At 61.4% G+C, this 48,306-nt stretch carries 61 protein-coding genes; 12 read left to right on the top strand and 49 right to left on the bottom strand.

The window, feature by feature from the left end:
- On the bottom strand, positions 1 to 341 hold a 341-nt coding region (locus AB4Z38_RS07270; protein WP_441429099.1), incomplete at its 3' end, for an acetyl-coenzyme A synthetase N-terminal domain-containing protein.
- Between the two features lie 422 nt (positions 342 to 763).
- On the opposite strand from AB4Z38_RS07270, the gene AB4Z38_RS07265 reads away from it, so the two are divergent.
- The 3 genes from AB4Z38_RS07265 to AB4Z38_RS07255 are packed head-to-tail and all read left to right on the top strand — an operon-like array spanning position 764 to position 3,434.
- Positions 764 to 1,954 carry a hypothetical protein gene (locus AB4Z38_RS07265; protein WP_441429098.1) on the top strand — a complete coding sequence of 397 codons (1,191 nt, stop codon included), beginning with the start codon at positions 764 to 766 and terminating at the stop codon, positions 1,952 to 1,954.
- A gap of 11 nt (positions 1,955 to 1,965) precedes the next feature.
- On the top strand, positions 1,966 to 2,757 hold the full coding sequence (nth, locus tag AB4Z38_RS07260; RefSeq protein WP_284983341.1) for an endonuclease III: 792 nt from the start codon (positions 1,966 to 1,968) through the stop codon (positions 2,755 to 2,757).
- Positions 2,754 to 3,434, top strand: a complete 681-nt coding sequence (locus AB4Z38_RS07255; RefSeq protein WP_441429097.1) for an NUDIX hydrolase — start codon at positions 2,754 to 2,756, stop codon at positions 3,432 to 3,434. Before nth ends, AB4Z38_RS07255 begins: the two co-directional genes overlap by 4 nt.
- A gap of 106 nt (positions 3,435 to 3,540) precedes the next feature.
- Here AB4Z38_RS07255 and AB4Z38_RS07250 read toward each other — a convergent pair whose 3' ends face one another.
- From AB4Z38_RS07250 to AB4Z38_RS07240, 3 genes are all read right to left on the bottom strand, one after another.
- Positions 3,541 to 3,741, bottom strand: a complete 201-nt coding sequence (locus AB4Z38_RS07250) for a YegP family protein (RefSeq protein ID WP_441429096.1) — start codon at positions 3,739 to 3,741, stop codon at positions 3,541 to 3,543.
- A 208-nt stretch (positions 3,742 to 3,949) separates the two neighbouring features.
- Positions 3,950 to 4,813: a CHAD domain-containing protein gene (locus tag AB4Z38_RS07245; protein ID WP_441429095.1), complete on the bottom strand. Its 864-nt coding sequence runs from the start codon at positions 4,811 to 4,813 to the stop codon at positions 3,950 to 3,952.
- A 44-nt stretch (positions 4,814 to 4,857) separates the two neighbouring features.
- Positions 4,858 to 6,552 (bottom strand): bifunctional 3'-5' exonuclease/DNA polymerase, encoded by a 1,695-nt coding sequence (locus AB4Z38_RS07240; RefSeq protein ID WP_441429094.1) that lies wholly within the window; start codon positions 6,550 to 6,552, stop codon positions 4,858 to 4,860.
- Positions 6,553 to 6,738: 186 nt separating this feature from the next.
- Between AB4Z38_RS07240 and ssd the strand changes: the two genes are divergently transcribed.
- The 7 genes from ssd to AB4Z38_RS07205 all read left to right on the top strand — a co-directional run bounded on the left by ssd (position 6,739) and on the right by AB4Z38_RS07205 (position 12,232).
- Entirely contained in the window at positions 6,739 to 7,950 is a 1,212-nt protein-coding gene (gene ssd, locus AB4Z38_RS07235; RefSeq protein ID WP_441429093.1) for a septum site-determining protein Ssd, read from the top strand.
- Positions 7,947 to 9,200: a TadA family conjugal transfer-associated ATPase gene (locus AB4Z38_RS07230; RefSeq protein ID WP_441429092.1), complete on the top strand. Its 1,254-nt coding sequence runs from the start codon at positions 7,947 to 7,949 to the stop codon at positions 9,198 to 9,200. Before ssd ends, AB4Z38_RS07230 begins: the two co-directional genes overlap by 4 nt.
- On the top strand, positions 9,197 to 10,000 hold the full coding sequence (locus AB4Z38_RS07225; protein ID WP_441429091.1) for a type II secretion system F family protein: 804 nt from the start codon (positions 9,197 to 9,199) through the stop codon (positions 9,998 to 10,000). Before AB4Z38_RS07230 ends, AB4Z38_RS07225 begins: the two co-directional genes overlap by 4 nt.
- The gene (locus AB4Z38_RS07220) at positions 10,000 to 10,632 is read left to right on the top strand and encodes a type II secretion system F family protein (RefSeq protein WP_441429090.1); all 633 of its coding nucleotides are present in this window, start codon (positions 10,000 to 10,002) and stop codon (positions 10,630 to 10,632) included. The genes AB4Z38_RS07225 and AB4Z38_RS07220 overlap by 1 nt, the downstream gene beginning before the upstream one ends.
- A 180-nt stretch (positions 10,633 to 10,812) precedes the next feature.
- A complete protein-coding gene (locus AB4Z38_RS07215; protein WP_441429089.1) occupies positions 10,813 to 11,178 on the top strand; it encodes a DUF4244 domain-containing protein in 366 nt (121 codons plus the stop codon).
- The gene (locus AB4Z38_RS07210; protein ID WP_441429088.1) at positions 11,175 to 11,750 is read left to right on the top strand and encodes a TadE family type IV pilus minor pilin; all 576 of its coding nucleotides are present in this window, start codon (positions 11,175 to 11,177) and stop codon (positions 11,748 to 11,750) included. The genes AB4Z38_RS07215 and AB4Z38_RS07210 overlap by 4 nt, the downstream gene beginning before the upstream one ends.
- Positions 11,747 to 12,232 (top strand): Rv3654c family TadE-like protein, encoded by a 486-nt coding sequence (locus AB4Z38_RS07205; RefSeq protein ID WP_441429087.1) that lies wholly within the window; start codon positions 11,747 to 11,749, stop codon positions 12,230 to 12,232. The genes AB4Z38_RS07210 and AB4Z38_RS07205 overlap by 4 nt, the downstream gene beginning before the upstream one ends.
- Here AB4Z38_RS07205 and AB4Z38_RS07200 read toward each other — a convergent pair.
- Both AB4Z38_RS07200 and AB4Z38_RS07195 read right to left on the bottom strand, forming a co-directional pair.
- Entirely contained in the window at positions 12,229 to 14,553 is a 2,325-nt protein-coding gene (locus AB4Z38_RS07200; protein ID WP_441429102.1) for a DEAD/DEAH box helicase, read from the bottom strand. The two genes, AB4Z38_RS07205 and AB4Z38_RS07200, sit on opposite strands and share 4 nt — an antisense overlap.
- A 137-nt stretch (positions 14,554 to 14,690) precedes the next feature.
- Entirely contained in the window at positions 14,691 to 15,386 is a 696-nt protein-coding gene (locus AB4Z38_RS07195; protein WP_441429086.1) for a GNAT family N-acetyltransferase, read from the bottom strand.
- Between the two features lie 344 nt (positions 15,387 to 15,730).
- Here AB4Z38_RS07195 and AB4Z38_RS07190 point away from each other — a divergent pair, with 344 nt between their 5' ends.
- The gene (locus tag AB4Z38_RS07190; protein WP_441429085.1) at positions 15,731 to 17,869 is read left to right on the top strand and encodes an acyltransferase family protein; all 2,139 of its coding nucleotides are present in this window, start codon (positions 15,731 to 15,733) and stop codon (positions 17,867 to 17,869) included.
- A 13-nt stretch (positions 17,870 to 17,882) separates the two neighbouring features.
- Here the strand turns inward: AB4Z38_RS07190 and AB4Z38_RS07185 are convergent, their stop codons facing one another.
- The 9 genes from AB4Z38_RS07185 to AB4Z38_RS07145 form a co-directional block, all read right to left on the bottom strand.
- Positions 17,883 to 19,964, bottom strand: a complete 2,082-nt coding sequence (locus tag AB4Z38_RS07185) for a hypothetical protein (protein ID WP_441429084.1) — start codon at positions 19,962 to 19,964, stop codon at positions 17,883 to 17,885.
- 9 nt (positions 19,965 to 19,973) lie between these two features.
- Entirely contained in the window at positions 19,974 to 20,351 is a 378-nt protein-coding gene (locus tag AB4Z38_RS07180; RefSeq protein ID WP_441429083.1) for a hypothetical protein, read from the bottom strand.
- Positions 20,352 to 20,361: 10 nt separating this feature from the next.
- Positions 20,362 to 21,120, bottom strand: a complete 759-nt coding sequence (locus AB4Z38_RS07175; RefSeq protein ID WP_441429082.1) for a hypothetical protein — start codon at positions 21,118 to 21,120, stop codon at positions 20,362 to 20,364.
- 3 nt (positions 21,121 to 21,123) lie between these two features.
- Positions 21,124 to 21,477 carry a hypothetical protein gene (locus tag AB4Z38_RS07170; RefSeq protein WP_441429081.1) on the bottom strand — a complete coding sequence of 118 codons (354 nt, stop codon included), beginning with the start codon at positions 21,475 to 21,477 and terminating at the stop codon, positions 21,124 to 21,126.
- Between the two features lie 2 nt (positions 21,478 to 21,479).
- Positions 21,480 to 22,049: a hypothetical protein gene (locus tag AB4Z38_RS07165; protein WP_441429080.1), complete on the bottom strand. Its 570-nt coding sequence runs from the start codon at positions 22,047 to 22,049 to the stop codon at positions 21,480 to 21,482.
- The gene (locus tag AB4Z38_RS07160; RefSeq protein ID WP_441429079.1) at positions 22,049 to 22,999 is read right to left on the bottom strand and encodes a hypothetical protein; all 951 of its coding nucleotides are present in this window, start codon (positions 22,997 to 22,999) and stop codon (positions 22,049 to 22,051) included. Before AB4Z38_RS07160 ends, AB4Z38_RS07165 begins: the two co-directional genes overlap by 1 nt.
- Before the next feature lie 72 nt (positions 23,000 to 23,071).
- Positions 23,072 to 24,406, bottom strand: a complete 1,335-nt coding sequence (locus tag AB4Z38_RS07155; RefSeq protein ID WP_441429078.1) for a hypothetical protein — start codon at positions 24,404 to 24,406, stop codon at positions 23,072 to 23,074.
- Between the two features lie 358 nt (positions 24,407 to 24,764).
- Positions 24,765 to 25,940, bottom strand: coding sequence for a hypothetical protein (locus AB4Z38_RS07150; RefSeq protein ID WP_441429077.1), 1,176 nt, complete (start codon positions 25,938 to 25,940; stop codon positions 24,765 to 24,767).
- A 272-nt stretch (positions 25,941 to 26,212) separates the two neighbouring features.
- Positions 26,213 to 28,987 (bottom strand): phage tail tape measure protein, encoded by a 2,775-nt coding sequence (locus AB4Z38_RS07145; RefSeq protein WP_441429076.1) that lies wholly within the window; start codon positions 28,985 to 28,987, stop codon positions 26,213 to 26,215.
- 226 nt (positions 28,988 to 29,213) lie between these two features.
- Between AB4Z38_RS07145 and AB4Z38_RS07140 the strand changes: the two genes are divergently transcribed.
- On the top strand, positions 29,214 to 29,423 hold the full coding sequence (locus tag AB4Z38_RS07140) for a hypothetical protein (protein WP_441429075.1): 210 nt from the start codon (positions 29,214 to 29,216) through the stop codon (positions 29,421 to 29,423).
- Here AB4Z38_RS07140 and AB4Z38_RS07135 read toward each other — a convergent pair.
- The 34 genes from AB4Z38_RS07135 to AB4Z38_RS06970 all read right to left on the bottom strand — a co-directional run bounded on the left by AB4Z38_RS07135 (position 29,420) and on the right by AB4Z38_RS06970 (position 48,221).
- A complete protein-coding gene (locus AB4Z38_RS07135; RefSeq protein WP_441429074.1) occupies positions 29,420 to 29,725 on the bottom strand; it encodes a hypothetical protein in 306 nt (101 codons plus the stop codon). The two genes, AB4Z38_RS07140 and AB4Z38_RS07135, sit on opposite strands and share 4 nt — an antisense overlap.
- Before the next feature lie 65 nt (positions 29,726 to 29,790).
- Complete coding sequence (locus AB4Z38_RS07130) at positions 29,791 to 30,366, bottom strand: hypothetical protein (protein ID WP_441429073.1); 576 nt, start codon at positions 30,364 to 30,366, stop codon at positions 29,791 to 29,793.
- Between the two features lie 42 nt (positions 30,367 to 30,408).
- Positions 30,409 to 30,729 (bottom strand): hypothetical protein, encoded by a 321-nt coding sequence (locus tag AB4Z38_RS07125; protein ID WP_441429072.1) that lies wholly within the window; start codon positions 30,727 to 30,729, stop codon positions 30,409 to 30,411.
- Positions 30,730 to 30,812: 83 nt separating this feature from the next.
- Positions 30,813 to 31,304 (bottom strand): phage tail tube protein, encoded by a 492-nt coding sequence (locus AB4Z38_RS07120; RefSeq protein WP_441429071.1) that lies wholly within the window; start codon positions 31,302 to 31,304, stop codon positions 30,813 to 30,815.
- A complete protein-coding gene (locus AB4Z38_RS07115; RefSeq protein WP_441429070.1) occupies positions 31,304 to 31,534 on the bottom strand; it encodes a hypothetical protein in 231 nt (76 codons plus the stop codon). The genes AB4Z38_RS07120 and AB4Z38_RS07115 overlap by 1 nt, the downstream gene beginning before the upstream one ends.
- A 62-nt stretch (positions 31,535 to 31,596) precedes the next feature.
- Complete coding sequence (locus AB4Z38_RS07110; protein ID WP_441429069.1) at positions 31,597 to 32,010, bottom strand: hypothetical protein; 414 nt, start codon at positions 32,008 to 32,010, stop codon at positions 31,597 to 31,599.
- Positions 32,007 to 32,390 (bottom strand): hypothetical protein, encoded by a 384-nt coding sequence (locus AB4Z38_RS07105; protein WP_441429068.1) that lies wholly within the window; start codon positions 32,388 to 32,390, stop codon positions 32,007 to 32,009. The genes AB4Z38_RS07110 and AB4Z38_RS07105 overlap by 4 nt, the downstream gene beginning before the upstream one ends.
- Entirely contained in the window at positions 32,387 to 32,842 is a 456-nt protein-coding gene (locus AB4Z38_RS07100) for a DUF6093 family protein (RefSeq protein ID WP_441429067.1), read from the bottom strand. The genes AB4Z38_RS07105 and AB4Z38_RS07100 overlap by 4 nt, the downstream gene beginning before the upstream one ends.
- Positions 32,839 to 33,405 (bottom strand): hypothetical protein, encoded by a 567-nt coding sequence (locus AB4Z38_RS07095; protein ID WP_441429066.1) that lies wholly within the window; start codon positions 33,403 to 33,405, stop codon positions 32,839 to 32,841. Before AB4Z38_RS07095 ends, AB4Z38_RS07100 begins: the two co-directional genes overlap by 4 nt.
- 21 nt (positions 33,406 to 33,426) lie before the next feature.
- Positions 33,427 to 34,605: an SU10 major capsid protein gene (locus tag AB4Z38_RS07090; RefSeq protein ID WP_441429065.1), complete on the bottom strand. Its 1,179-nt coding sequence runs from the start codon at positions 34,603 to 34,605 to the stop codon at positions 33,427 to 33,429.
- 26 nt (positions 34,606 to 34,631) lie between these two features.
- Positions 34,632 to 35,294 (bottom strand): hypothetical protein, encoded by a 663-nt coding sequence (locus AB4Z38_RS07085; protein ID WP_441429064.1) that lies wholly within the window; start codon positions 35,292 to 35,294, stop codon positions 34,632 to 34,634.
- Positions 35,295 to 35,374: 80 nt separating this feature from the next.
- Positions 35,375 to 36,439 carry a hypothetical protein gene (locus AB4Z38_RS07080; RefSeq protein WP_441429063.1) on the bottom strand — a complete coding sequence of 355 codons (1,065 nt, stop codon included), beginning with the start codon at positions 36,437 to 36,439 and terminating at the stop codon, positions 35,375 to 35,377.
- A 2-nt stretch (positions 36,440 to 36,441) separates the two neighbouring features.
- Complete coding sequence (locus AB4Z38_RS07075) at positions 36,442 to 37,926, bottom strand: phage portal protein (protein ID WP_441429062.1); 1,485 nt, start codon at positions 37,924 to 37,926, stop codon at positions 36,442 to 36,444.
- Between the two features lie 8 nt (positions 37,927 to 37,934).
- Positions 37,935 to 39,482, bottom strand: coding sequence for a hypothetical protein (locus AB4Z38_RS07070; RefSeq protein ID WP_441429061.1), 1,548 nt, complete (start codon positions 39,480 to 39,482; stop codon positions 37,935 to 37,937).
- 64 nt (positions 39,483 to 39,546) lie between these two features.
- On the bottom strand, positions 39,547 to 40,053 hold the full coding sequence (locus AB4Z38_RS07065; protein ID WP_441429060.1) for a hypothetical protein: 507 nt from the start codon (positions 40,051 to 40,053) through the stop codon (positions 39,547 to 39,549).
- A gap of 662 nt (positions 40,054 to 40,715) precedes the next feature.
- Positions 40,716 to 41,216: a hypothetical protein gene (locus tag AB4Z38_RS07060; protein WP_441429059.1), complete on the bottom strand. Its 501-nt coding sequence runs from the start codon at positions 41,214 to 41,216 to the stop codon at positions 40,716 to 40,718.
- A 145-nt stretch (positions 41,217 to 41,361) separates the two neighbouring features.
- Entirely contained in the window at positions 41,362 to 41,493 is a 132-nt protein-coding gene (locus AB4Z38_RS07055) for a hypothetical protein (RefSeq protein WP_441429058.1), read from the bottom strand.
- Positions 41,494 to 41,501: 8 nt separating this feature from the next.
- On the bottom strand, positions 41,502 to 42,302 hold the full coding sequence (locus tag AB4Z38_RS07050; RefSeq protein WP_441429057.1) for a ribonuclease H-like domain-containing protein: 801 nt from the start codon (positions 42,300 to 42,302) through the stop codon (positions 41,502 to 41,504).
- Positions 42,290 to 42,523: a hypothetical protein gene (locus tag AB4Z38_RS07045; protein ID WP_441429056.1), complete on the bottom strand. Its 234-nt coding sequence runs from the start codon at positions 42,521 to 42,523 to the stop codon at positions 42,290 to 42,292. Before AB4Z38_RS07045 ends, AB4Z38_RS07050 begins: the two co-directional genes overlap by 13 nt.
- A 428-nt stretch (positions 42,524 to 42,951) precedes the next feature.
- Positions 42,952 to 43,299: an HNH endonuclease signature motif containing protein gene (locus tag AB4Z38_RS07040; protein WP_441429101.1), complete on the bottom strand. Its 348-nt coding sequence runs from the start codon at positions 43,297 to 43,299 to the stop codon at positions 42,952 to 42,954.
- Positions 43,300 to 43,520: 221 nt separating this feature from the next.
- On the bottom strand, positions 43,521 to 43,703 hold the full coding sequence (locus AB4Z38_RS07035; RefSeq protein WP_441429055.1) for a hypothetical protein: 183 nt from the start codon (positions 43,701 to 43,703) through the stop codon (positions 43,521 to 43,523).
- 166 nt (positions 43,704 to 43,869) lie between these two features.
- Positions 43,870 to 44,145 (bottom strand): DUF7455 domain-containing protein, encoded by a 276-nt coding sequence (locus AB4Z38_RS07030; RefSeq protein ID WP_441429054.1) that lies wholly within the window; start codon positions 44,143 to 44,145, stop codon positions 43,870 to 43,872.
- 136 nt (positions 44,146 to 44,281) lie between these two features.
- The gene (locus AB4Z38_RS07025; protein ID WP_441429053.1) at positions 44,282 to 45,001 is read right to left on the bottom strand and encodes a hypothetical protein; all 720 of its coding nucleotides are present in this window, start codon (positions 44,999 to 45,001) and stop codon (positions 44,282 to 44,284) included.
- A gap of 235 nt (positions 45,002 to 45,236) precedes the next feature.
- Positions 45,237 to 45,440, bottom strand: coding sequence for a hypothetical protein (locus AB4Z38_RS07020; RefSeq protein WP_441429052.1), 204 nt, complete (start codon positions 45,438 to 45,440; stop codon positions 45,237 to 45,239).
- Positions 45,441 to 45,563: a hypothetical protein gene (locus AB4Z38_RS07015; RefSeq protein WP_441429051.1), complete on the bottom strand. Its 123-nt coding sequence runs from the start codon at positions 45,561 to 45,563 to the stop codon at positions 45,441 to 45,443.
- On the bottom strand, positions 45,560 to 45,838 hold the full coding sequence (locus AB4Z38_RS07010) for a hypothetical protein (RefSeq protein ID WP_441429050.1): 279 nt from the start codon (positions 45,836 to 45,838) through the stop codon (positions 45,560 to 45,562). The genes AB4Z38_RS07015 and AB4Z38_RS07010 overlap by 4 nt, the downstream gene beginning before the upstream one ends.
- Positions 45,835 to 46,188 carry a hypothetical protein gene (locus AB4Z38_RS07005; protein ID WP_441429049.1) on the bottom strand — a complete coding sequence of 118 codons (354 nt, stop codon included), beginning with the start codon at positions 46,186 to 46,188 and terminating at the stop codon, positions 45,835 to 45,837. The genes AB4Z38_RS07010 and AB4Z38_RS07005 overlap by 4 nt, the downstream gene beginning before the upstream one ends.
- Positions 46,185 to 46,367 (bottom strand): hypothetical protein, encoded by a 183-nt coding sequence (locus AB4Z38_RS07000; protein WP_441429048.1) that lies wholly within the window; start codon positions 46,365 to 46,367, stop codon positions 46,185 to 46,187. Before AB4Z38_RS07000 ends, AB4Z38_RS07005 begins: the two co-directional genes overlap by 4 nt.
- A 5-nt stretch (positions 46,368 to 46,372) precedes the next feature.
- Positions 46,373 to 46,681 (bottom strand): hypothetical protein, encoded by a 309-nt coding sequence (locus tag AB4Z38_RS06995; RefSeq protein WP_441429047.1) that lies wholly within the window; start codon positions 46,679 to 46,681, stop codon positions 46,373 to 46,375.
- A gap of 135 nt (positions 46,682 to 46,816) precedes the next feature.
- Positions 46,817 to 47,143, bottom strand: a complete 327-nt coding sequence (locus AB4Z38_RS06990; protein ID WP_441429046.1) for a hypothetical protein — start codon at positions 47,141 to 47,143, stop codon at positions 46,817 to 46,819.
- Positions 47,140 to 47,592 carry a hypothetical protein gene (locus AB4Z38_RS06985; RefSeq protein ID WP_441429045.1) on the bottom strand — a complete coding sequence of 151 codons (453 nt, stop codon included), beginning with the start codon at positions 47,590 to 47,592 and terminating at the stop codon, positions 47,140 to 47,142. Before AB4Z38_RS06985 ends, AB4Z38_RS06990 begins: the two co-directional genes overlap by 4 nt.
- On the bottom strand, positions 47,589 to 47,822 hold the full coding sequence (locus AB4Z38_RS06980; protein ID WP_441429044.1) for a hypothetical protein: 234 nt from the start codon (positions 47,820 to 47,822) through the stop codon (positions 47,589 to 47,591). Before AB4Z38_RS06980 ends, AB4Z38_RS06985 begins: the two co-directional genes overlap by 4 nt.
- Positions 47,819 to 47,944, bottom strand: a complete 126-nt coding sequence (locus tag AB4Z38_RS06975) for a hypothetical protein (protein WP_441429043.1) — start codon at positions 47,942 to 47,944, stop codon at positions 47,819 to 47,821. The genes AB4Z38_RS06980 and AB4Z38_RS06975 overlap by 4 nt, the downstream gene beginning before the upstream one ends.
- Before the next feature lie 139 nt (positions 47,945 to 48,083).
- Positions 48,084 to 48,221 carry a hypothetical protein gene (locus AB4Z38_RS06970; protein ID WP_441429042.1) on the bottom strand — a complete coding sequence of 46 codons (138 nt, stop codon included), beginning with the start codon at positions 48,219 to 48,221 and terminating at the stop codon, positions 48,084 to 48,086.
- Positions 48,222 to 48,306 lie beyond the last annotated feature (85 nt).

The following is a 48,306-nucleotide window of genomic DNA, read 5'->3' as shown; positions in this document are numbered from 1 at the left end:
TCACCGAGCCCGTTCTCCACATGCCGGTCCAGGGCGTTGTACGCGGCATTGATCTTCCCGCCGACGAACCACTTCGCGAACGGCGGGTCCGACCAGTCCAGGGCCTGGTCAAAGTCCGTGTCCCAGTCCAGCAGTTCCCGGGCCTGCCTCGCCCAGAACGCCGGACGGTCCGCAGCCGCCTCCGCATACACCCCGGCCCCGACCACCGCGTTCGCCGCGAACTCCGCGCTCGGCGGAAACTTCCGGTCCTCATGGAGAAGATTTTCAAGGGCATCGCCGTTGCCTGGCCCGTCGGATCCGGTTGCAGCGGTGGTCGTCGATCCATTGGCTTCCTGGGACATGTGAACCTCATCATTCATCGATCTCTGCCGCGCGGCAGTCCCGCGGCGACGCCGCCCCACGCGCCAATCGTGCACGGCGTTGGGCTGCGGGGCCTCACGGGATTCCGCAAAGAGCTTTTCCGGAACCCACCTTAGCGTTTTGAGCCGACAACAAGTGTCTGCGGTCACAATCCGGACAGTGAGTGGCGGGTGATTCGCGCCGAACGGGGCCGAAGGCTCTTGGGCTGGCTCCCGACGCGGGGAATATTACGGAGCGGTTCCCTGCTTCTGCGCCCGCGCCAACTAGTGGACTGTCGGACGGGTGGCATAGGCTGAAGGCGTCTCGAGATGCAAAACTTGCCGCCCGGTCCGGCCCGGAAAATACTGGGTGCAGCCTTGGGCGGCAGCGTCCGGAACACCGCCGTACTAAGGAGATTTTGCACATGAACCAGACGAGCCTAGGTCCGAAGAACGGCGTGAAGACGCCAGGATCGGCCCCCGAAGCAGCAGCTGGATCCGGGGCGCCAGAGCCCGGCAGCATCACCTCCCCGAAGTACCAAGCCGTGCTGGGTCCGTTCACCGTCCGGGACGCGACAGTTTTCGGCTCCACCTTGCTGATGTTTGTGGGGTCCCTCCTGCCCATGTTTGGCGGGCGCTACAACCTGTGGAACCTTGACAACCTTTTCTTCCTGGCACTGGGCATCATTCTTCCCCTAGTAGTTGCCGCGTTGTTCGTTGCCCGGCGCCTGCAGCCGGAGAACATCGTGAGAATCGGTTCCCTCTCGACTGACCAGTTCGCTTCCGTCGTGGCGTCGTTCGCCCTGACCCTGTTCTTCCTGTCGGCAGCAGGCGCGTTTACCGTTTTCGTGCTCGTCGGACTTATTGGCTCGGTAGGTCTTCTGGCTGCGACGGTCCTGGCTCCCCACTTGCCGCTCCTCCGCGACGATTTCAAGGACCGGGCCGAACAGCCCGCTCACGTTGTGGCCCGGGAATCGGCCATTCCAACGCGCAAGCCTGCCGAGCCGAAGCCGGCCAAGCCGGAGCCGGTCTCGCCCGGACCGGAAACCCCGGTCGCTGTTGCCGAGCCCGTGCGCCCGGCGCCCGCAGAGACCCCTTCCGCCCCTGCTCCCGCCACCGAAGGCGCGGACACCGAAGCCGCCGCCGTCGCACCCGCCGGGCCCGCCGCCGTCGTGCCTGCCGAGTCGGCAGAGGCTCCAGTGGCCGGCGCTGGACAGGAGGAGCATGCGCAGGCCCCCACGCCCGAGGAGCCCAAGCACCTGCCTACTGCCACCATGGCTACGCCGATCGTCGGCGGCCCGGACGCCGGCGCCGGGGCCGCCACCCAGCACATCGGCATGGTGGATCAGCCCCGGATGTTCGAGCCCATCGGCGCCACCGTTGATCCAGTTATGCGAAAGGACGAATCCGATCACGACTCGGGCTACGAGGCATTCTGGTTTGCCGTGGCCCATCCCCGCGTCGTTGTCGACGAGCACACAGGAATGCCCGCTTTCACCATCGAACCGGGCGCGTGGGTCCTGGCCCTCGAAGACCGCGGTGAGGAATTCCTCGTGCAGGATACTGACGGCAAAGTGGGCGTCCTGCGCGATCTTAGCCACATCGAACGCGGCTGACCAGGCCGGCCGTGGACACCGTCGTCGAAACCCCGCTGGCCCTGAAGCGGCGTGCGCGCAAAATCAACAAAGCGCTTGCTGAGCTCTATCCCTACGCCCACGCTGAGCTTGATTTCCGGAACCCGTTCGAGTTGGTAGTGGCCACGGTGCTGTCCGCCCAGACCACGGATGTGCTGGTCAACCAGGTCACCAAGATCCTGTTCGCACGCTATCCGGATGCCCGGAGCATGGCCGAGGCTGAGATTGCCGAACTGGAGGCGATCCTGCAGCCCACCGGTTTCTTCCGTGCGAAGGCGAAGAACGTCCTGGCGTTGAGCACGCGCTTGGTGGACGAGTTCGACGGCGAGGTTCCCGGCCGGCTGGAAGATCTGGTGACGCTTCCCGGCGTCGGGCGTAAAACGGCAAATGTGGTGCTCGGCAACGCGTTCGGCGTCCCGGGAATCACTGTGGACACGCATTTTGGCAGGCTGGCGCGCAGGTTTGGCTGGACGACATCCGAGGATCCGGTGAAGATCGAGTTCGACGTCGCGGAGCTGTTCGAGCCCAAGGACTGGACCATGCTGTCCCACCGGGTGGTTTTCCACGGACGCAGGGTTTGCCATGCGCGCCGGCCGGCGTGTGGAGCGTGCGCTGTGGCCAATTGGTGCCCGAGTTATGGCGAAGGCGAAAAGGATCCCGTCAAAGCGGCCAAGTTGCTCAAATACGAACTGGCGCCGGGCAACGAAGCGCTTCTCGCAAAGCTGCTTGCCGAGACTCATCGCGCGGCCGAGATTCGGATGGAATCCCAAAGGAGACCGGCATGACCGCGCTCGAGGACCTCGTCAGCCTCATCACCAGGATTGATTCCGGCCTGCATCCGGGACCCGATCCGCGGATTGCCGCTGCAACCGTCGATCCGGACAAGGCACGAAAAGCGGCCGTGCTCATGCTCTTCGGCGTCTTGGATGACGTCCCGGCCCAATCCGGGAAACCGGTGGCCCCGGCGGATTTGGACGTGTTGCTTCTGGAACGCGCCCACACCCTGGACGACCATCCGGGACAGGTGGCGTTCCCCGGCGGCAGTATCGATCCGGGGGATGAGTCAGCCGTAGCGGCAGCCCTCAGGGAAGCGGTGGAGGAGACCGGCCTGGACAGCGGGGGCGTGCAGGTGCTGGGCGTCATGCCGGAACTCGGCCTGATCCGCAGCAATTTTGTGGTCACCCCGGTCCTGGCGTGGTGGGCGTCACCGTCGCCAGTAAAGGTGGTGGACTACGCCGAGTCCGCGCAAGTATTCCGTGTTCCGGTGCGTGACCTCCTGGATCCCGACAACCGATACACCGGGACGCTCACGCGGCTCGGCCAGACGTTCTCGAGCCCGGTCTTCCAAGTCAACGGACTCATGGTCTGGGGTTTCACCGGGATGGTTCTCAGTGGCCTGTTCGACGCGCTGGGGTGGACTGTTCCGTGGGACACGCAGCGCGTGCTCGAAATAGAGATCTAGCCTCGGGCACTAGGTGCGTGCGCGCCCCGTAGGGAGCGACACTGGTCCGCCGAGCGCCCCTGGCTCCCGCTACGCCCCTGGCTCCCGCTACGCTGCGCCGCTCCCGCTACGCTGCGTGCGGGGTTATTTTTGAAAGATCCACGACGATGCCCGTGGCGGCATTTTCCCGCACTGCGGTGATGCCGGCCGACACGGCCTTCAGCTGTTCAAACTGCGGAGACTCCGCAACCAGCGTTCCGTCGGCTGTCACCAGCCGGAATCGGTAGCCGTCTTCGCCGTCCTTGAGAATTTCGAATCGTCCAGCCATCGTTGCTGTTCCCCCTTGTTTACTGCCCGCACAGTGAGTGCGTCTTTGCACTGTGGCGCCCCTCACTTCGAACGCCATAAGGCGAGACTATCCAGAAGGAAGGGAGTGCTGAAGTTACTTCGGGGTATATTACTTGCCTATGTCATGCCAGGTTCGTTTCCGCCTTATGACTCGCTTTCGGCCCCGTGGGGGGCTATCGTTCCGGACTTCAAAAGACCAGCGCACGCCTCGGAGCCGGCACCGGATATTCGGCGATCGCCATCCGGAACTCTTCCTCCGCGTTGAGTCGCCGCCGGACCTCCATCGATTCCAGCCTCTGGGCATCTTCCGCGTCAATGCCGGGGTTTTTCGCCAGTTCCCTAATCCACTCACCAGCCACGACGGCGTCATGCTGCTCGCCCAACAACCGCTGCATCCCGATCGCCGGCTGGATCACCCCGGAAGCGTGATGGCTGAAGGCATCAGCAACTGCCTCCACCGAGTAGCGGAGGCACTTGACGTCCTTGCGTGCCTGGTGGAGAGCAGCGTTGCGCACCTCCGGGTCGCTGCTGCCCGCCTGCTCCGCGAGGCTGTGCTGCAAGCGCTCCCACCGTGCCTGGAGGCGCTCGGCGAGGTCCGCCGTCGGATGCTTGTATTCCCTTGCGGCAGGCACTTCCACTAGCGTTGCCCTCGCGGCCCGCACCGTGCGCTTGCTGCGCTTGTGCCCGCCAAGGGCGGCGGCCAGCCGGGCGCTGGACGCTTCCAGTTCCTCCACGGCCAGGCGCACGGCCTCGGGGCTTTTCCAGGAATCCTTTGTGTCGAGGGATAACCGGATCCTCTGCGCCAGGACATAGGCATCCCTGGACTCGCCGAGTGAAGTTGCAAGCCAACGGACTTCCTCGCGGGCCGGCCGACTGAGTTTCGGGATCATGCCGCGATAACAGCTGAGCACTGAGCGGAGCCGGCGAAGGGCAAGCCTGGCGTTGTGTACGGCTTCCGGATCTGCCGCTGCGACCAGCGGCAATTGTGCCTCCAACTCCGTCAGTTGGAAGCCAATGTATGCAGCCAGTGGTGCCTGGCCTTTGTTTCCCACGGGGCAATCGTCCTCTGCTGTTGCGCCCGGGGCAATAGCGCCTCCTACTTCGCTTTGTCGTAAGAATCGACGACGGCGACGCTCACCGGAAATTCCACCGGAACCCGCCCGAACAACAGTTCCTTGGCGGCTGCCGCGGCCTCTTCGATGGCGTTGATGCATATTTCAACTGACGCGGCAGGCGCGTGGACCATGACTTCGTCGTGCAGGAAGAACACGAGTTCCCCGGCAGGCAGGCCGTCGGCACGGGCGGTGCGCAGCCGCCGTCGAAGTTCGGCAAGCCAGCATGACGCCCAGTCCGCAGCGGAACCTTGCACCACAAAGTTCCGCGTGAAACGCCCCCGCGAGCGGGCGATGCTGTCCGCGCGCCGCTGTTCTTCCGCCGTCGTGGATTGCTGGCTTCGGATCCAGCGTTCCGACGGCGGCGGGCTGCTCCGGCCCAACCTGGAGGTCACGGTGCGGCCGCCTTCGCCGTCGCGGGCTGCCTGTTCGACGAAGCCGACTGCCCGGGGATAAGTGCGGGTCAGCTGAGGCATGAGGCGCCCCGATTCTCCCGTAGTAGCGCCGTAAATTGCGCCCAGCAGGGCGATCTTGGCCTTCGAACGGTCGCCGCCGAAGCCCTGGGCGGCGATGCCGGCGTACAAGTCCTTGTCCCGAGCAGCCTCGGCCATCTTCGAGTCCTGCGCCAGCGCCACCAGAACCCGGGGCTCGAGCTGGGAGGCATCGGCGACGATCAATTTGTGCCCCGGGTCGGCATGCACCGCGCCGCGGATCTGGCGGGGGATCTGCAACGCGCCGCCGCCCCTGGACGCCCAGCGACCGGAAACCACGCCCCCCACCACGTACTCGGGACGGAAACGCCCTTCGCTCACCCACGCGTCCAGCCACGACCAGCCGTTGGCCGCGAACAAGCGGGAGAGCTTCTTGTATTCCAGTAGTGGCTCGATGGCCGGATGCTTCGATTCCTTGAGTTCCCACTGGCGGGTGGTTTTTACTTCGATGCCGTTCCGGTGCAGGGCACGCATGAGGTCCTGGGGTGAATCCGGATTCAGCTTCGGAGAGTGGAGAATCCCGCGAAGCTCGTTGCAGAGCGCCTCCAGCCTGGTTGGCCGGTGGCCGGCTGGAGGCCGGGGACCCAGGTGGCCTTCCAGGATTTCTTCGTGCAACGCCTCCTGCCACGGCACGCCCGTGAACTGCATTTCGGCGGCGATCATGGCGCCGGCGGATTCCGCAGCGAGCAGCAGTTTCAGGCGGTGCTGCCGGCCTTCGTCCTTGGAGGCCTGGCCGAGCGCGTGTTGCTGGGCCGCGAACTCCGCCCGGATCTCGTTCAGGCTTGGCTGGGTGCTGCGTGGGACTAAGTCGTCGAACAGCGTGTCCTGCTCGGCGGGCGGCGGGGGAGGCTGGAGGACCCGCGGCGGGACCGGCATTTCGTCGTCTTGCGTGAGCTTTTCCGCGCTGCGGGCATAGTCGGTGTGGGCCGTGAACTCGGAATGGACCAGGATGGCGCGGCAGAGCGTGAGGTCATGGCAACGCTCCAGTTCCGCTCCGGCCTGGAGCATCGCCGGGTACCAATCCTGGGTCCGGTTCCAGACCCAGCGCGGACGGCTCTTCTCCAACATGCTTACGACGCCGGCGAGATCGGACTTTCGTACGACGCGCGGTTCCGCCACGGCTACTCCGGCGGCATCGCTTTCCTGAATAGCTGCGCCGTCTGGATGGGCGGCGAGCAGCAGGTACATGCTGACAATTCTGCACTGTGAATCCGTGGAACCTTGCACTTTGCGGACAGCTGCCGTCCGCGATGCGGAGTTGTGGGTGCTTAAACGGAACGCGGAGTCGTCCCCCACAGGGGTTGTTGTGATTGGTTTTCCACATACGCCGATACGGGCCTTCAATGCTCGTGGCGAAACGGAGAGAGTGGCTTTATGAGCGGGCAACATCTCGAGCGGAACCACAACAGCGGTGGAAGCGGGGCCGCGCCTAACGGCGCGCGCGGCTCGACGGCGCTTCAACGTGGCCGTCCGCGGCCCCGAAGATCGGGTCCATGGTCCGGACCGGAGCCAGACCATGTGTCCGGAGAGTCGTGGCTTCCCGCGAGTTCCGGGGAAGTCCTCTTGGTGACAGGAAACGTCAGGTTACAAGCTGAAACAGAGAGGATCGCGGCCGCTGTCGGCGCCAATCTCCGTACAGTCGTCGATTCAACCGCTGCCTTGCGTATGTGGGACACCGCACGGATGGTGCTTTTTGGCAGCGATGTCAGCGAACTCCCGCCCCGTCGTCGTGCACCTTCCATCTTGCTGGGCCTCAACGGTGAAGGGGACTCTTTGTGGCAATTGGGGGCCGCACTGGGGGCCGAACGCGTGGCCGTATTGCCTGAAGCTGCAGCCTGGCTGGCGGAGCACCTCGGTAGGTCCCATGATCCGGACCACGGAGGACTGGTGCTCGGGGTGACAGGAGGATGCGGCGGTGCCGGGGCGTCCACGACTGCGGTCTGGCTGGCCCAGGAAGCGGCCGTCCACGGAGTCCGGACGCTGCTGGTTGATGGGGATCCCCGCGGAGGGGGCCTTGAGCTTTCCCTCGCCGCTGAAGATGCGCCAGGACTGCGCTGGCCCGATCTTGCAGGTGCCAGCGGAAGCATCGACACCGCGCAGCTAAGCGACTCATTGCCCACAGCCGGAGGATTCTCCTTCTTGTCTTGGCCGGGCAGTCGCGACCGCTCCCCAGACGTGGAGCCCGGGACCGTCACGGCTGTCCTTGATGCGGCGAGGCGGGGATTTGAACTAGTCATCGTTGACATCGGCCGCGGAACGGAATCGCTTGGCAGCGTCGCCTGGGACTGCGACAGGATCCTTCTCGTGGCACCGGCCCAGCTCCGGGCAGCAGTCGCTGCAGCCAGGCTTCTGCAGGAGTTGCCGCCCGTGGAGACAGCCCTGGTGATCCGGGGGAATGCCGGTTCGGGCCTGGACGCACCACTCATAGCCGAATCGCTGGGACTGCCTCTCCACGGAGTGCTCCCCGAACTCCGCGGTACTGCCGCGGCGGCTGAGCTCGGACGCCTTCTGGAATTCGGCAAGCGCAAGGCCCTGCGTCGCTTTGCGGAGTCTGTCCTTCAACTACTCGACGACGGCGCAGTGTGAGTGCCTCAGCATTCCCAAGCGGCGACCGCCGACGCAATACCCGGCCCCTGGACGCCGCGCTCCTTGAAACCGTGCGGGAAACCGTCATGGCCGACGCCGGACCGGTCACTCCGTCGCGCGTGGCAGCGGCCGTCCACGCGACGGGCAGGCTGCTCGGAACCGCGGGGGCGCTTGCCGCCGTCGAATCGATCAGCGCAGAACTCAGCGGACTTGGACCTCTCCAACAGCTTGCACGCGATGCCGCAGTGACGGACATCTTCGTGAATGGTCCGGACTCGGTGTGGTTCGACCGCGGCAAGGGGCTGGAACGGGCACGGGTGCATTTCGCCGGCGAATCCCAGATTCGAGCCTTGGCCTCCCGTCTTGTGGCGGCCGGCGGGCGTCGCTTGGACGACAGTTCGCCGTGCGTCGATGTCCGTCTCGACGGCGGATACCGTGTGCACGCCGTACTGCCTCCGATTTCCACCGCCGGAACCTTGTTGTCCGTGCGGATTCGGCGCGAGGAGGTTTTCTCGATGGACGAGCTGCGTGCTGGAGGCATGTTCGGGGTGCCGGTCCAGCAGGTGCTGCAGGCAATGGTTGACCGCAGGCTGAGCTTCCTGATCAGTGGGGCCACCGGTTCCGGGAAGACCACATTGCTGTCCACAATGCTCGGCTTGAGCAGCCCGCATGATCGGCTCGTCCTGATTGAGGACGCTTCGGAGCTGAACCCGGTGCACCCTCACGTGGTTTCCCTTGAGTCCAGGCACGGGAACCTTGAAGGCGGTGGCGCACTCGACCTTGGCGAACTCGTTCGGCAGGCGCTGCGGATGCGGCCGGACCGGTTGATCGTGGGCGAGTGCCGCGGCGCCGAAGTCCGAGAGCTGTTGACGGCACTTAATACCGGCCATACAGGCGGCGGCGGAACAATCCACGCCAACACTGCCTCAGCGGTCCCGGCCAGGCTCGTGGCCTTGGGCGCGCTTGCAGGCTTGAGCCGGGAAGCCGTTCGACTGCAGCTTTCAACGGCATTGGACGCAGTGGTCCACGTCGAACGGACGCCTGCCGGACGGAGAGTGTCCTGCATTGGATTGTTGGCGGAGGACTCGTCCTCCCAATCGATCGTTCCTGCTCTCGAACTGCGGGCGGGTGCCGCCGTTCCCGGCCCAGCGTGGAAGGACCTCGCAGCTCGCCTTGAGCTGGACCCCGGGCTCCTGCTTGGGCCCCTGGGACCGATTTCCAGATCCGAACACCTTGGGGCGGTCGCATGATCGGATTCCTCATTTTCGTTCTGGCGGCCGCTGCATGGGTGGTCTTCCAACCGTCCCGCGGATTTGGCAAACGGGTAGTGCGCGCTTTGAGTGGTGCCCCCTCGGCTGGGCCGGTGTCCGGGGCCGTGGCGTGCATGCCGCAGAGACGGTCTCGCGCGGACGCATTGCCGCTCACCGTACTCGTGCAGCAGTTGGCCGCGCTCCTCCGGGGTGGCCGTTCGACGTCGAGGCTCTGGGAGGAACTCTGGATGGTGCATGGAGCCAGAGACCACCGCATTGGTCCGGGCGACGCGGGGGTCCTCAAGGCGCGAGGAAATGACCCGGGATTGCCCAAGCTGTCGTCTGGGTCTCTCCAAGTTCTCGCGGCAGCACGGGCGGCCTCGATGATGGGGACGTCGGTCGCCGAAGCCATCAGAGTGTCGTCAGCGAAGGACCTTCGGGGCGCGAATTTCGTGGAACGCCGGATCTGGGGAGAACTTGCCTCCTGCCTGGACGTTGCGGAGGCGAGTGGTTGTCCGTTAGCCGACGTGCTGACCCGATTCGCCGCCCAACTTGAGGCCGAGGACGACGCCGGCGATGCGCTGCAAACCGCCTTGGCCGGCCCGAAAGCCACTGTGCGCCTTCTGACCTGGCTGCCGGTGTTCGGCTTGGGGCTGGGCATGATGCTTGGCGTGGATCCGCTGGGGGTCCTGCTGGCGAACGGCGTCGGATTGGCAGCGCTCGCGGCTGGGTGCGTCCTGACCGTAACAGGCAGAATCTGGTCATCTCGATTGGTGGATGCCACGGTGGGCGTTGACTGATGGGCTCGGCCTTCCCTGCCATTGCGGTGTCCCTGGCGTTGATCTTCGCGGCAATTCTCGGGCTGGCGTATCAGGGAAGAACCCGGCGGCGCACAGCCTTGCGGATGCTTCGCGGCTCACCCGGGAGCAACGGCCCGCTGAAGAACGCTCGCAGGGGCGAGGCAGCGGGCAATTTCCGGAATCCCGAGGGGCAGGAAGGCTTGCGCAATGTGCCCATGATCCTTGAGCTGGTGGCTGCCATGCTCGACTCGGGGGCGGGACTCGGACGGTCCCTTGAGCTGATCGCCGGATGCGCGTCCCCGCAGCTCAGCCGCTCCCTGCGAACGGTGGTTGCAGCCCTCGACATCGGAACGGACTGGGAGACGGCATGGCGGAGTTCGGGCCAGAAGTGCAATGAAGCGCGCAGGCTCAAGGATGCTCTGGCCTTCGCTGCCCTGACCGGCGCGCCATCCTCGGCCATCCTTTATGCCCAGGCAGCGCGCCTGCGGCGTGAACAGTTCAGGATGGCGGAGAAGCGCGCTGCCGCGCTCGGAGTGAAACTAGTGATTCCACTGGGTCTGTGTTCCTTGCCCGCCTTCATCTGTCTTGGGGTCGTCCCGGTGCTGTTGGCAATGCTGCCGTCCGGAGGATAGCTGGCAGCACCGCCCGAGTCGGCCCTTGAGCTTCGCCCCGCGCACGCCAGTTTCCCTCCACACGAACCGTCAGAAGTGAGTTTTCCACTTAGGAGACTTGGGGACTTTCGAAGCCCCCGATACCGAAGGAAGAGTCGAAGTACAGCCGGCAGCCAAGCCGGCGCGAAGAAAGGAACTGAAATGAACGCAACGGTCGATACCGCCCCGACCATCGCCCAGACCCTCGCCCAGCCAGCTCCTCCTCGTCGGGAGGCTGAGGTCCTTGAACTGTTCCCGGGCTCGTCGGTAAGCAAGCCTGTTCGGCTGCCAACCCACCTGCATTCCAATGCTAAAACAAGCCGTGCGGGGTCCAGCGACGATTCTTCCGCTCCGAAGCGGTCGAAGAAGCGGCTCACCGGGTCCGAGCTTGGCATGGCAACGGCCGAGTATGCCATCGCCACGCTTGCCGCTGTGGGCTTCGCCGGACTCCTGGTGGTCATCCTTCGCAGCGAGGAAGTACGTGGCTTCCTCCTCAACCTCATTCGCAGCGCACTCTCCCTGCCATGACACCGCGCCGGGGTTCAAAGCGCGGTGCCGAGCGTTCGATGAGTCCACGGGCATCGGCCGGAGGGCTCACGGGGAAGCAAGCCCGTGGCCCGCGGAGGGACCGTCGGCGAGATGCTTTCCCTGAGAGGGACCACGGTGCCGTCACTGCGGAATTCGCGGTGGCACTACCCGCTGTCCTGCTTCTTTTGGCCTTGCTTCTGGCAGGATCGGCCGCGGGAATTACGCAGCTTCGCTTGGAAGAAGCGGCCAGAGCAGGAGCCAGGGCCCTCGCCCGCGGAGATGGCCACGCGGCCGTAGACGGAATCGTTCGAAGACTGGCAGGCGATGCCGCCTCGGCTGTCGTTTCCGAAGACGGCGAATGGATCAACGTCACAGTCTCCGCCAGGGTCGTCGGCCCGTTGGGCTCTCTCATTCCGTGGAGCCTTTCGGCGACGGCATCTGCAAGGGGAGAGGCCCCGCAGTCGTCAGCGGCCACTACGCCCCTCCTCGCCGTCGGAGACGACGTTGTCGACTTCAACGAGATTATGCCGTTGCTTGGGCTCCAAGCCACTGTGAAAGAGGTCGCGGCGTGAGGGCTGATAGCGCCAGCGCCGGTGATGGCCGCGGCGCGGTGGAGCGCGGCGTGAGGGCTGATAGCGCCCGCGCCGGTGACGGCCGTCGCGAGGCGGAGCGCGGCGTGAGGGCTGATAGCGCCCGCGCCGGTGATGGCTGCGGCGCGGTGGAACACGGCTCAGGAACCATCCTGGCTCTTGCCCTGGGCCTTGTTGTCATGATCTGCATGGCGGCGGCGTTGACCCTGGCCCAGGCCATGGCGATGGCCCACCGCGCAGCATCTGCCGCCGATCTCGCTGTGCTCGCGGGAGCCGACGCGGCCCGCGGCCTGACACCCGGAGATCCTTGTGTGATCGCCAGCGAAACGGCCGCGCGGCACGGAGCTTCGTTGTCGGCCTGCACTGTGGGCGAAGGCGGGATCGTCGAGATCCGCACTGAGATGGACCGCGGCGCAGTCTTCGGGACCGCAACCGGCCGCTCTCGGGCTGGGCCGCCGCCCTAGGTCGCGTCACGCAGGAGCACGTCGATCAGGGTGACCGCGGCGTCCTTGTCCAGCGGGTTGTTCTTGTTGCCGCATTTGGGGGACTGGACGCAGGAAGGGCAGCCGGTGTCACACTCGCATGCTTTGATGGCGTCCCTTGTGGCGGTCAACCACACTTTGGCTTTCTCAAAGCCGCGCTCAGCAAATCCGGCGCCGCCTGGATGGCCGTCGTACACAAAAATCGTGGGAACTCCGGTGTCGGCGTGGAGCGCTGTTGAGACTCCACCGATATCCCAACGGTCACTTGAAGCGACCAGTGGGAGAAGCCCGATGGCGGCGTGCTCGGCGGCGTGAAGAGCGCCCGGGAACTGGGCCTCGACAAGTCCTGCGCCAGTCAGTGAACGGTTGTGAACCACAAACCATACCGCCTTGGTGAAGAGATCCCTGGCCCCGAGTTCCAGCGGTTCTTCCCCCAAAACCTCATTGGAAATCAGCGCCTTACGTTGGAAGGAGACCACCTGTGTTGTTACCTTCACTTCGCCGAAGTGGACCGCGATATCCCCCCACTCCATGGTCCGGAGAGTCTGCAGGACTTCGATCTGAGTCACGTCCCGTGCTGTGGTGTAGTAGTCCGGGTTGGTTCGACGAACCACCACACAGTGGTCCTCTTCGTTCAGTTCCTCGACCAAGTAGCTGTCGCCTTGGTGCACATAGATCGCACCTGTATGCGCCTGATAGTGCGTCTGTGGCGAGTCCATGGTGCCCAACAGAGAGCCAGTCTCGGAGTCCACGATGCTTACCGGGCCGCCGCCATCTGCGCGGAGGTTCACCATGGCCGCGGCGCTCTCGGGATGGGTCCAGAACCAGCCCGCAGGCCGTTTCCTCAGGTACCCCTGTTCCACCAGCTGATTCAGCAGGGACTCGGACGTTGGCCCGAACACGTCAAGTTCGGCCACGGCGATCGGGAGCTCGGCCGCCGCCGCGCACAGATGGGGGCCGAGCACGTAGGGGTTTCCGGGATCGAAGACGGTGGCCTCGACTGAGACATCAAAGATTGCCTCCGGATGGTTGACGAGGTACGTGTCCAAGGGATCGTCGCTGGCCACGAATGCGGCAATGGCGTCTTGGCCTGCGCGGCCGGCCCGTCCGATCTGTTGGAACAGGGACGCCCTCGTCCCGGGCCAGCCAGCGACCAGCACCGCGTCGAGCCCGGAAATGTCGATACCCAATTCCAATGCGGACGTGCTCGAGACGCCAAGCAGCTCACCCGAACGCAGAGCCCTTTCCAAAGCCCGTCTCTCCTCGGGGAGATATCCGGAGCGGTACGCGGCAACCCGCTGGGGCAGGCTGGGGTCCACCTCATCGAGGAGGCGCTTGGTGATAGACGAAATTGTTTCTGCGCCGCGCCTGGATTTGATGAAGGCGATGGTCCGTACACGGGAGGACACCAGATTGGCCAGCAAGTCCGCGGTCTCGGCCACGGCGGTCCTGCGGGATTTTGCCCCGTTTTCGCCCTTCAGCTCGGTCAGGGCAGGTTCCCAAAAAGCCACCGTGGTGGAGCCATGCGGTGAACAGTCCTCGGAAACTTCGCGGACGGGGGTGCCGATGAGCCGGGCAAAGGATGTGCCGGGGTCCGACGCTGTCGCCGACGCCGCAATGAATACCGGTTCAGGAAAGGAGGTGCCGGCACCGTAGTAGGCGCAGATTCGCCGGAGCCTCCGCATGAGGTTGGCGACGTGCGACCCGAACACCCCGCGGTAGCTGTGAGCCTCGTCCACGATGACGTACCGCAGCCTATGGAAAAACCGGGCCCACCAGGTGTGGTTGGGCAGGATCCCGAAGTGCAGCATGTCGGGATTGGCGAGGATGAAGTTGGCGTGATCGCGGATCCAGCGCCGCTGGGACTGCTCGGTATCGCCGTCGTACGTTTCCGCCCGGACCGTTGGGAGCTTGAGCGCGCGGATCGCTGCCAGCTGGTCGGCTGCAAGCGCCTTGGTGGGAGAGAGGTACAGGGTGACGGCACCGTCGTCGTGGATCTTGCCCGGCTCGGACAGCACCCGCAACTCGGAACGATGGATCGCGTCGAGGGCAGGCAGCTGATAGGCAAGTGACTTGCCGGAGGCCGTACCCGTCGCAATGACGACGTTTTGGCCCGAGTGGGCTAGCTCGGCTGCTTCGATCTGGTGCCGGTACGGTTCGTGGATGCCCAAGGCCCCGTAGGCGGCGACGACATCGGGATGGGCCCAGCCCGGCCAGGACTCATGGATCGCCTGGCGCGCCGGAATCGTGCGGACATGTCGCAACTGCTCCGGGTCCGGGCTCCTGCCCAGAAGGGAGATCATCGATTCAGTTGCGTTCACTTGAACATTCTGTCATCGCGCCGGAAACCGACGGTTGGCGGTACAGCCGCGGACTGATTTTCGGACCCGCTGCAGGCAGCTTCCGGCGCCGAAAGTCGGCTAAGCCACAGGAAGGCCGGCTACGCCACAGACAGGTCAGTCTCGTCGACCCGTTTGGTGGACATCATCAGTACCTGGCACACGTGCTTCCAGCCAAGGTGGGAGTAGAGGTGTTGTCCGTCCAAGGAAGCCAGGAGGAGACCGCTTTCAACATCGTGTTGAAATGCCTGCGCGGCGAGGGCTTTCATGATGAAACTTCCCAGTCCCCGGCGCTGGTAGTTGGGCTCGGTGACGATCTTGTCGAAGACCGCCGTCTGCCTGACCACGAACACCTGACCGCTGGCCGCCACCTTTTCATCGGCACGGACCACCGCGTAATGGACCCCTTTGCTTTCGGAAGTCGTGAGCTTGAGGTCGTCATCCGAGAGCCACGGATCTTCCGCATCCTGCGTCCCCATGTCCACGATCATCATGGTCTGGGAATCGGAGGTGACGTTCAGCCCGTTCTCGCGAGCCAACTGCGTGTAGCGCGCGACATCGTTCGTGAGGATCGTCAAGATACGGGTGTCCGCCTGGGCGGTCTTGGCTGCCAGCTCGGCGAACTCAGCATCCGACGGGTCGTGCGCAAAGAACTCCCAGTCGCCGGTTTTGTCCGCACGCAGGGCTGCCGGGAACCGGCCTTCCTTGCGGGTTTCGTAGCTTCGGGACCCGGACCAGCCAGCCACCCAGACTTCGAGCAGCTCAGCGATGTCTTCAACCAAGGCGTCGTGACTCATGTAGAGAGACTATGCCAGCGGTCTGGGAATCAACAGGGGCCGTCAGTAACAGCTCCATTAACACTTAGAACAGCCCAATGACAGCCCGACACAAGGGTTTGGGGCCAGCAAGTACCCTTAAATACGTGGCTTTAAACAGGAATGGTCGCTTTATCCGTACATGCCAGTAACCGCAAGGGGTCCACGCCCTAGCACTATGGTTGGGGGACGGTTACGGGACGGTTTGCGTTAAACAGCGAAAGTGCCTCACCCGGTGAAAGGTGAGGCACTTATTACGTTGGGGCACATAGCCGGTCTTATGTAGCCCTTATCATTGGGGCAGGTCTCAAAACTTGGGGGTAATCATGTCTCGATCAATGCTTGGCATTCGCGGTGCCAAAAAAGCCACGCTGGGAAAGCCCGGACTGCGCCCTGACATACAGGGCCTCCGCGCTTTCGCTGTCATCGTCGTCATCCTCGACCACACGATTCATTGGCCCAAGGGTGGGTTCATCGGCGTCGACGTTTTCTTTGTCATCTCCGGATTCCTAATCACGGGACATCTGCTGCGTGAGCATGAAAAGACCGGGCGTATCTCGTTCTTGCAGTTCTACAAGAGGCGCGCAAAACGGATCTTGCCCGCAGCCGCGCTAGTGCTCGTTGTGACAGTGGCAGCAGCCTATGCCCTTCTCAACCCGGCTCGATTCCGGGAGGCGATCTGGGATGCAGTCTGGTCGCTGTTCTTCGGGGCCAACTGGCGGTTCGCCGCTATCGACACTGACTATTTCCAAATGGATGGGCCGGTTTCTCCGCTCCAACACTTCTGGTCGCTGGCCGTCGAAGAGCAGTTCTACTTCGTCTGGCCATGGTTGCTGTTGGGTGCGTTCTTCCTTCTCCTACGGAAGCCGGGCGCACGACCCAACGCTATCGCCGGTTGTGCCATAGGAATCGTTAGCGTCGCGTCCCTCGCGTGGGCCATATTTGAAACCTCATCGAACCCGGGCCTTGCCTACTTCTCGACCTTCTCCCGCGCATGGGAGCTGGGCGTCGGAGCTGGACTGGCTTGTGCCGCGCCGATCCTAGGACGGATGTCAGATCGCGCCCGCCCTGTTCTCGCATGGGCCGGAGTGATTGGCCTTGTCGCTTCATTGTTCGTCGTAAGCGAATCGGCTGGGTTCCCCGCTCCTTCCGCGCTGTTTCCGGTGATGTCAGCCGCCCTGTTCATTGCAGCTGGGACCGGGGCGCCGTCGCATCGCTCGCTAGTGGTCCTGACCAACCCGGTAAGCAGGTATTTGGGCGATATCTCGTACTCCCTTTACCTGTGGCATTTCCCCGTGATTGTGTTTGGGGCTGCTCTTGTCCCGAACAAGGACGTCCTCTACTACGCCGCGGTCGCGGTGATCATCCTCCTGCTCGCCGTCTTCGCCTACCACCTTGTGGAGGACCCGATTAGGAAGTCAGCTTGGCTAGACGGAAAGAAAAAGGCGAAGCATTTCCGTCCTTCCAACCAGTACAAGCTCACGAGCCTCGCGTTACTTGCGACGGTTACCCTCGCAGTAGTCGGGATGGCGATTGCAAAGACTTCATCCCAGCCCGTGACACCGCTTGCCGGAACGGCTATCGGATCGGTTTCACCAGCAACCTCGACTCCTGCGCTCAGCCCTGAGTTGGCAGAGGTCCAGAAGGGGATTCAGGCAGCGTCCCGCGCAGTCGAATGGCCAGCGCTCTCGCCCGCCATCGAAGACCTCGGATCGGATGCGTGGGGCAAACAGATGGAGAAGGTCACCTGTGTGAATGTCCAGGCCGACAACATGCAGAACTGCTTGTTCAAAAATCCTGGCGCAACAAAAACCGCAGTTCTGTACGGCGACTCGTTCGCGATGGCCTGGAGTCCCGGCATCAAAGCCGCGTTGGCGAACAGTGATTACAACCTGCAGATATTGACTCTTGCCCAGTGCCCAGCCGCGACCGTGTCAGTCACCGGCGACGGGGGTAAGGCTTTCCCCGAATGCGATGCGCACCACGCCTGGGCCACTGGAGTCATAAGCGCAATGAAACCGGACCTGCTGATCATGGCTTCAGCCGAGACAACCCTTGGCAGGCTGGCATCCAAAGCCAAGGGCGGGGACGCAGTGTCCGAGTATGTGAATGGGATGAAGACCGCGCTCCAAGCTCTTGCCCCGAGCGCAAAATCAGTTGTGGTTCTTTCGTCGCCGCCCGGTGGCCAGAATCTCCAGACCTGCGTGACCAAACTGTCGAAACCTGCCGATTGCGCCTCAACCATAACGAGCGAGTGGGGCAATTTCGTGGACAAAGAGCGTGCAGTTTCCGAGGCCGCGTCAGCAAAGTATGTGGACACGCACCTCTGGTTCTGTGATGAATTCGGAGGCTGTCCGGCGTTCGTCGGGACTACGCCCGTCCGCGTGGACTCAAATCATATGACGATCCAATATTCCACGAGCCTCGCACCCGTTCTGCGAGCGGCGCTCCTGCCTAAGGCCTGAGCGCCGCCATAAGTCAGGACGGGTAGGTGAAAGCACACATTATCGATCCCCAAATTTGGACGGCCTGGCTAGCGAGCGGCGTGCCCGAGATTTGTGTCGTGTTGCCGCCGCTGTTCTTCTCGATGCGTGCCGTGAGAGGGCTCGCGGTACCGTTCGCTCCGATCACGGAGTTTGCGTCCGCGCCGATAGCGTAGTTGATCGGCCCAGACCCCGTGCTGGTCGCGGTGGCCCCGCTGGGCAGCGGCATACCGCCCAGCCAAAGCACGCCGGCCAAATCTGCAGTTCCAGTGCCGACAAGGACGAATGAGTAGACAACGATCCCGTCCCTGACTTCCATCTGACATGAGTTCGTGCTGAGCGACACGGACCCTGCCGTTGCGCCGAAAAGTGTCCCCGCGAAGGACGTAGTGCCCATCTTCACGCCACGTTTGTAGTCCGACAAGCCAGTGACGCTGCCCGGGTTGCTGTCGTTGTTGTTGATCGCGTTGAACCTGATCGTAGAACCCGCGAGGAAGGCGTGCGGCGTTGTCGGGTGGCCCTGCCATGATCCAGCTACGGTGTGTACGACGCCCCCGTCCTGTAGGTCGAATATCACGCCGGGGCTAGCGGCTGCTAGTCCCGTCGTGAGTTGACCCGAGTTGACCGTGCATCGGCCATGGATGAGCCTCATGGTGGAGTAACCGGTGGGCGAGGCAGAGCGGAACGCATACCGGTACGAGTCAGCGGTTGGCAACACGAACTTGCTCGCCCCGGCAACGAGGAACGCGACACTGACGGGGTAGCGGGCGGTGAGTTGAGCGGTGGTGCCAAGCCATGGGTGGATCGCGGTCCACAAGTTGCTGGCCTTGTCCCACAAGCCAACAGTGGTGTCGCGGATGATGACATCATCCCACTGGCAGTCACCCATATTCGACTCGATGCCAATGTTCGTCAGGACGCTGCCCGACACGCTGGCGGAGGCCGTTGCGTTCGCAGAGATCGTGACAGTACCAGAGTCAGTGAACCCGGTGATTGTCGCGCCCACGGGAATGCCTGACGCAATGATTGGCGAACCGACGTCCCCGGACGCGAAGGTGCCGCCGGCCGCAGTAACCGTTGCGCTGCCGCTAGTCGTCGTGAGTGTTGCGCTCTTGTGCGAGTTCGTCGCGCCCGAGTTGTAGATACGAAGGTTGCGGGCGAGGATTTCGGCTCCAAGGGATTTCGTGAGGATACCCCGGTAGATGCCGTCCTTGACGGTAAAACCCTCTAGAGCGAATCGAAGGACGCTGGCAATGGTGAGTACCTTGTTCGCTAGGAGGGCGCCGTCCAGCATGCCGGGGCCCACAATCTGTTTGTCCCACGAGAAGTTGTCGGCCGCAGCTTGACCATTGTCATAGTTGATGAGGCTGTCCATAGCTGCCCCGGCGTAGATCCGGGCTCCGGATGCGAGCCGGATGTTGTTGTTGGTGGTGATGTTCCAGGTTGCATCAAGCCGGTAGTCGCCGGGCGGGAAAAGTAGCCCCTTGCCTGGGTTTGCGGCACACACCGCATTGAGCGCCGTGGTCTGTGATGTGCTCGTGCCTGTCGTAACACCCCAATCGAGGACATTGATCTCGTCGCGGTTCGCAAGCAACGCAACCGTATTGGCATCCAGGTACCCCTTCGGCACGTCGCGGCTCTTGATGACCCACTTCGATCCGTCCCACACGGATGTGACCGCCTGGTTGACGGAGGTCAGGGTGACTGACACGGCGGTGACACCAGTGTCGCCCTGAACGATAACCGTGTTAGGTGAGGTGAGCGCGGAGACCTTTACCGTAATCTCGTCGCCTACATTCGTACCAGCTGCAAGACTTCGGATCCGACTTCCACTTGTCGCATCAACTTGGTCAAACGACCCCGGGGAGAGTGTGAGTGCCGCCGCAGTGGAGAGCGCGGCGAACGTCGAGCGCGGGCCATAAGTGGCATTAAGTGCCGTTGCGGTGGCCCCGGTAACGACTCGTGCGGCGAGTGCGGCGTCCGGCACGCCGAGGGCGGTGGTCACGTCCGCTTCTAGGGCGTTGAGGTTGTCGGCGTTCAGGAACGGTGGTGACCCGTTCACCCATGTGCGGGACATCGGAGGCTCCTAAGCGATGGTGGTTGTGGCAGTGTCGGCGGGCTTGTCGAGCGGCACGTACGGCTGTTCGGGCAATGGCGCGAGGGCGTCAAGCTTGGCCTGCGTCGCGGCGAAAGAGGTTGCGGGGGAAGCGTCAGGCTGCGGGACACTCGGCGTGTCGCTGGCAGTGGCGTCCTTCTGGGGATCAGAGGGTGCGCCGTCAGACTTCAACCAGCCACAGACGCCGATAATCAGCGTGATCGTCAGGCCGTACACAAGACCTGACGCCTTGCCCAGACCAGTGAACAGGTCAGGGGTGATGAGGGAAATGTTGGACAGAACTGCTGAGGCGATGATGCCGCCGACTACAGCAGCGACAACCTTCGGTTTCGGGGCCAGGCTAGACATGGGGGTGCTCCTACTTGTTGATCTGGGCTTTGAAAGCGGCCATGAACGCGTCGGCCTGCGCGGTGTTGAGTAGCGGGGCGAGCTGCGCGGCGAGAGCATTCACGTCAAGCGCGGGGGCCGGGGCCGGCGCGGCGGTCAGGCGGGCCACGGTCGCGGCAACAATGTCCTCAGCCTGGACACGACTAATCACAATGCCCCGATCCAGGCGGGCACCCACGGCCCCGATCTGGGCGCGGGCGTCAAGGATCGTTGTTTCCTTGGCCGCGGTCACTTGGTCAATGACCCATGTTTTGAGTTCCAGCATTTGTTCTGGCGTCATGGTGTCCTCCTGGGGGGCTGGCGCTGGGGCGGGTGTGATGCTGTCGAAGCCGATGGAACCGTCAACGCTGATGACGGGATACCCAGCTACGTCCTCGGTCCATCCCCGGTACGTCAGCGTCATGCCGTAGTAGGCGTAATAGGCTTCCACGTCAGCAATCGACGGGTGATGCTTCACAGGGTTTGGATCGAGGTTGCTGGTGGAGTAAACCGAGCCGTCCGGGGCCACGAGGGCAACGTGGCCGTTCACGTTTTTATCCAACGCCCACCAGACGGGAAACCAGACCCCTTGCGGATAGTTCCGATCAGGGTGCTGCGATGGGGAGTTATTCCACGCCTCAGTAGCACTGCCATACCGCATGGGCAATCCGAAGGCTTGCCGGACATACTGCAAACACATTCCCTCTTCGGCGGGAATGTTCGGGTCCGGGGTGATCAGTTGGGTCGCCACGACCTAGCCTTTGATGATCGAGTAGAGGTACAGGGCTAGCGACACGGCGCCGACGATGGACGCGAGGATCGCCATGAAACGTTGGATCGGCGTCCAGCTTTGTTCGCTCTGGTTGCGGCGTGTCTCGTCCGCTTCCTTGAGTGCCAGGGCGAGGGCGATCTTCTTGGCCTCTTCCGCTTCCGCGTCCTTCGAAAGGCTCAACGTGAGGATCTCTTGGGCCGTCAGTCTTGTCTCGATCGCACCCACCCGGGGGATGAGGTCGTTGACGCGGACATTGACGAGGTCGAGTTTGCCTTCCATGCGCGCCAGCATGACGGGCACGGATTCAGCAGCGCGGGGGCTTGTGTCTTCAGCCACGGTCACCACCCCCGTGCGGACCAGTTGATACGGACCGCGGATGAAGTGGCGGGGAAAGCTCCCGTGTTCGCTATCCTCACGTTCACGAACAGGGTGGACAGGGTTGATGTGAGCGACCCCGACACGGACATCAGCAGGTTGCCGGTGGTTGAGTCGCCGTTGCAGACAACAGCGGACTCAAGGCCGTTAGGGAACGCTACCGGGAAGGAGACGGCGACGTTCCCCGCGGCGTCCGTGGTCCCTACAGTGGTGCCGCCTTGCGTCCACAAACGCTTGGTACCGGTAAGGTAGTCGTTCGCGGTCATGCCGGAGCCAACAATCTGGGAGTTGGCGTGGGCGCGGGGTCCTATCCGGTCCCACGATGAGCCGTTGTAAATCTCGATGGGCTGGCCGGGTACGTCGTTGCGGGTGACTGTTAGTCCGGTGTGCAGGGTGAGCGCGTCACGTGCGGTCTGGTTCGGGACCGGGATGACCACGTTTGCTGAATCCGCCATGGTAGCTAGGTCGGCGGTGAGGTTGTATCCGTCCGCGTTGACTGGTACTTGGATTACGTTAGGGCGCGTCTGGGGCATCAGCGTGACCAATCTATGAGCAGTAGGCCAGAGGCCGCTTCTTGGAGGTAACCGGCGAACCCCGCGTAAGGGTCGCCGGCGATGGAGATCCCGCCCCCGACTGCAAGAGCGCCAGCGAAAGAGGTGGGAAGGTCGAAGGTTTGTTGGCCAGCGCCGGGTTGGATGACGACATCGAATGGCCCGGTCGTGCGGGTCACGTCACCACCGGGCCTGTTGGCCGAGGTGTGCGCGTAGAAATGGACAGTCACCGGGGAATTCGACGCACCCACAGCACGGCGGGAACCAAGCGTGAACTGGATCCTGTCGATTCTGCGGCCAGCCAACTGCGCGACGGAACCGGCATAAAACCACGCCCCATACGTCGTATACCCGGACGACGAGCCTTGATAAACCCTGCCGCCCCCACCGGACCATGAGTCCCACACCCCGAGCCCCGGAACCCATGTCGCGGAGTCCGTGGCAGGGTAAGGTGTTTGCCCTGACTGGTCCTGTCCCACGGGGGCGCTGACGGCTGGTGTTCCCGGCGTGGTGGGTGCCGCTACCGTGCCAACCTGCCCGGTCACGTACGGGTACGAGGCGTTCCACGCGAGCAGGACATTGTCATTCACGGTCGGCGTGTACGATGCGGCGAACTTCGCAACATAGTCGATACCGTCAGTACCAGTAACAGTGATCGTCGGAGAGGATGGCGGGACGGTCTTCACCACACCCTCAGCAGGCCTTGGTGCGAGCGTCACACGGCCCGTCACCACCGCATCCCCGGTCCCGGTGATCACCACCGACACCGGGTCACCAACAGCGACCACCACAGGATCCTGATACCGGGGGTACAGGACGTTGCCTTGGACGTTCACCGCCAACAAACCGTTGGCGTCCTTCACGACAGTCCCCGAATACGTGGTCCCATCGCCGGGGTTCGGTGTCGTTTCGAGGCCGCGAAGATTCGCCACAGGGTCACCTTTCGGGCATGAAAAAAGCCCCACACATGCAGGGCTTAGGTACAAGATGTTGTACGTGAGTGGTTAGTATTCGGGTTGCAGGAACGGGCCAGGAGACAAGAACAACCCCGGCATCAAAGGGTTACGCCTCACAACACCCGACTGAACCACCGGACCAGCAAGGCTAAGGTTCGACGCGCCACTGAACGCGGCCTGCACATCCGAGTAGGAACACTCAACAGTGAGGACCATCTTCTCCGGGGCGCCGGAACTGAACCCCAGACTCATGGTCTTCACGCGGCCAATGACAGCAATCACACGCCCACCAACAAGGGCGTTATACACCGTCACCCAATCGCCCTGCTGCACATACGGCAACGGCAGGCACGTCACCACAAGATCAGTGGTCAACCCCGCCAACTGCGTGTCACGCATCGTCTTCGCGTACGCATCACACTCAGCCTGAGTCGTCAACATCGTGGAGCTATAGAACTTCGGGTAGCGCCCGTGCGGACCGTTCACCCGCAAAGGGCCTGCCGTGATCGCCGCATAACCCCGGATCGGAACCTGCGTTGAGGAACCCTTTGAATCCGTGGTCTGCAACTGACCCTCGGCGTAAAATTCATTGAACAGGCTGTCGTACTTTTGTTCCCTATCCACCCGGACCAGCAACCCCTCAGCGCCGCCCTTGAGCGTCGCCACAGGGGTTTGCGGGGTGAGGGGGTAGACCTCGAACTGGCCTGCCCCGTTGAATCTATAATCGCAGTTGATGCGTTTACATAGATCCTGGACCGCGTTCAACCGGTCACCCTGATACACCAGCGTCGAATTCACCGAAGCATCAACAACGTCCGCCGTGGTGACCACAGGGCAGATATCCCCGATGATGCGGGTAATCTCCCCGACGATCGTCGGAGACACCCCCACAGGGGACTCAGGGGCCGGGAACTGCGCCTTAGCAATAACGGTGCCAAGGTCTTCGGCGTCCACCTGAACCTCAGCACCGCCACTAACATGCGCGAGCCGGGTGTCAGGGGCAACAGGGGTGTCAGGTGTGACCGTGCCCGCCTCGCTGATCGTGTAAGCAATCCACGACTCAACCGGCTTCGAGGTCGTAACCCGGTACCAGCCCATATTGATACTGCCCGCGCCGCCCACGTTGTAGATGACCTGCAACCGGGCACCACCCACACCGAGGGTGTCTTCCAACAGCCAGGGGGCAAGTTCCCCGTCCTTATCATCGACAGATAGGGAAAGGGTTTGGATTTGCCGTGTGGCGTCCCACCCGAACCGGGCCGAAGATATCGGCAACGGGTCAGGGTTAGCGAGCCGCCCACCATACCAAGCCCACACCGTGAGTGAGTCGCCGCTTCTGGATCCTGTGAGCGCCGCAACAGTGTTCGCATCAACCTGACGCATCAAACACCGCCCTTAGCTGTAGGAGTTCGCGGAACCCGTAAACGATGGGCTAGCACCAGACAAATCACACACAGCCCGCCAATACTTCGCCTTCGCCGTAAACCGCTGCACCACACACGTAGGCGCGGTGATCGGCGCGAAAGCATCAGCAGGTGAAGCCTCAGCCCACGTGGACCCATCAAGGGACCACTGAATACGGAACGCCGCCGAAGCGCCCGCACCGGACATGGCCGTGACATTCAGGATGATCGCCACCCAATCCGCGTCAGAATTGAGGACTTTTGAGACTGTCGCCACTGTTGACTGTGTGATCGTCCCGGAAAAAACGGAATCTGCCGTAGGCATGTGAACCCTTTCGTTAGACGCCCGAAGGGCTCTTCAACACATCGAGATAGGTTTTGGAAGCCAACGCTGTTTGCGCCGCCTGATACGTGGCCCACAACGCCGCTACCGTCCCGTATGTCCAGACGGGTACTAGAACGTTCATCGACGGGGCAGCGACAAGCGGTGACTTGATAGCCCAGTTCGTTATCTCGCCGCCCCACTTCGTGTCGAACGGTTGCTCGATAGCGGACTTCGGCGCGATGTAGCACAGGCCCGGCAACTCCGAATCCCACGGTGCGATAGGTCGCACGAGCAGAACCCCGGCTTGCATGAGTAGATTGCGGAGGTCCGTTGTCTGCTGAGCCGCCGCGGTGATCATGGACAGGTCAACGTTCCCCGCAGTTTGCCTCTGCCCGATCAGGGCAACAGGGTCAGGGGAACCAAGGATCTCCACCATCGTCACACCCGCGGCGTATTCAAAGTCCTGCAACGCTTGACCGCGTAATGCCGGCTCACCGTTCGGGCCGATGTCCCCGTAGATCGGGATGGCCGAGGACGGCACCAAAGGATCCTGGATGCAACCCGACGCTGCACTGACCGTAGTGGTTTGCTGCGTCACACCCACGCCGTTATTGAGGCCCGAGGTAACTTCGAGGTCGTAGGCGATCATCTGACCTAGCGGGGCCTCGTAGTCGATGACGAAGTTGGATCCGTTGACGGTCCACTTCCGGGCCCCACGCACCGCCTGACGTTTGCCGTCAGCAGTCCGCCACACGTTCACCACGTTATCCGTGGGGGTGACATCACTGATCGTGACTTCCACACGGGGACACGGATCAAACGTGGGCTTCGTGACAAGCGCAATCGCAGGGGTGTAGGTGGTCGCCGCGGAGGTCGAAGCGTCCGCCGTGCCGGTCCATGCGTACATGACGGAGTTGGCGTTCACATAGGATCCGTCGAAAACCGTGCCCGCGGTCGCCCCTGTTTCAAGCAGCAGGAACCCGATATCGAGGGTGTCACCGTTAGCCCAGTTCACGCCGAACCCGGATGTCGCGACAGCCTGCAACACAACACGATCAACACCGGCACCCGAAGTAGGCCCGTTGATGGGGATCGGCGCGGACCAGACGTTAGCGGTCAAGGCCGTAGTGGTGGAAGTAAACTGTGAGCCGACGTTCGTTGACGTGTTGTCCTGGAACTGGGCAGTCAACGAAACGCTCTGCGTCTTCGAACACCGAACCACAACAGCCGTCGAATACTGCGTCGAAGCTGACAATCCGGTTTGCAGGTATGAGGCCCCGCCCGAGACGGCGGTTGTCGCTACCGTCCATGACACCCGGTAAAACCCGGCAACACCCGTAAAGCCAGTGCCGGTATTCCGGGCACCCGTGGCAGTACCACCAGTACCCGCAACCGCACTATAGCCGGTCGCGTTCGTACCACACTTAGGGTTCGTGACACGGTTCGTGCGCGTAACAACACTCATCGAGCAGCCCTCCTATTCGCGTCACTGTTCGCTGCACTGATAGCACCGGCAGCGGCCTGCCGTGCGATACCGCGGAAAGTGCCCATGACCTCGCCCGAATCCAGCACAAGGGTTCCCGTCATCTGCATGTCCCCGCCGTTAGAGAGTTGAGTCATGACCGGCGCCGCGGGGGCAGCAGCCGCATACATTGGGCGCACACCGCCACCGCCGTTGTGCAACTGCTTACGGAACGCGTACACAGCCGCCTGACCACCCATCGCATCCACATCCGAATCGGACAGCACGTGCTCACCAGGGGCCAACACGGATCGGATAGAGTCAACGCCCTTCGAACCAGCGCCGGTCACCGCACCGCCAGTAGCGAAAGCCTGCACCGAAGCGCCCGCCGTGCCAGCGTCCGAAGCACGGTCACGGACAGCCGTACCAGACTCCGTGTACTGCACGTGGATCGCGACTTCCTTGTAATCCCGGATCGCGTCAACACCCTGACGGATGCCATTCAGCTTCGCCATGGAATCCGCATAGTTCTGGATCGCGGTGTCAATGTTGACATCCTTCGGGATACCCAAGGCTTTACGGGCCATGGTGTCCGCCGCGTCACCAGTGATCCCGAAGGCCGCATAGTTGGCAAGGAGATCGTTGTATGAGGTGTTGAGGTTCTTGCTCAGTTCCTCTTGGGAGTCGCCGTTCTTCGCGTTCGCCTTGACCAGTGCCAGTGAAGAACTCGCTACATCATCAAGGGCCTTCTGGTTAGCGCGGCCCTTCTCCGTGTGGATATCAAGGGACTTGCCGTTCTGCTTGATCGAAGCATCCACCGCATCAAGTGACGCGTAGTAATTACGCAACGCGTCATTCGCGGACAACTGGATAAGCCCGGAGTTGACCATTGAAGTTACAAGCTTGTCCAAGTCAACGACGGTTCCCTGCGCCGAGATGCCAACATCCGAAAGTGCTTTCGCCTGCTCAGCCGAGGCCTTAGCCGCAAGCTCAGTGGCCTTCGCAGTACCCTCGGTGGATGCCTGCGCGTCCTTCATCGTCTGAGGGATACGCCCCACCGCAAGATCAAGAAGCTCCTGATCGGTCAGTGAAACCTTCATCTCCGAGGCATACTTACGGAGCGAATCCATGTACTGCGGGAACGACTTGGCTGTTGTCGCCAGTGAGACACCGTGCTTGTCAGCCTCCACTGCGATCTTGTGGAAGTTGGTCGATGCAACCTCAAAGCTGCCCGAGTTCGCGAAGTTCGCCAACGACCCGTCAACCTGATCCAACTGATCACGTGTCGTCTTTAGTGCGTCCGGGATCTTCGCCACATCGTTGAACCACTTATTCACGGTCTGGTCGAAGTTCATGTTGTTGATACGGTTCAGGGCATCACCGATACCGTTGATGTCATCGACATGGCCACCGGCCCTGAGACCCTTGAACAGCCCGTCCACCGATGCAGTACTTGCGTTCTGCATCTTCAAAAGGGCCTGCGTTGTTTCCTCCACGCCCTTGATGGCTGGGGCCATCGCATTTCCCAAAGCGGCAGCAGTGGCAAGGATGGCGAACGCTGCCGCAGCAACACCAGCGGCCTTCCCAAGGCCGGTAAGCGCGGACTGCATGCCAGGACTGGCCGTAGCTATCGCCGTACGGAAAGCTTTGTAGGCCTCGATTGACTCGTGGATTTTCGGAATGAAGGTAAGCAGCCCGCCCACGGCAAGCAGCACCCCGCCCGAGACCGCCGCGAAAGTCATAATGGCTCCCTGCGCGGCGGGGTCCATCTTGTTGAAGCCGGTAATCACGTCCGTGATGGCTTTCACCGCGGGCCGTAAAGCACCATCAGCCGCGGAGCCCATCTGGATCATTCCGGTTTCGACCGCTGCCTGAAGCTTCTTGAAGTCGCCTTGCAGGGAGTTCATTTTTCCTGCGGCTTGGGCAGCCGCGAACCCCTGATCGTTTACGTCCTTGATCCACTGCTGGATCCCAGTAGATCCTTCCTTCATGAGTACAGACGCGGCACGCATAGCATCCGTACCGAAAATCGTTGACAGGGCCGCGTTCCGCTGAGCATCCGAAAGATTGCCAAGCTTGTCATGCAACTGACCCGCAAGGTCAGTCACACCAACGAATGCACCCCTGGAGTCGTAGGCGGAAATCTTGTACTCGTCCAGCACCTTCTGGGCCTGCTTCGACGGGGAAGCAAGGGACAGGAACATGGTCTTCATGGAAGTACCGGCGTCAGCACCCAACAGGCCCGCATTAGCGAACGCAGACAGGGTGCCAACAGTGTCATCAATTGTCAGCCCGAACTGTGCCGCAATCAGACCGCCCTGCTTCAGCCCGTAGCCGAGATCCTCTACGCCGCCAAGGGCCTTGTCAGCACCAGCGGCCAGAAGGTCAGCGACGTGGGGGACATCCTTACCGGACAAGTTGAACTGAGTGAGCGCGATAGTCGCGATCTCAGTCGCCTTGCCCACGTCGATCTGACCAGCCGCCGCCAGCGCCAAGGCACCCGGTAGTGCGCCGCCAATCATGTCCTTCACGGACACGCCAGCCTTCACCAGTTCAATCTCAGCGTCAGCAACATCATTCGCAGACAAACCAAACGCCGTACCCATAGTCAGGGCTGACTTGGTGAGTACGTCCATCTCACCCGCCGAAGCGTGCGACAACGACTGCACCTGAGCCATGCGGCCAGCGAACTCCGAATACGCCGCAACAGCCACGCCGATACCGGCCAGGATAGCGCCGCCCATGATCGCCGCGCCCTTACCAACGGTCTCCATGTTCTTCTTGTTAGACTCCATGAAGCCCTGGGTTTGGCGCGAAGCATCGCCGGAAGCCTGCCCCAACCGGGAGAAACCAGCACCCGTCCCATTCAGACTTGTCTCGGCCTCGTGCAAACCCCGAGACAGGGCTGTCGTGTCCGCCCGGACAACAACATCAATCACATGGTCATTTGCCAAGGCGGGACTCCTATTTAATTTGGGCGGATCCTGTTAGGATCACCGCATGACAACTGACACTGGGGTACGGAAGCCAGGATCGCGCTTGACTGGTGCAGGCCTGGTGATCGCCGTCATTGGTGCGATCCTTTTGATCGCCGGGATCATCGGCAGTGGAAGCATTTCCGCGTTCTCCGCAGCGATAGTCGTTGTGGGTCTTGTCGTCGCGGGGGTTGGATTCGCTCGCCGGGTTCTTGCCGCCCTCGAAAGCCGCTAGCCTTCAACTTTCCGGACGATCCAGACGTGCCCTGCACGGTCGGCGTCCGGGTACTGCTTGTAATACGCCTCAGATGCTTGATCGCGTGCCTGTGCTGCGTAGTCCACGAGCGGCAAGCCGGGGGCATTCTCAATCCCAGCAACAAACCTGTACTTGCGTTTGGCGTTGCCAGGGTCAGCGTCAGGTGAGACGGCCTCACTGAGTAGCTGCCCGTGCGGGCCGAGGTCCGCTTCGTAATCCACCAACGCCGCCAGCAACTCGTACTGCGACGCGTCAAACTCAGGTTCAGGGGTGGAAGACACGAGCACGCCGTCATCGTCATACTCGTAATGCGTGGTCGGTTCCCACCCCCACAACCGCTTAGGGGCTATTCCGAGGTCGCGGGCAAGTCTGACATCCCGGTAGAGTCGGGCGTCTTCGTGGAGTCTTTTTTTAGGAACCCCACCCCAGCCCAACCATCAGTCTCATTCAGCCGGGTAACAGCACCCCAGATCCGGTCAAAGTCCCCACCGGAAAGGTTCTCCCACAAGTCAGCCCACTCATCAGCGGGGATGCTCTCGGTCGTGTCACCGTCAACCAGCCACCCGCCGGCCTCAGCCGCAGCCTTAGTCACCGCAACAGTGTTGTACCCCTTACGGGCGTCAACCGCCACACCCTCAAGCGGCGGACGCAACGCGATGATCCCGTTCCAACGGTCAAACGACAGGGCACGGAACCGGAGAGTCACAAGGTCATCGCGCATCTCCGATTCGAGCGCATCAATCTTTGCCTGCACCTCGGCAACCGCAGCTATCGGACCCATCGTGGTACGCGGGCCATCAGCAGCGTCACCCAACTCCCTATACAACCGGTCACGCTCAACACTCGCCTCACCATTGAGGCAAACATCAACGTCTTCATACCGGAAACTTGCCTTGTCCAGGCTCTTACGCAACTTCGACATGTGGGACTCCTAAAGTGTGGGTAGTGGGACTGGGTAAGACTTTTAGACGGGGGTGTACATGATCACGGCGGCAGTCACCGTAGTGACAGACGAGTACGTGATCGTGGCGAGCTGCGTGGACACGGCTGCGTAAACCTTCAACACCGGGATCCACGCCTCACCACCAGCAGCAACAGTGATGACCTTCGACGGGTACGCGTCACCGGTCTCCAACGTCTTCGGAGACGCCAGAGTCACAGTGATAGGCGAACCCGAACCGTTCTTCACGATCAGGACCGTGCCAACCGGGGCAGTATCCGAAGTTGTGGGGGTGGCATAGGTCGGGGCCGTGCCAGCCAGAGTAGGAACAGAAGTGGCCTGCATAAGTGATGCCTCTCAATGGTTCTGAGTGGGACAGGTGGGGCCTGCCGCCCGCGGTCCCACAACGCACGGGCGGCAGGGGCTTGTTAGGCGACGAGGATGCCGTCAGTCAGAACAGCGCCAGTAATGGCAAGCATCTGCTTCTTCGTGAACACGCCATTCGCGGTCGGTGCACTCTTCTCCTGGATGCCGCACTTCACCGGGATCGCGTCAACCTTCTGACCGGTCGCCAGTGCGGTAGCGTTGGGGACCGCGTACCGGACAACAATCCAGCCCGAAGTACCCTGAGTCATCGCAGCGCTCGCGACATCGCCGGCGTCACCGAAGATGTACGTCACGTCAAGGGATTCCTTGACGCGGCCAAGGTTCTGCAAGTACTGAACCAGTGTCAGCCGGTCATCCTGCACCATTTCCTGAGACGTGGCCCGGTTGAAACCAGACGGGGTCAGGGAATAGGTGATTGCCTTCGTGGTGCCCGCGGTCAGGTTCGCCACGGAAAGCGGGTTGCCCGTAGGGACGAACAGCACCAGAAGGTTGCCGTCAGACGCTACGGAGAGTGGGGTAGCTTCAAGAGCCATTAGTTGTTCTCCTTTGTGGTGCCGTCAGACGGCGGTTCTTCCGTCGCCGGGGATTCCGACGCTGGGTCTTCTTCGAGTGCCTGCGCAGCACCGGCAGCCAGTAGCTCGGCTATGTGCGCGGCAACTTCCGGGTCAAGCGGGGTGAAGTCTTCGGGCCATCGCTCCAGCCAGGTTTCGTCAACCTCGCCTTCGTCGCCCGTGTGGTTATTGATCACTGGGATCAGTGCCATGTGGTGCCTCCAAAGGGCATAAAAAATGCGCCCCATGGAGGCGCTAAGAATTGGGAAAAGGATTAGGTTGCTCGGCGGGACGTGAGCGTGAAAACATCCGTGATGTATTGCGGTGCCGGGTTCACCGACGTGTCAGGCATGGCAGGCATCGAACGGTAATGCTTGACCGCGCTAGGTGCCCAACCCGTGACAACAGGACGCCAGCCGGCGAACTGCCCGATCACATGCTCGGAGAAGTACCCGGCTTGATCCGTGTCAACACCCACACTGTGGGCCGTGACCCGAAACTCAAGCATCGTCGGGGTTTCGGATGACTCCCGCTCAGCATCGAAATGGTTGGTAGCCACGGTCACAGCAACATACGGCGGGAGAACCGGGGCAGCATTAGGATCAACAAGCCCGTCAATGACCTTGCCCACCATCGCCGGATCAGCACGCAACCTCGCCAGCAACGCCGCCTTGTGCGCACGGATCATATCGCCTCACCAACAGCCATGTTGACGCCCTTCACAAGATCCTCGACGTTCCCAGCAAGGGCAGGCTCAAGGGCCGGTTTCGCACCAGTAAACGGCGTCCCGTATTCCAACGGAATCGCCGCCTGCTTCCAACCCTTCACCGGACCAATCCAACCCTCAACAACACCCTTCGACGGGTGCTTGATCTCGTACTGGTAAGTCGATGCTTGGTGCCTGACATACGGGCCAAGAACTTCGCGTGCGTTCTTCTTCGCGTCATCCTTCACATGCCGCGAAGTGACCTCAACAGCCTTCGTCACATTCCGGCCCACAGCCTGATCGGTGAGCTTCAAGCCCTCGATCACGCGCTCAATCCCGTTAACCTCGATACTGAAACTCACGTGTACGCCTCCACAAAGAAACGCCGCGCCGTACCATGCGTCTGACCAGCAAGGCCACGCAACCTATACCGCGCACCAACAAGGCCAGGGTCAACGGAAGTGTTAAACACCACCACATCCCCATCACGCACGTTCGCACTCGCAACCACAGGCAGATCAAGACGTGCATTCGTCACAGCCTCAACCTGACCAATAGCGTTCGTGTCCTTCGGCGGACGCGGCTGCACAACCACCCTGCACGGACCCGCATAAATAGTCACCGGGTTCACCGGATAAAGACCAGTCGTCTCATCCAACAAACCAGACGCCGGTTCCAGACCATCAATAGGGGGCTGCCCGTTTGATGGGATTACCGCCCCATTCGCGCTAGCCCTCGTGATCGTGCACGTGTCATCCATCATCGACTCATGCCACTTACGGCCAGCAAGAGTCAGTGCCGCTGCGGTACTCATGCGGAACCTGTCACATACGCTGTGGTGCCATACGCTGCGCGGAGTTGCGCGACAACACGGTCAGGGAGGGTGTAACCACCCAAGCCGTTCTCGGCGCTCTGTGACCACACCAGCTTGAAGTCATCGATGGACACCGACGAGAGCCCGCCGTTACCCAACATGCCCAGCTTCGTCACAGCGTCAATGACCTGCGCCGCCAGCACGCAGCACCAGGACACGAGCGACTGAGGCGCCGCAGCGTACCCGGCAGTGAACGTGATCGTAGCGATACCGTTCGTGTCCGTTTCGAACCCGCCGTCATAAACGTCATACGTCATGAACGTGTTCGGGATGCTCACGGAATCCAACGAAATTACAGGCTGGATAGGGAGACGGTTGAAAATCCCCGCCCAAACCTTTGTTGTATAGGACACTTGGGCGGCAGGGAAAACCTGCCACCCAAGAATGTCCCGAAGGTGCGCCGAAGCGTCATCAAGCAAGGTTTGAACCCACGCGATGTCCGCCCCGGCGTAAACCACCTTCGTCCGGGCTTGGAGGTCAGCAACCTCAGCAAAACGAGCCATAATTACTGGCCTCCAATCCGGTTAGAGGGAGCAGCCAGTCAGGATGCCGTGAGATGTCTCCACGCCGTACGCGAGACCAACTTCGCCGTAGAGCTGCACATCATCAGACGCACCGGTCTTCGCCAGAGGCTCAGCGAAGAAGTGGCCCTTACCCGGAACCTCAAGGTAAACCGGGGAGCACTCGCCAAGGGACACCAAAGCAATGGTGTCCTGCGGCACAGCACGGTCAACCATCACGCCGAGGGTGCCGAAGTCCGTAATGATCGTGGACATGCTGACACCGCCCATAGTGCGGTTGTCGTCCTGGAATTGCGTGGTGTACGCCTTGGACAGGTTGACCTTCTGAGTGGAGTTCACAAGGAACACCGCCGACAGTTCATCGTTGATGCCGCCGTTGTCGTAGACCTGCTGCGCAAGGCCGTTGACCTGATCACGGGTGACCGCCGTAGCGGAACCACGGGTCAGGTTGATGCCCGAACCGGTGCCCACAGTGATCGGGGTGCCGCCCTTGGTCAGGGACACCTTGAACGAAACCGTAGTGGACACGGCAACGACGTAGTAGGTGCGCCCAAGAGTCAGAGCCGCGCCAGTGTTCGCGGTGAAAATGATCTTGTCATTCACAGCCAGGGCGTGAGTGACAGTGATCGTGTCAGTCGCGGACGTGGCGCCCGTGTACGAGACAGCGTCAGACTGCGCAGACCGGTTGGTCTGGATGGCCGGCAGCAGACCGCGGGTGCGAGCAGCCGTGGTGTTGTCGGTCGGCTTCTGGTAAACACCGTTGATGAAGGACCAGTTGGCGTCACGCACCATCTGGGTCAGCATCTGGCGGGTCTGCCAGTCAACCTCGTTCAGGATCGGGTTGGTCTGATCGTTGTTCGTACCAGCCTTCAGACCAAAAGCGGCCTGCTTGGTGTACGAAACGGAGACCTTTTCCTGGTGGATCTGAACCACGTTGGTCACGTTCTGGCGGACACGGTTCTGCGCATTCGGGGCAGTAGCACCCTGCAACGCGGTGTTCTGGCCGGGGATGCGAAGGTCGTAGGCTTCCCACTCGAACTCGGTGGAAGTGACCTGACCGCCACCGTTCGACAAGCCACCAATGGTGGAGAAGAACGGTGTGGACGTGGGGGAAAGCTGGTGCAAGACACCTGTGTAGTTGGGCAGGTTATAGGTTGTGCCCAACCCTGTGATTCCGGACAAGGAATCCTCCTAAAGGGGATTGTTGTTTACTCGCGGTTTGCGAGTTTCTGGTTTTGCAGTGAAATGACCCTCATGACATCGCCCGCCTTGTTCGCTGCGGCGATTTGCTCGTCCAGCGTCAGGGGGGTTTTCGGCAGGTTGGCCGGATCCGCAGGAACCTTGGGCACACGCGGGCCTCCGCTTTGCGCGGAGAGTTTTCCAAGGTGAGGCTTACGCTTCACCAAGTCTTTGAGCGCATCAGCGATCTCTTCCGGGTCGAACTCCCCGTCAGCGTCAGCCTCGAACTGGGTAAGATCCAGGTTCAGGAGCGCGTCCGTGGGGTCGATGAGCAGATCTTTCGCGGCGAGCTTCAGGTCAGCCCGCAACACGCGCTCATTGGCTTTGGACATGGCGCGGGCGTCAGCCTCACGCTGCCAGTCCTCCGCTGTCTTCTCATCCCCCGGCTTCGGAGCCTTCAGCGCAGCAAGTTCATCAAGCGCAGCCTTGGCCTTCGCCCTCTCGGCCGCAAGCTTGGCTTTCATGGTGTCAAGGGCACGCTTGCCGGGTTCGCCTAGCGCGTCGGAGCCATCAGGATCCGCATCGGCGTCACCATCAGCGTCAGATGCAGCGCCATCGGGTGGAGTGTCATCGCCATTCGCTGCGCCCGGATCGGCGTCAAGCGGAGCGGGAGGGGTAATGGGTTCAGGCATGGTAATTGCTTCCTTCTCCCCGTTGCGGGGCATAAGAAAACCCCCTGCCATTGCGGCAAGGGGTTGTGGGACTTGTGTGATTAGTGGATGTAGGAATACTGCCGCAACAGACGGATAGCCTCGTCACGGTTGTTACCGGCGATTTTGAAGATCTCTTCAGGCATCAGACGGGCTTGAACAGTTCGCGTGTACTTCGACGGGGCACCATCCTTCGTGAAAGACCGCTGTGTAGCCCCGTACAGGCCACGCTTCGTCGTCCCCTCACGGGTTGCCTTCTGTCCGTCCTTCGTCACGTACATGCCTTGGCGGGCGTTCACCACTTGGTTCATGTCAGCCCCGGCGTCAATCGCGTCCACGCCAGCCTTACCGAACGCCTTCACCCGTTCAGCAGGAGACAGCGACTCGTAATAGGCCTTCGGATCTGTTGCCGGGTAGTCATCAACGTTCTCGTCAACAGGTATATGCGTGCAATGACACCGCGGGTGCCGTAGGAACGGCGCCTGCTTGTGATAATGCTTCCCCGCCAGGATGATGCAGCGCGAGCAAGCCCCCGCTTGTATCATCCGCACATACGACTGTGGACGGAAATAAGGTTTCACCAACCCATCGGAACCTTTGACGTATGTGTGACCGCCCGGACCCTTGAATGGCTCAGCCGAAACAGGGGCAGGCGCGTCACGCATGAACATCGCAACCATAGACGCCGACGAACCAGCACCCGCGATCTGAGACTCAACCGCAGTCCGCAACGCAGCAGCCCCAGCATCCATAGCACCAGACACCGAAAACCCCGACGCAATCGCACGCTTCGCGTTGATCGGCCCCGTTAACAACAGCCCATTCATGGGCCTGCCGTCATCAGTGAACCCCGCAGCAAAACCCTGCGGCTGCAACCCGGCCTCAGTGAACGACACCGCACCGAACGCGTCAGCAACGGACTCCATATACGGGTCAACGTTCGCGGCCATCACAAACTGCGCACGCTGCACCAAAAGCGCAGCCCTAGCCGCAACACCACCCCAGCTAGCGGACATCGACGTAGGATTCACCCCACGCCACAAACCCACGACCACCGAAGCGGTACGCGCCGCAAGACTGATCTGCCGCGCCTGGAAATCAGCGGCAACCTCAGCAACCGCGCCCACAATCAGCCTGCTACAGGAGCAGGACTAGGCGGGTTCACCGGAGGCGGCGCACTCGCGTTCAACAGGTCGCTGATACCAGCGGCCATGTTCCTTTGCGTCTCTGCGTCCTTCATGTCCATGATCCGGGTGATCTCCGAAGGCGAATGGCCGTACTTCTCCAACAGGTACTCGAACGGGTAACCAGACTGGATGTCCTTCACCATCGCGTCAGCCCTCTGGGCCTCGGAACGGGAATTCGAATCCTTCCAATCCACACGCCCAAGACGAGCCTCTTTCGCCATCTTGTCATCCCCGAGCTGCAAAGCAATCAACTCGAACACGTCCTTGACACGCGGCGTGAAGAACTCCTTAGCCTGCGTCACCTTCTGCACCAGCCCAGCCTCAGCCGCCATGATCGCCTCAGCAGACATGTTCGACATGCCATTACTCGTGATCAAATACTGCGGCGGCGTCCTGGTCTGCGCAGCGATATGCTGGACAGCTTTCTCAATCGTGTCCGTGAACACGTCAAGCTTCGCGGAATCGAACTGACCGATAGAGGTATTCTCGCCAGTCAGCCACAACATGCGGCCCTGAGTCAGCTTCTCCTCATCAATGTCCCGCTCACCGATCTTGACCCCGTTACTGTCAATGATCGGGATCTTCGGCGGCGCTTGCCCCATGATCACGCGGGCAGGCATCGACGCATAGTCAGCAGCGTTGAACAGGTACGCCCAGAGTAGGTTGATGGCGTTCTGCATTGGGATAACGCCCTGAATCTCAGACAACGGCCCCTTACCGAGGACCGGACGATTCGGGAACTCCACCAAGGGCACACGCCCCAGATGGTTCACACCCGAGTTCTCTTCGTCCATGACCCAGCCGCCATCAAACGACAACGAACTAAGCACAGTCTCAGGAAGCGCTAGGCCGGTGAACCCGGCAAACACGCGGGCACGGGAAAACTTGTACACGAAATCGTCATCGTAAAGAGTGACGAACTCCTTATTCGCGTCCAGGTCATCCCAGATCACCATCCCGTACTTACGGCGACGGTTCGTCTCCGCGTCGTACCAGACAATCGCCTGACGGGCATCACGCCACGTGATAATCGGCTCACCGTTAGGGTCACCCCACACCAACGCGAACGAACGCCGGCTGATCATCGCATCTAGGAACCCCTGAGAACTCCACGAGTCCTGCTCATTCATCAACCACGCATCATAGAGCTTCTTCTCACGCGTAGACTGCCGCGAACCCTTCGAAGACGGCAGACTGAACCCCTGGACGGCGATCCGCTCCGAAGCCGCGTTGACCACAACCTCGCACCAGTTATCCGTGAAGCCCTTATAACGAGAAGAGTTGAAGTTCTTCCATTCCTTCGACGCGAAGGCGAGAGGCTGGTTACCCTCATAGAATTCCTTGAACTCGGTCGCCTCCTGGCCCCGATACTGAAGGATCCGGTACAGCTTGTTTACCTGTTCCGTTGCGTCCTGCTTCGTCAGCATCCGGGCTCCTAAAACACGTAAACGTACTGGTCTGCGTCAGGCTGATTAGCGCCCGAAGCCACCGCATCAGCAGCAGCCTCATGCGCGAGCACGGACGACATGGCAAGGTCAATCTTTTGCAACTCGGAAGCCTTACCGAGGATGTAGGTCTGGCCCTGACGGGCACGCTCAACCGCGTTCCGCATATGGAAACCAGTGGTCTCGCAACCGTCATGGGAGAACTTCGAATCCGGCTCAACAATGTCCGTTTTCATCCGCTCCAACGAGGCGTGCATCTGCGAGATACGGTTCGTCCGCCACTCGAAGAAAATCTTGTCCCCGTACTTCGCTTTCCACTCATCCAGCTCGGTCTCGAACTTGAACGGGTCACAGTAGGCGCGGATGATCTCGAACTGGTTGTTGATGTCTTCCCACGCCCGGTGAATCTCCGGACGCGGCACACGGCCCTGCCAGTTCCGCGGATCCCAGATCGTCTCCCGCTCACCGTCGAAATAGCGTGGCGTGAACTGGTGAAAGTCAAGGGTCTCCAACCGGATCCCGGTAACGTCATTCGTTTCGGAACCGTCAAACCCGGCGCAAACCTTCGTGCGCGGCTTCACGGACGTGACAGCCTTCCGCGATTCCCACTGACCAGACTGCAACCATGACCGCGAACCAGCCACGATCCGGTTACCGAAGAACCGTTCCGCCTCAGCCGGGTTCGCTTCCATGACAGAAGCCGCCTCAGCCTCAATCGACCGGATATCCACCCAAGGGGAATGTCGGTAATTGAACGCGAAAATCTTCTTCCGATCAGCCTTCAGTTTGAAATTCAGCTTCGGATCAGGCGGAAAATAGTGCTTGTAGACATCCTTCTGCCGCGACTCGTGCAAGTCCTGGGCCTGCGAATTCTCGGCAGGGTCATAACAGTTAGTCGAAGACGACAACCGCCCACCCATACCAGCAGCGCCACGCGCCAACGTCCGGTAGAACTTCTTCATCTTGTTCGAATCAGTCCACAACCCGGTCTCATCACAGAAACCAGCACTGATACGCGCACCAAGACGCCCATCAGCCTTGCTAGTCACCGTCTCGATACGAGAGTCACGGTTCTTATTCGGATGCTTGATGAACGCCTCACCCGTCACCAACAAATCAGCGAGCGGGCCACTATCAATCATCGGAACAAGGGCGCCCCAAGTGTTCTCCACCTGATCCTCAACCACAGCAGCGATCTGGATACGAGGAGTAGCCCACGGACGGCCCTTAGGCTCACCAAGCGCGTACTCATACACCCAACCGCACGGGCAACCATGATCCTTACACCGGTAAACCTCACCAGCAGCAGCGAACCCATCGAAAAGCGCAGGCCCAACGAACTCGAAACACGCCTGCGCAGCGATACCAGGAGACTTGCCAACCTTCTGGGCAGCAATCCAAATCCCGTTACGATACACAAACGCGGTGTTCTTCTCACCGGGCTTAGCGGTAGGCCGGATCTCGTAGTAGTTGCCGAGGTAGACAATGTGATCCAGTGTCGGACGGAACGGCTCACGCGCCGTGTCACCATCAGGCACACGGCAATGCGCGAACATCCAATAAGCAGCCAAACGACCAAGAGTCAGAGCCGGGACAGTACCCTCATGCTCCACGAACCTTCACCCCGGAAAAGAGATCAGTCACGTTCCCAGCCGGCTGCGCAGCGGCCTTCTCAGCCTCAACTTCGGCAGACATTTCCTTATGCCCACTGAAACGCCACTTGTTCCGAAGAAGACCATCCGTAGACAGCCCCAACATCTCCTGCTGACGCCTCATCTCAGCCAACAGCGGGGCAGACTTCACACTAATAGTCGCCTCAACCACCGTCAGGAGCCGCACATACAACGCCACAGCAGTCTCCTGCTTATCCAGGATCCAAGCCGGCGCCTGACCCTGACCCCACAACGAGTCCCACAATTCCAGCTCACGCTCATGCCGGAACAACGGCGCCCCAGTCTCCGGATCATTCGGATCATCCAAAGGCCACTCAGGCGAATCATGCGGCCACGAATCAGGCAAAACAACCCAATCAGCACCATCACGCTCACGCGCAAACGCATCCAAATCAGCAACAGGACCAGACCTAGCTCTAGCACCACCACGGGCCATGACAGCCTCCAAACTCCCCATTGCGGGGGCCGAAGAAAATGCCAACAGCATTGCGCTGCCAGCCAGTTTGAAACCCTTTGAACCCAGCGCCGGTTTTTTTGCCCTTCCCGGCGCGTCCCTATCCGGGGGTGTTGAGGGGGGCCTCCCCCACCCCTTGGGGTCCTGGTGTGCCCCATGGTAGGGTCACTCTGGTCGGTGCCATCCGCCTGCTTGTCGTTGTGCTGTTTGTTGCTTGTCGCACGTGGTGCATAGGCCGCGTCCGTATTGTGGATCATCTGGGTCCATGTTGAGTGTGATGAGGTCTTGCCTGCCGTGTGGGTAGTGGTCGGCTACGACTGAGGGGCGGATGTGGCATATGACGCAGATGGGGTCACGGTCGAGCACGCCTAGCCTGAAGCGGATGCGGTGGCCTTTGGTGTTGTATGCCTTGGTGTTGTCCCAGTGCTGGCGTTGTGCCTTCTTGGCATGGGTGGGGCAGCGTGCCCCTGGTCCTTCGTGGATGGTGGGACAGCCAGCAACGGAGCAGATGCGACTAGGCATGGAGCCATTCGACTTGGACTAACTTGTCAGTAACTTCGAGTGGCGTTATCCAGCGGTCCACAGTGGGTGTGATCCCAATGGCTTCGCACTTGATAAGAAGTACGTTGATTGCGTCCTGCATGTCATGCATGTCCTGCATTGCTCACCTGCGCTTGCTGCTCTAACGCGTGTTGGAAGTCTGCTGGTGTGACGAGGGTGGTATCTTGGGTGAAGAGTCTGATGCCGCCTGCGTTGAGTGCCCGGTTGCAAAGGTCGGAACAGTCCACGTTGGGGCGGCGGTTGAGCCAGCCACGCACCCAGAGTGGGATGGGCCAGCCGGTGACCTTGTGTAGGCCGAGGATGACCAACACGGCGGTGTTGTAGGGCAGGTTGATCATGGACAACGCGGCTTTTACGATTCGCTCCCGTTGCTCGTCTGTCAGGTCAAAGTCTGAGTTGACCAACGCCGGGTACTCTGCCACCGTGCGGATACGTACTCTTGGCCGCTCGGCACTGACACAGAACCCGTAGCCGATGTGGATCACCACGTGGTGGGTGATTGAATCCGTGGCCCACTCTATGGACTCACCTATCCAGTCCGTGGCGTGTTGCCTGAGGCCTACCTGACCGGCAAGTTCGGTCATAGTCAGCCTCCATATGGTGTAGCGGTGACGCTCGTTTTGGTGGGCTGGCGGGTAACGATCCCGCTCACATCCCATGGATGTGAAACCTTCTCAGCCCGGTCAATACCACGTCCGGATCCAACGCCGCGGACGGTAGAACAGGTGCTTATTCATCGTCGTCCCAGCCGGTTTGTGCTTCGGCCCAGTCGGCGTGTTCGAACTCGTGCTCGATGGTTTCCATGTTTGCTCGTGCGGCGAGGGCTTCAAGGTAGGCGCAGATAGCGTCATACAGGCGCATGATGCCTCCTACCGTGCGGAGCGTGTCTGTGTGGCGTCTTGCAGTTTCTTGGTGCCGCGTACCCAGTGGCCGCAGGGGCATTGGTACATGCGGTACTGCTGGACGTTCGCGCGTGACGTTCCGGCCCGGTACTTGGACAGGTCGGAGTTGCCGCAGACGGGGCAACCCCATTCGTTGCCGGTGAACATGGACAGGTGCGGGTGGTTCGGGATCCAGGCACGCAACCGGTCGTAGAGCTTCTCGGTGAGGACCACGTCTTGGATGTTGTATTTGCGCATCCGGTCCCACGCGGCTTCGTCACCGGCCATGCATTTGACCCAGAGTTCGTGGCCCTCATGGGAGGCTTTCTTCCCGAGGCCGAGCTGTTGGGCGACGTGGTCGAGTTTCCCTGACGCGAATTTGAACTGTTTGCGGACGGTCAGGAGCAGGTCAACGTTCTTGTAGGGTGCTGGCGGGTTGAGTCCGGCGAGGATGAATTCACGGTTGAGGTGTTTCATGTCGAACCCAGCGGAGTTGTACCCGACGATGAGATCGGCTTCTGAGACGAGAGCGTGGATCTTGTGAATCATCTCAGTGTGGCCGTCGTGGTGGTCGCTGTAGAACAGCACGTTCTTGTCGCCGTACCATTTCGCGGCCACGCTGATGACTGTCGCGGTTTCCTGCAACTGCGCCAGTGACACGTTCTGATTGAACAGTGACCAGACGTGCGCCAAATTGGGTGCGTTCTCAATATCCAAGGTCAGGGTACGGACACTCTCACGCGCCTTCGGGGCGATCCTCGGGGCAAGCTTCTTGGCTATAGCGCCCATGCGGGGCTCTTTTCGCAGGTGCAGATGTTGCGGCGGTGACGCTCAACGGTCTTCGTGGACACGTTCACGCCCGCGTCTTGGAGGGCGATGGCGATGGCGTGGTGGCCTTGTGCCGAGTTGAGCATGGCGTCGATGGCGTGGTGGTCGTCAGCGTCCAAGGCGGGGTCTGTGGCTATGCGTGTGAACGCGCAGCCCCTGGTGTCGTACTCTCGACGGTTCATAGCTCATCCCTTGCTCATGCGGGTGAAGTGTTTGCTGTCAGGGTTGTGATTCCTGCGTGACAGCTAGGCAGGTTGTGCGTTCCCCGGCTGACGCCCTCCCAAGGGGGCTGTACGTTTCGGGGAAGTATTTGAAGTGGCAAGGGCGACAGGACTCGAACCTGCAACCTGCGGTTTTGGAGACCGCCGCTCTACCAGTTGAGCTACGCCGATATGTGCCATTTGCCGCACGTCTGCGGCTCGTCCGGGGCAATGGCTTGCCCACTGCCTTTCAGCTTGAGCCCTTATCGCATGGCATCAGAGGCGTCCGGGACTGATTACCCTCGCTGGCAGCCCATCAGATGAGCAGCTAACAGGCTTGACGTGGTGGAAACCCGCATTGGCATACGCCCAGAGGGGTACGTCACCACGCTTTACCAGCGAGGGTAAGACTAAGCGACTCGGTCGAGGTCGTTGTGAGTAAATAGCTCATTGCGTTTTGTAATTACGACAGCTTCTGCTTCGGCTAGGCTGTCATAGCGGCCTAGATTGAGCCTCTTGCTGTTATGTCGCGTGAAAGCGATCCATTTTTGTCGGTCCTTTGACCACGAGACGCCGCGCACGCCAGAGGTGTTATTGCTTCTCCACCCAGTCAAGTTTTCCATGTTCTGCTTCCGGGTGACTAAGCGTAGATGCCCTGGCTTTACGCATCCCCGGTTGTGGCAGGTGTGGTCGATCTCCATTCCTGGAGGTATCTGCTCTTTGGATATTTCGTATGCGAAACGATGCGCCTTCACCATCCCCCTGGTCGCCCTGATCCTCCCGTAACCCTGAGCATTCTTGCTGGCTGTCCATTCCCAGCACTCGCCGGACTTGTCTACCTTGGACCAGAAGCGTTCCTCGTCGGTGAGTTTCGGCCAGCGCGGCATATTTTCCTCCTAGAAAGGGTGATGGCCCCCACGTTCTAGGCGTGGAGGCCATCTATCCGGGGTAATTAGTCCCGGAATTATTTGAAAGGGTTTTAGGGGTTGAGTTCGTTGACGGTGTGGAGTAGGAGTGCCCGTGCTCGCATGACAGCCCTACGCGCTTCGGCGTGGTCGAGTCCATCCAGGGAGCGGTCCAGGTGCTCGGCCAGTAGGACGAGTGTGGCGGCGTCGTTGGACTCGGTCACCTGACGAGGACTGGGCGTGTGACGGTACTTCATGCCGTGACCGGGTAATGCTTGGGTGGGCGCTCATTGAACCCGCCGCCATTGTTGCGGTCGTACACGGCACCGCAGTTGCACTTATTCCAGGTGCACGCCTTCGCTGGGCAGTGTGGGTTGGCGGAGAGGGCGCCGGCTGGTCGGGCGCAGGCGGGGCAGGTGCGTGTCATTTTTGGCCTACCCTCATTCCTTCGACCCAGTGGTTGTCTTTGATGTGCTCGTGGAGGCTGGCGGTTTCGTCGATGACGGCTGCGGGGCGGATGTGTTGTTTCCATTCGCGCCAGTGGTGTGCGCAGGCGAGCAGTTCCCCGCCCTTGGGGAGCCGGTGGGAGCGGCGCAGGATGACCACCACATACGCTCGTGCGCCGCAACGGTCGCAACGGGTGGAATGATTCAACACCGGGGCAGTCTCATCGGGTGTCTCAGTAACCGGGACCGTCATGATGAACCTCCCGGCTTAAACGGAAAGAGGCTCCAATTTCTTGGAGCCTCTTCAGTCGTTACACTTAGTGTAATCCAGGCAGCGTATCAAGGTCAACACTTTGAGCAGTTTTCATTCAGGGCACTGAGCATGTTGCTCAGGCCACGCCCTCTTCACGCTTCGGGGCGGCGCGGTCAATGAGATCCTTGATGTCACCTAGCCTGTACATGGCCCGCAGTTTCTTTCCGTCATCCCCGCGCTCGGCATTGGCCCGGTGAAGCAGCCCGCGAGACGCGAGAACTCGGATGTAGTCTGCGCCCACTTCGAGGCCATGCACCCGAGCGAGACGCTGCGCAAGCATTGTTGGGTAGCCGATGGTGTCGGCGTCTACTTGGCGGGCGTAGGTTTTGGCACCTGTCCGCCATTCCTGGACGGCTTCGTATTCGGCCCCGCAGACTTTGCAGGTGGTGCGGTCTTGCCCTGCCGCTACGAAGAGTTCGGCTCCGCAGTCTTCGGTTTGGCAGGTGCCGGCGAATTCTTTGTGTGCTGCTAGGTGTGCGGCGCGTTCGCAGTCCTTGAGCAGGGCATCCAAGGCTGGGTGGAGGTCTGGCGCCCATGAGAGGGAGCGGAGGCGTGGCATGTTCGATCGGAGGTACCATTCGAGGTCGAACGGCGTGCGGCCCTCTAAAGGCTTACGTGTGACCGCAGCCAACCTCAGGGCGGTTCCCATGAGCCACCTGTGCAACGCGTCCATCGCGGACACGGCGTCCACGTTCACGGGTGCTGGTGCGTGTTGGGCGCGGACCCCTGGTGCCCGGTCACCATACGTCGCGGTCAACGTGAGGCGCGGCACGGCGTGGGCTAACTCGGCCAACACGCCATCGACCTCGGCCAGACGGTACTCAAACGCCTCCGCACACGACGCACACAGCCACACACCATCAGCAGTCGGGACACCGCACCTGCAATTCATCGGTCACCCCGGAACACGAAGTAGGCTGACCCAGGAAACCGGCCCTGACACTGTAGGCACCCGCGAATGTGGTCATCGCCCCACTCGCTAGGAACGTCACTGCCGGATACGTGCTCCACGCCCTCAACATCAATCCAGCTCACGTGTAGTCCCCTTCGCCCAATAAATAGTCCATGTCGCGTACCTGATCCAACAGGGTCAGATCGTCGTAGTTGCCGTTCACGAGGCACCCACACGGCTCCCACTGCGCCCTTGCTTCTTCAAGGGTCATGTTGAGCCGGTCCAGGGCGCGCCGCCGCTGGTCCTGACATTCCTTCGTGGTGAGGTGCACGACGGCTCCCACTTAGTTCTCCTTGGGTTGGTCTTCGAGGATGTGTAGGTACTTGGGGACGTTGATGATTCCGTCGCCCCAGTCTTTGCGCATTTCGAAGATGGCGCGGGCGATACGGCGTTCAGCGTCAGTCATTCCCCGCCCCTTTCCGTCACCGCACGAGCACGCAGGTAGTCGTGGACTTCGCCCCACGTCACGAGGTCTGATAGGCCGGTGTTTACTGGGAACACGGTTGGGAATGTGAAGTCACCTGAAGCGATCTCGTCCGCAGCGTCTTCGAGTGCCTGGGCGCGCAGGTACGGGGCAGCGGCTTCAAGGGCGATGCGAACTAGATCGCGGGAGTAGCTGGCCCCATACGTTTCATTCAGGACAGCCTCCAGCGCCGCCTTAGTGGCTTCTTCGGGGATCATCCCATCCTCCGTTTCTGATACGCGGCACGGGGGAATCCCGTGACTGCGTCCGCTCCATCGGCGCCCGTTTCCCGATACGGATTGGGGCTTGGTGGTCCGGGCAGTTCCGGCCTGCCGATCTTGTGGGCGGCGATCACTCGGTCAGCGTGACGCATACCGGATTTCTGCCCTTCGTCCCATGCGTCTTCGAGCTTCCCGTACCCGTTCGCAGCCAGGACCTCAGCCACGTGTTCCGTAGCGCTCTGCAAGTCTGGATACGATCCGCATGCAAAGTTCGAGCAGTACCATCCACCTTCGTTACCGATGGTCATGCAGTGCTTGATCAGCACCTCGGCCATTGACGCGCTCACGAGGCGGACTCCACGATCTCGTCCAGGTTCAGGCTCCGGAGCAGTCCGTTGGCTGCGTCGATGATTCCTTGGCGGCGTTCGGCGTTGTTCCGCTTCTCGTCCAGCCAGTTGTCAGAGGCCGTATCCCGCTCCACCCTATGGATGCCGCCGAACTCTCGGGCCTCGATAATAACCCTCATGCCACTCATGCTTGTTCCTCCTTCACTGCCGCCGCGAGAACAGCGCGGGCGTGCTTCCGGTGGATCTCTCCGGCGTGGCTCATCCACCCAAACCCTTCGATCTCCGCCAGTGCCCGCGCCGCCAACTCCACGCTGTAATCGTCAATCACAAACCGGTGGATTCCTTGAGCGGCGTCATAGGCGTCAGCGGCGGCAAGGGCATCCGGCATCACTCGGTCTACCCACTCTTCCAAATCTTCCCCATACTGGATCTGGTTGGGCTTCGGGTGGCGCATGGCCTTCGCGGCGGCTTCCTCACGGCTCGTGTCACTCATTGATGCATCCTTCGTCGTGGTTGGAGAACGGCTTTGAACAGTCCGGGCAAGGATTCGCGTCAGGCTCAATGTCTAGGACGCTGCACACGCAACCGTCCCCGGTCCAGTTCCGGCAAAGCTCCTGCTCGCAGCGCCTCATGCTTCCCCCTCAAACAGGACCGTCGCGGGGAGGGCGAGGTGGTCACTTGGATGCCTGCCTGTGGTCAGCGTCTCGGCCCAATGGTCGTTGAACTTCTCCCAGATGGTTGCCTGCTCCGATCGCACGACAGACCACGTGGGCAGTGCGTCGAGTTCTTCAACGGTGCTGACCGTGCGGGGCTTCACCCAGCCAGCGGTGAGGACGGCGTCGGCGGCCTTGCTAGCAACTACCCCCGTCAGGCTCGGTGGAGCGTCGGCCTCGTTGTAGATGGCGTCATCGACGGCGTCTTCGATCAGGTCCACCAGTTCGTCACGCTCGCTCACTTGTGCCCCTCCTGGAGTGCAGCAACCACGGCGGCAACAGTCGGGCACGGGTAGCGCTGCCAGTTACCGTCATCCGTCCCGCATCCGGTACAGACCTTCACGACGCGCTCGTGACGGCCCGGGTTCATGAGCGCATCAACTTGCTCATGCAGCGCGAGTACGCCGTCGAGGGCGGCAAGGAGGCGGCGGATGTCAGTGGGCGCGTTGGCTATCAATGCGGCGTCGGGGAAGCTGTAGAGGTTCTCCTTGCCAGCCTTGACCAGATCGCCGTCAGCTTTGCGGAATGTCGGCTGGGCGCCATTCATGCCCATGCGTGCGAAGTCCATTACCGTCCAGCCGCCCGAACCTGCGAGACGGGGACGCGGCAAGGTGTTCTCCCAACGCCACGGCCCCTCGGTGGCTTTGTCGGCGCGTTCCCGGATCGGGGCTAACAGGTCGGGGGCGGTCACTTGGCAGGCTCCTCACGGTATAGGGGCACGGCACGTGGGCAGTGCGGTGGCTTCTCTGGATCGCGATAGTCGAGGAACGATATGGCTTTGGTGACGGCGGGCTCCGGGTATGTCTCGACCCACCCTTTCTTTTTCTTCCATTTGCCATGGGAGGACATGTGCGTCGTCTCACCCATCGGCTCGTCTTTGTGGTCGCAGAACCATCCGACTTGGACTTGGGCCTCGCTCATTTGGTGCCTTCGAGTAGTTGGTCGAGCCATCCGGTGGGGAGGCTGTTGAGCATCCGGGCGGTAACGTCCGGGATGCTGGTGAGGCGCGGGTCCAGGGGTTTGGGTTCATCAACGCGGGTCATGACGCCAGCCTCACGTCTGCCGGCTTCGGGTGTACAAGGTCGAACGGGCTGGGTCCGGTGCAGACCGTGACGGCGAATGGGGTCACATACGTGACCGTGCCAAGGATGCCGTTAGCGCGGACAAGGTCACCGACCCGGATCACGCGCGGGCCTCGGCGTCCTTCAGCAGTGCCCGGAGTTGCACACGGAGTTCGCGGACTTCACGGTAATTCTGCGGGGTTTCCTCAAGGGACTCGGCGATGCTGAGTGCTTCGGTGAGGGAATGGTGGTGGGTCATGCTGTCCTGCCTTACGTCGGGGTCCGTGCTCATGCGGGCCGATACGGTCTATTCTACAGCAAGTTTCAGTGCTTTGACTGAAACA

It is taken from the genome of Arthrobacter sp. 2RAF6 (assembly GCF_052115205.1).
GTDB lineage: Bacteria > Actinomycetota > Actinomycetes > Actinomycetales > Micrococcaceae > Arthrobacter.
This window is presented reverse-complemented; position numbering and strand designations above follow the sequence as displayed.

Bases quoted from the DNA above. Each gene is read 5' to 3' on its own strand.
- AB4Z38_RS07265 (WP_441429098.1), top strand. From the start codon at position 764: ATGAACCAGACGAGCCTAGGTCCGAAGAACGGCGTGAAGACGCCAGGA.
- AB4Z38_RS07255 (WP_441429097.1), top strand. From the start codon at position 2,754: ATGACCGCGCTCGAGGACCTCGTCAGCCTCATCACCAGGATTGATTCC.
- AB4Z38_RS07250 (WP_441429096.1), bottom strand. From the start codon at position 3,741: ATGGCTGGACGATTCGAAATTCTCAAGGACGGCGAAGACGGCTACCGA.
- AB4Z38_RS07240 (WP_441429094.1), bottom strand. From the start codon at position 6,552: ATGTACCTGCTGCTCGCCGCCCATCCAGACGGCGCAGCTATTCAGGAA.
- ssd (WP_441429093.1), top strand. From the start codon at position 6,739: ATGAGCGGGCAACATCTCGAGCGGAACCACAACAGCGGTGGAAGCGGG.
- AB4Z38_RS07225 (WP_441429091.1), top strand. From the start codon at position 9,197: ATGATCGGATTCCTCATTTTCGTTCTGGCGGCCGCTGCATGGGTGGTC.
- AB4Z38_RS07220 (WP_441429090.1), top strand. From the start codon at position 10,000: ATGGGCTCGGCCTTCCCTGCCATTGCGGTGTCCCTGGCGTTGATCTTC.
- AB4Z38_RS07215 (WP_441429089.1), top strand. From the start codon at position 10,813: ATGAACGCAACGGTCGATACCGCCCCGACCATCGCCCAGACCCTCGCC.
- AB4Z38_RS07210 (WP_441429088.1), top strand. From the start codon at position 11,175: ATGACACCGCGCCGGGGTTCAAAGCGCGGTGCCGAGCGTTCGATGAGT.
- AB4Z38_RS07200 (WP_441429102.1), bottom strand. From the start codon at position 14,553: ATGATCTCCCTTCTGGGCAGGAGCCCGGACCCGGAGCAGTTGCGACAT.
- AB4Z38_RS07195 (WP_441429086.1), bottom strand. From the start codon at position 15,386: ATGAGTCACGACGCCTTGGTTGAAGACATCGCTGAGCTGCTCGAAGTC.
- AB4Z38_RS07190 (WP_441429085.1), top strand. From the start codon at position 15,731: ATGTCTCGATCAATGCTTGGCATTCGCGGTGCCAAAAAAGCCACGCTG.
- AB4Z38_RS07185 (WP_441429084.1), bottom strand. From the start codon at position 19,964: ATGTCCCGCACATGGGTGAACGGGTCACCACCGTTCCTGAACGCCGAC.
- AB4Z38_RS07180 (WP_441429083.1), bottom strand. From the start codon at position 20,351: ATGTCTAGCCTGGCCCCGAAACCGAAGGTTGTCGCTGCTGTAGTCGGC.
- AB4Z38_RS07165 (WP_441429080.1), bottom strand. From the start codon at position 22,049: ATGCCCCAGACGCGCCCTAACGTAATCCAAGTACCAGTCAACGCGGAC.
- AB4Z38_RS07155 (WP_441429078.1), bottom strand. From the start codon at position 24,406: ATGCGTCAGGTTGATGCGAACACTGTTGCGGCGCTCACAGGATCCAGA.
- AB4Z38_RS07145 (WP_441429076.1), bottom strand. From the start codon at position 28,987: ATGGAGACCGTTGGTAAGGGCGCGGCGATCATGGGCGGCGCTATCCTG.
- AB4Z38_RS07140 (WP_441429075.1), top strand. From the start codon at position 29,214: ATGACAACTGACACTGGGGTACGGAAGCCAGGATCGCGCTTGACTGGT.
- AB4Z38_RS07130 (WP_441429073.1), bottom strand. From the start codon at position 30,366: ATGTCGAAGTTGCGTAAGAGCCTGGACAAGGCAAGTTTCCGGTATGAA.
- AB4Z38_RS07125 (WP_441429072.1), bottom strand. From the start codon at position 30,729: ATGCAGGCCACTTCTGTTCCTACTCTGGCTGGCACGGCCCCGACCTAT.
- AB4Z38_RS07120 (WP_441429071.1), bottom strand. From the start codon at position 31,304: ATGGCTCTTGAAGCTACCCCACTCTCCGTAGCGTCTGACGGCAACCTT.
- AB4Z38_RS07115 (WP_441429070.1), bottom strand. From the start codon at position 31,534: ATGGCACTGATCCCAGTGATCAATAACCACACGGGCGACGAAGGCGAG.
- AB4Z38_RS07110 (WP_441429069.1), bottom strand. From the start codon at position 32,010: ATGATCCGTGCGCACAAGGCGGCGTTGCTGGCGAGGTTGCGTGCTGAT.
- AB4Z38_RS07100 (WP_441429067.1), bottom strand. From the start codon at position 32,842: ATGAGTACCGCAGCGGCACTGACTCTTGCTGGCCGTAAGTGGCATGAG.
- AB4Z38_RS07095 (WP_441429066.1), bottom strand. From the start codon at position 33,405: ATGGCTCGTTTTGCTGAGGTTGCTGACCTCCAAGCCCGGACGAAGGTG.
- AB4Z38_RS07085 (WP_441429064.1), bottom strand. From the start codon at position 35,294: ATGCCTGAACCCATTACCCCTCCCGCTCCGCTTGACGCCGATCCGGGC.
- AB4Z38_RS07075 (WP_441429062.1), bottom strand. From the start codon at position 37,926: ATGCTGACGAAGCAGGACGCAACGGAACAGGTAAACAAGCTGTACCGG.
- AB4Z38_RS07065 (WP_441429060.1), bottom strand. From the start codon at position 40,053: ATGGCCCGTGGTGGTGCTAGAGCTAGGTCTGGTCCTGTTGCTGATTTG.
- AB4Z38_RS07060 (WP_441429059.1), bottom strand. From the start codon at position 41,216: ATGACCGAACTTGCCGGTCAGGTAGGCCTCAGGCAACACGCCACGGAC.
- AB4Z38_RS07055 (WP_441429058.1), bottom strand. From the start codon at position 41,493: ATGCGCCTGTATGACGCTATCTGCGCCTACCTTGAAGCCCTCGCCGCA.
- AB4Z38_RS07050 (WP_441429057.1), bottom strand. From the start codon at position 42,302: ATGGGCGCTATAGCCAAGAAGCTTGCCCCGAGGATCGCCCCGAAGGCG.
- AB4Z38_RS07045 (WP_441429056.1), bottom strand. From the start codon at position 42,523: ATGAACCGTCGAGAGTACGACACCAGGGGCTGCGCGTTCACACGCATA.
- AB4Z38_RS07040 (WP_441429101.1), bottom strand. From the start codon at position 43,299: ATGGTGAAGGCGCATCGTTTCGCATACGAAATATCCAAAGAGCAGATA.
- AB4Z38_RS07035 (WP_441429055.1), bottom strand. From the start codon at position 43,703: ATGAAGTACCGTCACACGCCCAGTCCTCGTCAGGTGACCGAGTCCAAC.
- AB4Z38_RS07030 (WP_441429054.1), bottom strand. From the start codon at position 44,145: ATGACGGTCCCGGTTACTGAGACACCCGATGAGACTGCCCCGGTGTTG.
- AB4Z38_RS07015 (WP_441429051.1), bottom strand. From the start codon at position 45,563: ATGACTGACGCTGAACGCCGTATCGCCCGCGCCATCTTCGAAATGCGC.
- AB4Z38_RS07010 (WP_441429050.1), bottom strand. From the start codon at position 45,838: ATGATCCCCGAAGAAGCCACTAAGGCGGCGCTGGAGGCTGTCCTGAAT.
- AB4Z38_RS07000 (WP_441429048.1), bottom strand. From the start codon at position 46,367: ATGAGGGTTATTATCGAGGCCCGAGAGTTCGGCGGCATCCATAGGGTG.
- AB4Z38_RS06995 (WP_441429047.1), bottom strand. From the start codon at position 46,681: ATGAGTGACACGAGCCGTGAGGAAGCCGCCGCGAAGGCCATGCGCCAC.
- AB4Z38_RS06980 (WP_441429044.1), bottom strand. From the start codon at position 47,822: ATGAGCGAGGCCCAAGTCCAAGTCGGATGGTTCTGCGACCACAAAGAC.
- AB4Z38_RS06975 (WP_441429043.1), bottom strand. From the start codon at position 47,944: ATGACCCGCGTTGATGAACCCAAACCCCTGGACCCGCGCCTCACCAGC.
- AB4Z38_RS06970 (WP_441429042.1), bottom strand. From the start codon at position 48,221: ATGACCCACCACCATTCCCTCACCGAAGCACTCAGCATCGCCGAGTCC.